This window comes from Planococcus sp. APC 3906, from assembly GCF_030407685.1.
GTDB lineage: Bacteria > Bacillota > Bacilli > Bacillales_A > Planococcaceae > Planococcus > Planococcus koreensis.
Map to the genome: position 1 here is coordinate 1 of NZ_JASDCW010000019.1, position 57,671 is coordinate 57,671.

General features: G+C 48.6%; 54 protein-coding genes and 1 riboswitch (1 of these 55 running past the window's edge). Of the genes, 10 read left to right on the top strand and 44 right to left on the bottom strand.

Annotated features, from left to right (window positions below):
• Position 1: 1 nt before the first annotated feature.
• Complete coding sequence (locus QMA09_RS11535; RefSeq protein WP_135505163.1) at positions 2–910, bottom strand: YihY/virulence factor BrkB family protein; 909 nt, start codon at positions 908–910, stop codon at positions 2–4.
• Positions 911–930: 20 nt separating this feature from the next.
• Positions 931–1,413 (bottom strand): YtxH domain-containing protein, encoded by a 483-nt coding sequence (locus tag QMA09_RS11540; protein ID WP_135505165.1) that lies wholly within the window; start codon positions 1,411–1,413, stop codon positions 931–933.
• Positions 1,414–1,613: 200 nt separating this feature from the next.
• Between QMA09_RS11540 and QMA09_RS11545 the strand changes: the two genes are divergently transcribed.
• The gene (locus QMA09_RS11545; RefSeq protein WP_135505167.1) at positions 1,614–2,975 is read left to right on the top strand and encodes an alanine/glycine:cation symporter family protein; all 1,362 of its coding nucleotides are present in this window, start codon (positions 1,614–1,616) and stop codon (positions 2,973–2,975) included.
• Between the two features lie 58 nt (positions 2,976–3,033).
• The gene (locus QMA09_RS11550; RefSeq protein WP_135505169.1) at positions 3,034–3,255 is read left to right on the top strand and encodes a DUF1128 domain-containing protein; all 222 of its coding nucleotides are present in this window, start codon (positions 3,034–3,036) and stop codon (positions 3,253–3,255) included.
• Between the two features lie 46 nt (positions 3,256–3,301).
• On the opposite strand, the gene QMA09_RS11555 is transcribed toward QMA09_RS11550, so the two are convergent.
• The 4 genes from QMA09_RS11555 to QMA09_RS11570 form a co-directional block, all read right to left on the bottom strand.
• Positions 3,302–4,282, bottom strand: coding sequence for a class I SAM-dependent methyltransferase (locus QMA09_RS11555; protein WP_135505171.1), 981 nt, complete (start codon positions 4,280–4,282; stop codon positions 3,302–3,304).
• Positions 4,279–5,586 carry an FAD-dependent oxidoreductase gene (locus QMA09_RS11560; RefSeq protein ID WP_290213225.1) on the bottom strand — a complete coding sequence of 436 codons (1,308 nt, stop codon included), beginning with the start codon at positions 5,584–5,586 and terminating at the stop codon, positions 4,279–4,281. Before QMA09_RS11560 ends, QMA09_RS11555 begins: the two co-directional genes overlap by 4 nt.
• A gap of 113 nt (positions 5,587–5,699) precedes the next feature.
• Positions 5,700–6,602, bottom strand: coding sequence for a pseudouridine-5'-phosphate glycosidase (locus QMA09_RS11565; protein ID WP_277751550.1), 903 nt, complete (start codon positions 6,600–6,602; stop codon positions 5,700–5,702).
• 14 nt (positions 6,603–6,616) lie between these two features.
• The gene (locus tag QMA09_RS11570; RefSeq protein ID WP_290213227.1) at positions 6,617–7,711 is read right to left on the bottom strand and encodes a carbohydrate kinase; all 1,095 of its coding nucleotides are present in this window, start codon (positions 7,709–7,711) and stop codon (positions 6,617–6,619) included.
• Positions 7,712–7,858: 147 nt separating this feature from the next.
• Between QMA09_RS11570 and QMA09_RS11575 the strand changes: the two genes are divergently transcribed.
• From QMA09_RS11575 to QMA09_RS11585, 3 genes are all read left to right on the top strand, one after another.
• On the top strand, positions 7,859–9,091 hold the full coding sequence (locus tag QMA09_RS11575; RefSeq protein ID WP_290213228.1) for an aminopeptidase: 1,233 nt from the start codon (positions 7,859–7,861) through the stop codon (positions 9,089–9,091).
• 1,057 nt (positions 9,092–10,148) lie between these two features.
• Entirely contained in the window at positions 10,149–11,156 is a 1,008-nt protein-coding gene (gene mreBH / locus QMA09_RS11580) for a rod-share determining protein MreBH (RefSeq protein ID WP_135505181.1), read from the top strand.
• 198 nt (positions 11,157–11,354) lie between these two features.
• A complete protein-coding gene (locus QMA09_RS11585) occupies positions 11,355–11,918 on the top strand; it encodes a beta-class carbonic anhydrase (protein WP_135505183.1) in 564 nt (187 codons plus the stop codon).
• A 63-nt stretch (positions 11,919–11,981) separates the two neighbouring features.
• Here QMA09_RS11585 and QMA09_RS11590 read toward each other — a convergent pair whose 3' ends face one another.
• From QMA09_RS11590 to QMA09_RS11600, 3 genes are all read right to left on the bottom strand, one after another.
• Positions 11,982–12,455, bottom strand: coding sequence for a DinB family protein (locus QMA09_RS11590; RefSeq protein WP_290213229.1), 474 nt, complete (start codon positions 12,453–12,455; stop codon positions 11,982–11,984).
• 84 nt (positions 12,456–12,539) lie between these two features.
• Positions 12,540–13,088, bottom strand: coding sequence for a GNAT family N-acetyltransferase (locus tag QMA09_RS11595; protein WP_135505187.1), 549 nt, complete (start codon positions 13,086–13,088; stop codon positions 12,540–12,542).
• Position 13,089: 1 nt separating this feature from the next.
• Complete coding sequence (locus QMA09_RS11600; RefSeq protein ID WP_290213230.1) at positions 13,090–14,889, bottom strand: M3 family oligoendopeptidase; 1,800 nt, start codon at positions 14,887–14,889, stop codon at positions 13,090–13,092.
• A gap of 218 nt (positions 14,890–15,107) precedes the next feature.
• Here QMA09_RS11600 and QMA09_RS11605 point away from each other — a divergent pair, with 218 nt between their 5' ends.
• A complete protein-coding gene (locus QMA09_RS11605) occupies positions 15,108–15,827 on the top strand; it encodes a tryptophan-rich sensory protein (protein ID WP_290213231.1) in 720 nt (239 codons plus the stop codon).
• 92 nt (positions 15,828–15,919) lie between these two features.
• On the opposite strand, the gene map is transcribed toward QMA09_RS11605, so the two are convergent.
• Both map and thiT read right to left on the bottom strand, forming a co-directional pair.
• Positions 15,920–16,669 carry a type I methionyl aminopeptidase gene (map, locus tag QMA09_RS11610; protein ID WP_135505193.1) on the bottom strand — a complete coding sequence of 250 codons (750 nt, stop codon included), beginning with the start codon at positions 16,667–16,669 and terminating at the stop codon, positions 15,920–15,922.
• Between the two features lie 82 nt (positions 16,670–16,751).
• Complete coding sequence (gene thiT / locus QMA09_RS11615; protein ID WP_290213232.1) at positions 16,752–17,318, bottom strand: energy-coupled thiamine transporter ThiT; 567 nt, start codon at positions 17,316–17,318, stop codon at positions 16,752–16,754.
• Between the two features lie 95 nt (positions 17,319–17,413).
• Positions 17,414–17,513: riboswitch (TPP riboswitch) on the bottom strand.
• A gap of 147 nt (positions 17,514–17,660) precedes the next feature.
• Between thiT and QMA09_RS11620 the strand changes: the two genes are divergently transcribed.
• Entirely contained in the window at positions 17,661–18,743 is a 1,083-nt protein-coding gene (locus QMA09_RS11620; protein ID WP_290213265.1) for a M20 family metallopeptidase, read from the top strand.
• A gap of 55 nt (positions 18,744–18,798) precedes the next feature.
• Positions 18,799–18,930: a hypothetical protein gene (locus QMA09_RS11625; RefSeq protein ID WP_241666202.1), complete on the top strand. Its 132-nt coding sequence runs from the start codon at positions 18,799–18,801 to the stop codon at positions 18,928–18,930.
• 43 nt (positions 18,931–18,973) lie between these two features.
• Here the strand turns inward: QMA09_RS11625 and QMA09_RS11630 are convergent, their stop codons facing one another.
• The 4 genes from QMA09_RS11630 to QMA09_RS11645 all read right to left on the bottom strand — a co-directional run bounded on the left by QMA09_RS11630 (position 18,974) and on the right by QMA09_RS11645 (position 23,862).
• Positions 18,974–19,876: an SGNH/GDSL hydrolase family protein gene (locus QMA09_RS11630; RefSeq protein ID WP_356779363.1), complete on the bottom strand. Its 903-nt coding sequence runs from the start codon at positions 19,874–19,876 to the stop codon at positions 18,974–18,976.
• Positions 19,877–19,888: 12 nt separating this feature from the next.
• Positions 19,889–21,118 (bottom strand): aminopeptidase, encoded by a 1,230-nt coding sequence (locus QMA09_RS11635; RefSeq protein ID WP_290213233.1) that lies wholly within the window; start codon positions 21,116–21,118, stop codon positions 19,889–19,891.
• Positions 21,115–22,275, bottom strand: coding sequence for a DEAD/DEAH box helicase (locus tag QMA09_RS11640; protein ID WP_290213234.1), 1,161 nt, complete (start codon positions 22,273–22,275; stop codon positions 21,115–21,117). The genes QMA09_RS11635 and QMA09_RS11640 overlap by 4 nt, the downstream gene beginning before the upstream one ends.
• 108 nt (positions 22,276–22,383) lie before the next feature.
• On the bottom strand, positions 22,384–23,862 hold the full coding sequence (locus tag QMA09_RS11645) for an MDR family MFS transporter (protein ID WP_135505203.1): 1,479 nt from the start codon (positions 23,860–23,862) through the stop codon (positions 22,384–22,386).
• A 175-nt stretch (positions 23,863–24,037) separates the two neighbouring features.
• On the opposite strand from QMA09_RS11645, the gene QMA09_RS11650 reads away from it, so the two are divergent.
• A complete protein-coding gene (locus QMA09_RS11650; RefSeq protein WP_290213235.1) occupies positions 24,038–24,895 on the top strand; it encodes a TetR/AcrR family transcriptional regulator in 858 nt (285 codons plus the stop codon).
• A 56-nt stretch (positions 24,896–24,951) separates the two neighbouring features.
• On the opposite strand, the gene QMA09_RS11655 is transcribed toward QMA09_RS11650, so the two are convergent.
• From QMA09_RS11655 to QMA09_RS11690, 9 genes are all read right to left on the bottom strand, one after another.
• Complete coding sequence (locus tag QMA09_RS11655; RefSeq protein WP_290213236.1) at positions 24,952–26,403, bottom strand: amidase family protein; 1,452 nt, start codon at positions 26,401–26,403, stop codon at positions 24,952–24,954.
• A gap of 79 nt (positions 26,404–26,482) precedes the next feature.
• Complete coding sequence (locus QMA09_RS11660) at positions 26,483–26,632, bottom strand: Fur-regulated basic protein FbpA (RefSeq protein ID WP_290213237.1); 150 nt, start codon at positions 26,630–26,632, stop codon at positions 26,483–26,485.
• A 103-nt stretch (positions 26,633–26,735) separates the two neighbouring features.
• On the bottom strand, positions 26,736–27,236 hold the full coding sequence (locus QMA09_RS11665) for a flavodoxin family protein (protein WP_290213238.1): 501 nt from the start codon (positions 27,234–27,236) through the stop codon (positions 26,736–26,738).
• A 19-nt stretch (positions 27,237–27,255) separates the two neighbouring features.
• Positions 27,256–27,918, bottom strand: a complete 663-nt coding sequence (locus tag QMA09_RS11670) for an L-2-amino-thiazoline-4-carboxylic acid hydrolase (protein WP_290213239.1) — start codon at positions 27,916–27,918, stop codon at positions 27,256–27,258.
• A 259-nt stretch (positions 27,919–28,177) separates the two neighbouring features.
• Positions 28,178–28,951 (bottom strand): sulfite exporter TauE/SafE family protein, encoded by a 774-nt coding sequence (locus QMA09_RS11675; protein ID WP_135505215.1) that lies wholly within the window; start codon positions 28,949–28,951, stop codon positions 28,178–28,180.
• Between the two features lie 289 nt (positions 28,952–29,240).
• Positions 29,241–30,605, bottom strand: coding sequence for a 23S rRNA (uracil(1939)-C(5))-methyltransferase RlmD (gene rlmD, locus QMA09_RS11680; protein ID WP_290213240.1), 1,365 nt, complete (start codon positions 30,603–30,605; stop codon positions 29,241–29,243).
• Positions 30,606–30,733: 128 nt separating this feature from the next.
• Positions 30,734–30,844: a cytochrome bd oxidase small subunit CydS family protein gene (cydS, locus tag QMA09_RS17200; RefSeq protein ID WP_483313553.1), complete on the bottom strand. Its 111-nt coding sequence runs from the start codon at positions 30,842–30,844 to the stop codon at positions 30,734–30,736.
• 14 nt (positions 30,845–30,858) lie between these two features.
• On the bottom strand, positions 30,859–31,887 hold the full coding sequence (locus tag QMA09_RS11685) for a cytochrome d ubiquinol oxidase subunit II (protein ID WP_290213241.1): 1,029 nt from the start codon (positions 31,885–31,887) through the stop codon (positions 30,859–30,861).
• Positions 31,884–33,230, bottom strand: a complete 1,347-nt coding sequence (locus QMA09_RS11690) for a cytochrome ubiquinol oxidase subunit I (RefSeq protein ID WP_290213242.1) — start codon at positions 33,228–33,230, stop codon at positions 31,884–31,886. The genes QMA09_RS11685 and QMA09_RS11690 overlap by 4 nt, the downstream gene beginning before the upstream one ends.
• A 216-nt stretch (positions 33,231–33,446) precedes the next feature.
• Here QMA09_RS11690 and QMA09_RS11695 point away from each other — a divergent pair, with 216 nt between their 5' ends.
• Positions 33,447–33,875: an NUDIX hydrolase gene (locus tag QMA09_RS11695; protein WP_135505226.1), complete on the top strand. Its 429-nt coding sequence runs from the start codon at positions 33,447–33,449 to the stop codon at positions 33,873–33,875.
• Between the two features lie 93 nt (positions 33,876–33,968).
• Here QMA09_RS11695 and QMA09_RS11700 read toward each other — a convergent pair whose 3' ends face one another.
• From QMA09_RS11700 to purL, 20 genes are all read right to left on the bottom strand, one after another.
• Positions 33,969–34,880, bottom strand: a complete 912-nt coding sequence (locus QMA09_RS11700; RefSeq protein WP_290213243.1) for a diacylglycerol kinase — start codon at positions 34,878–34,880, stop codon at positions 33,969–33,971.
• Between the two features lie 101 nt (positions 34,881–34,981).
• Positions 34,982–35,542: a thioredoxin family protein gene (locus QMA09_RS11705; RefSeq protein ID WP_290213267.1), complete on the bottom strand. Its 561-nt coding sequence runs from the start codon at positions 35,540–35,542 to the stop codon at positions 34,982–34,984.
• 530 nt (positions 35,543–36,072) lie between these two features.
• Entirely contained in the window at positions 36,073–37,449 is a 1,377-nt protein-coding gene (locus QMA09_RS11710) for an IS4 family transposase (RefSeq protein WP_290213244.1), read from the bottom strand.
• 351 nt (positions 37,450–37,800) lie between these two features.
• Positions 37,801–39,231, bottom strand: coding sequence for an Asp-tRNA(Asn)/Glu-tRNA(Gln) amidotransferase subunit GatB (gatB, locus tag QMA09_RS11715; RefSeq protein WP_290213245.1), 1,431 nt, complete (start codon positions 39,229–39,231; stop codon positions 37,801–37,803).
• The gene (gatA, locus tag QMA09_RS11720; protein WP_290213246.1) at positions 39,228–40,697 is read right to left on the bottom strand and encodes an Asp-tRNA(Asn)/Glu-tRNA(Gln) amidotransferase subunit GatA; all 1,470 of its coding nucleotides are present in this window, start codon (positions 40,695–40,697) and stop codon (positions 39,228–39,230) included. The genes gatB and gatA overlap by 4 nt, the downstream gene beginning before the upstream one ends.
• An 18-nt stretch (positions 40,698–40,715) precedes the next feature.
• Positions 40,716–41,006 (bottom strand): Asp-tRNA(Asn)/Glu-tRNA(Gln) amidotransferase subunit GatC, encoded by a 291-nt coding sequence (gene gatC / locus QMA09_RS11725; RefSeq protein ID WP_135505788.1) that lies wholly within the window; start codon positions 41,004–41,006, stop codon positions 40,716–40,718.
• Between the two features lie 196 nt (positions 41,007–41,202).
• Complete coding sequence (locus tag QMA09_RS11730; protein WP_135505790.1) at positions 41,203–42,330, bottom strand: CamS family sex pheromone protein; 1,128 nt, start codon at positions 42,328–42,330, stop codon at positions 41,203–41,205.
• A gap of 14 nt (positions 42,331–42,344) precedes the next feature.
• A complete protein-coding gene (gene ligA / locus QMA09_RS11735) occupies positions 42,345–44,351 on the bottom strand; it encodes an NAD-dependent DNA ligase LigA (RefSeq protein ID WP_290213247.1) in 2,007 nt (668 codons plus the stop codon).
• A 15-nt stretch (positions 44,352–44,366) separates the two neighbouring features.
• Positions 44,367–46,574, bottom strand: coding sequence for a DNA helicase PcrA (pcrA, locus tag QMA09_RS11740; RefSeq protein ID WP_483313554.1), 2,208 nt, complete (start codon positions 46,572–46,574; stop codon positions 44,367–44,369).
• A 37-nt stretch (positions 46,575–46,611) separates the two neighbouring features.
• Positions 46,612–47,313, bottom strand: coding sequence for a heptaprenylglyceryl phosphate synthase (gene pcrB, locus QMA09_RS11745; protein ID WP_290213249.1), 702 nt, complete (start codon positions 47,311–47,313; stop codon positions 46,612–46,614).
• Between the two features lie 141 nt (positions 47,314–47,454).
• Complete coding sequence (locus QMA09_RS11750; RefSeq protein ID WP_290213268.1) at positions 47,455–47,775, bottom strand: YerC/YecD family TrpR-related protein; 321 nt, start codon at positions 47,773–47,775, stop codon at positions 47,455–47,457.
• A 34-nt stretch (positions 47,776–47,809) separates the two neighbouring features.
• Positions 47,810–48,853 (bottom strand): DUF3048 domain-containing protein, encoded by a 1,044-nt coding sequence (locus tag QMA09_RS11755; RefSeq protein WP_290213250.1) that lies wholly within the window; start codon positions 48,851–48,853, stop codon positions 47,810–47,812.
• 2 nt (positions 48,854–48,855) lie between these two features.
• Positions 48,856–50,589 (bottom strand): adenine deaminase C-terminal domain-containing protein, encoded by a 1,734-nt coding sequence (locus QMA09_RS11760; protein WP_290213251.1) that lies wholly within the window; start codon positions 50,587–50,589, stop codon positions 48,856–48,858.
• Between the two features lie 293 nt (positions 50,590–50,882).
• A complete protein-coding gene (locus QMA09_RS11765; protein ID WP_290213252.1) occupies positions 50,883–51,473 on the bottom strand; it encodes a GNAT family N-acetyltransferase in 591 nt (196 codons plus the stop codon).
• Positions 51,474–51,681: 208 nt separating this feature from the next.
• Positions 51,682–52,932: a phosphoribosylamine--glycine ligase gene (purD, locus tag QMA09_RS11770; RefSeq protein ID WP_290213269.1), complete on the bottom strand. Its 1,251-nt coding sequence runs from the start codon at positions 52,930–52,932 to the stop codon at positions 51,682–51,684.
• Between the two features lie 15 nt (positions 52,933–52,947).
• Positions 52,948–54,483 (bottom strand): bifunctional phosphoribosylaminoimidazolecarboxamide formyltransferase/IMP cyclohydrolase, encoded by a 1,536-nt coding sequence (gene purH / locus QMA09_RS11775; RefSeq protein ID WP_290213253.1) that lies wholly within the window; start codon positions 54,481–54,483, stop codon positions 52,948–52,950.
• Between the two features lie 32 nt (positions 54,484–54,515).
• On the bottom strand, positions 54,516–55,088 hold the full coding sequence (purN, locus tag QMA09_RS11780; RefSeq protein WP_290213254.1) for a phosphoribosylglycinamide formyltransferase: 573 nt from the start codon (positions 55,086–55,088) through the stop codon (positions 54,516–54,518).
• Positions 55,078–56,139 carry a phosphoribosylformylglycinamidine cyclo-ligase gene (gene purM, locus QMA09_RS11785; RefSeq protein WP_290213255.1) on the bottom strand — a complete coding sequence of 354 codons (1,062 nt, stop codon included), beginning with the start codon at positions 56,137–56,139 and terminating at the stop codon, positions 55,078–55,080. The genes purN and purM overlap by 11 nt, the downstream gene beginning before the upstream one ends.
• A 12-nt stretch (positions 56,140–56,151) precedes the next feature.
• On the bottom strand, positions 56,152–57,573 hold the full coding sequence (gene purF / locus QMA09_RS11790) for an amidophosphoribosyltransferase (RefSeq protein ID WP_135505810.1): 1,422 nt from the start codon (positions 57,571–57,573) through the stop codon (positions 56,152–56,154).
• Positions 57,549–57,671: the 3' end of a phosphoribosylformylglycinamidine synthase subunit PurL gene (purL, locus tag QMA09_RS11795; RefSeq protein ID WP_290213256.1), read on the bottom strand. It continues 2,106 nt past the right edge of the window; 123 of the gene's 2,229 nt are visible here — the last part of the coding sequence; its start codon lies off the right edge, out of view — the gene reads right to left on this strand; it ends in the stop codon at positions 57,549–57,551. The genes purF and purL overlap by 25 nt, the downstream gene beginning before the upstream one ends.

Sequence of the window (57,671 nt, forward strand, 5' to 3'; positions counted from 1 at the left end):
TTTAGGTTTCGCGGGTTTTTCGTATGGCTGAGAATTTATCGCGTCTGCCTTGCATGACAGCATTGATTTGGCCGCCGATCAAAAGCAGCATCGCGGAAATATAAAGCCACAGCATCATGAGGATAATCCCCCCGATGCTGCCGTATGTAGCTGAAAAATTCCCGAAATTATTGATATAAGTTGAAAATCCGAATGAAATAATAAGCCAGCCAACCGTCGTAAAGGCAGCACCGGCCAGTACACTCCGGACGTCCAATTTGACGCTCGGTGCAATCCAGTAAATGACCGAACAGACAAGGAAAATGATTAGGAATGGAATAGTGTATCGAATAACTCCCCATAATTCCAGAAAACCTGCTTCCAGTCCCAAATAGCTGAAAATGAGAAGCCCTACTTGGCGCCCAAAAATCGGCAGCACTAATGCGACAATCAAAATGAAAATCATCAGGATGGTCAACAAAATCGACATGCCGCGCGTCACCAATAACGAGCGTTTTTCTCCCACTCCGTAAGACTGGTTCAAGGATTTAATCAATGAATCCATACCGAGGCTGGCCGACCAGATGGTCGCAATCAGACCGAATGACAGCAAGCCGCTGTTTTGGTTGGTCAGTATCTCGTTGAGCGTCTCTTCAATCAAGATATAGATTTCATCCGGCACCACTTGAGTCAGGAATTGATAGACCTGATCTTTTTTCAAGTTCAAATAGGGCAACAACGTAATCAGAAAGATAAGCAGCGGAAAAATGGATAACAGGAAAAAGAACGCTAATTGCGCTCCCAATCCTAAAACATCCATATCGGCAACCCGTTTTTTCAGTTCTTTCAAGAATCCTTTGCCAGTGGTAACATCGTACTTGGCATCGAGGTTATTTAAACGTTCTTTGGTTGCTTTCGTGTCGTTTTCCATATTTTCAGGCTCGATTTGACTTAAGCCTTTTTTGAAGAATTGGTCGATGAATTAAAGCTGTTAGAAGAATTTCCAGTTCCTGTTGTGCTTGACGAGCTGTTATCATTCCCAAGAGAAGTTGTCGGCGATGGGTTATCTTCTTTTAAAGCAGAAGCTACATCATCTTTCGTTTCAACGATAGCGTCTTTTGTTTCAGTGAAAGCTTGCTTCGTTTCAAGCGCCATTTCTTTTACTTGTGGAGTAAGCCCTTTTAGTTCATTCACTTTTTCGCCTACGTAAGATGCATCTTCTGAAATGCGCGAGTATAAGTTCTGTACTTTTTCAGCTTGCTGTTTCGCTGTGGAAACCAACTCTTCACGATTTTGCGCATAATATTTCGCGTTGCTCGAAAGGTTTTTCGATTTGTTCATGACATCATTTCTCGTGTTGCGATCGAATAACGATACGATAACTCCTAGTGCTGCTCCTACTAATAATCCTTGCAATAATTTGTTTTGGCTCATTGTGTATTCCTCCTAGTGTAATTGTAGTACTTGCGTCTATTGTGGTTTTTTCCCTCTTCATCTGAAAACTAAACTTTCATGTCTGTTTATTTTTCAGAAAAAGCTTGACTCTTCGTTTAATATTTCGGAATATTAACTCTAAAGGTGGTGAGCATTCGACTGTCCACGATACGACTTAACTACATAAGGGGGAAGATTCAATGGAACAATTAGAATTATTTTTAGGAGAAGTCAGCGGTTTTGTGTGGGGTCCCCCGCTTTTGATTTTATTGGTGGGAACCGGAATTTACTTGACCATCCGCCTTGGGCTGCTGCAAGTGCGCTTGCTGCCTTACGCACTGAAACTGGTTTTCACAAAGAACCAGGACAAGGAATCCGTCGGCGACATCACGCATTTCCAGGCCCTCTCCACCGCCTTGGCTGCAACTGTCGGTACCGGTAATATCGTCGGTGTTGCAACAGCTGTTGTACTTGGCGGACCGGGAGCTGTGTTCTGGATGTGGCTATCTGCATTCTTCGGAATGGCCACGAAATACGGCGAAGCAGTATTAGCCGTCAAATACCGCGTCACCGACGCCAATGGCCAAATGGCCGGCGGACCGATGTATTACCTTGAGCACGGGCTGAAACAAAAATGGCTCGGCGTCTTATTCGCTATTTTCGGCGCGATTGCCGCATTCGGCATCGGCAACGGCACTCAGTCGAACTCTGTAGCTGCCGTTGTGCGCGATACATTCAGCGTCCCTACTTGGATCACTGGACTTATTTTAACGGTCTTTGCCGGCGCAGTCATTTTGGGCGGCATCAAAACAATCGGTAAAGTCACTTCTTATTTTGTTCCATTCATGGCACTTTTCTATATTATCGCTGGTATGGCCATCATGGTCATGAACCTTGAATTGATCGGCCCGGCATTTGCGACGATCTTCAGCGCAGCCTTCACAGGCGAAGCGGCTGTCGGCGGAGCAATCGGTGCCGCTATCCGCTACGGCGTTGCGCGCGGCGTCTTCTCCAACGAAGCGGGCCTCGGATCTGCACCAATCGCGGCTGCGGCTGCGAAAACGGATATGCCTGGCCGCCAGGCTCTCGTGTCGATGACGCAAGTATTTATCGACACGTTGATCATCTGTTCGATTACAGGCGTTACCATCGTCATGTCCGGCTTGTACATGGATGATGCCTATGAAGGTTCTGCATTGACGACAGCCGCTTTCGAACAATTCCTCGGACCGGTCGGACCGATCATCGTAGCAGTCGGATTGATTTTCTTCGCTTCTTCAACGATTATCGGATGGTCGTATTACGGCGAGAAATGCTTCCAGTATCTCTTCAAAAACCCATCGCTGTTAATTGTTTACCGCATTGCGTTCATCGCAATGGTATTCGTCGGCGCGACCGTATCACTTGATGTAATCTGGATGTTCTCGGATATCATGAATGGGTTAATGGCACTTCCTAACTTAATCGGATTGCTTGGTTTGTCCGGCGTCATCGCTTTGGAAACAAAACGCATCGTCGCAAAAATCAAAGAAGAAAAAGCAGCAGCGCAATCTGGCAATTGACATTTTTTTTGAACAGTGAAATGATGGGTTATACCTTATCGAAAGGCAGGAACCCATCATGGATCTTTCAAAACAATCCAACGAAAATGTTTCGTACATGATTGAAGAGATAAAAACGAAATTGCGCATGGTCAACGTCGATGCGATGAAGCCTGAACATTTCAACGCTTCCCAGTATGAAGACTTGAAAGAATTATACGAAATGGTCGCGAGCCGTGAAAACATCACGCCGAACGAAATGCAGGCCATCGCCAAAGAACTTGGTTCGTTGCGCAAATAAAAAAATCCCTTGTTATCCAAGAACCACTTGGAAAGCAAGGGATTTTTTATTTTGAATACTGGACGATGTACCAGCTGCCTTCTTTAATGACCGTGTGAATACCAAGAAGCTTCAATCCCGCTGTCTCCCCCCACTCGGCAAGCTCTTCGCGTGTCGGCAGGCGGTACAGGTTATCAAAGGATGAGAAAAAGCTGTTGAAGACGTTGGCAAATGGCGGATCGTCGACGCTGCCGGCGATTGGCGTAACGACCGAGAATATCCCGCCTTCTTCAAGCCAGCTTGCCAATTCCGTAAATAGTGCCTCGCGTTTTTCCAGGTCAATGTAATGGATGACGTTATTCAGCATCACCATATCGTATTGCCGCTCCGGTTGATAATGCCATAAATCTGCATTGACGATTTCGATATTGGCATCATCCTGGGTCAGCTGCTCGGCTTTTTCTGCAACTGCCGGACTGATTTCAATGCCCGTGAAATGGGTGTCGGGAAAACGTTTGGCAAGCTTCTTGATATAGCCCGCTTCTCCGCAGCCGATATCCAACACTTGTTTAAATTCATTGTCCCGAATCTTTTTCGACATTTTCGGCATCGCCAGGACTTCCAGCAGCCTGCTCGTTTCAGCGACTGTCGGTGCATGCTTTTCTTCGTCAAAATGGCTTCGGCTTTTCTCCCGCATCATTTCCGGGTATTGGAGCAGCGTCGGAATATGCAATTCCATCATTTCTTTCAATAGAACGCCCGACGAGTTATTGCCTTTTGGCTTAGGCAGCTTCCAGGCATTCGCGATTTTGTAGCGTCCTCTTCCCGCTTCTTTCAAATGGCCGATCGACAAACCCACCATAATCCATTGTTCCAGCAAATCTTCATCCAGCTGCAGGGCATCCGCCACATCGAATTTGCTCATCGGCCGCCCGAAAGCTTTGAACAAATCCAGCTCGTAGCCGACATAGGCGTGCCAGCTCGATAAGAATGGCTCGTTCCGCTTCATATACATTCTTGCTGTAATCATTTTCATCACATCTATCATTTAAGTCCCTCCACTTTCCACGGATAATCATCATTCTTGGTGTAGTATTTCAATTCTTTCATATCGGGCTTCAAATCAGTGGTTCGGACCGGCATGAACCCGCCTTGGATAATCCGGTCGCGGAAATTCTCTTTCCACATCCCAAGGCCGGAAACATTCAGCATTTGTTTAAAGTGGAGTACAGAATCTTCTTCCATGCGCTCAAACGTCTTTTGGCGGAAATAGCTTACCGTCTTGAAGGGAAATGAATAGGCGAGCGCCGCCAAGTGGCTGAGCTGGATGACGTGTTCAGCCCGCCGGTACCTGACTTTCTCGTACCATGTCAGATTGTCATCAGAAGCATCACCCTGTTCAAGCATGTCGGCCAATAGCTCTCCTAAGACATCCGCATCCTGGATCGCCATATTCATCCCTTCCCCTGCCATGGGATGAACCGCATGGGCAGCGTCTCCGATAATCACTTTATTGCCTTTTACATACGAAGGCGCGTGGTACATCACAGGTATCATCAGCTGGATTTTCTTCCAGTCTTTCAATTGCTGGACATAACCGTCCACGGCTGGCGCCAAATCTGTATAAAGTTTATGAAAATGGCTGATGGGCTTTTTTTTCAGCTCCTGGTAATCGCCTTCAGGTATCAGATAAACGCTGCGCACTTGCTGGTCGGGCAATGGAAAGAGACCGAGGAACCGATTGTACGTGGAGATGATTTTGCCATCCCTGAAGTTTTCCGCTCTCGGAAAAGTGACTGTCAGGAAATGATGGTTGTAGAGCGTCTGCTTCACTTCAATGCCCATATCTTTGCGCGTTACCGATGTGCGCCCTTCTGCGCCGATGAAATAATCGGCCTCGACTTCGAACTTGTCATCGCCTTTTTGCAAAATCGCCGCTTTTTCCGTAAACCCTTTGCAGGCGGTGCCGCTGTAATAATGGAAATTTTCGTATTCTGCTGCGGCATCTCGCAGGACTTTCTTCAACTCTTCGTGGTGAATCATATAAGCCGCATCGTATTTGCCGGGCAGCACGCTGTAATCCATATATGATTGGTCCCTTACTTTCAGGGAACTTGATAATTCCAGCATATCGAGCACTTTGATTTCATTGGCGCTTGAATGGATAGCATCGAACAGGCCAAGGCGGTCGAAAATCTGCATGCTTTTCGGCTGCAATAATTCACCTTTATATACAGGGGTCTTATTCGTCAGCCGCTCAGCCACTACGACATCTACGCCCCTTTGGACAAGCTTTAGGGCAAGTGTCAAACCTCCCACTCCGCCGCCACTGATAAATACATCTGTTTTCATGCATTTCAGCTCCTTGTTTTTCTGTACCCGTTAAGCCATCCAATGAAAACACGAAAACCCTCTGTTTATGCAAAAAGAAGCCCTCTTTTGGAGGGCTTCCCGTAAATCGATTCCTATAGCCTATTTAGTTCTACAGCCAATTGCGCGCCGACTTGAGCGTTGTATTTCACCAATTCAATGTTTGCGACCAAGCTCGATCCGCCCGTCAGTTCTTTCACTTTGCCAAGCAGGAATGGCGTCACTTCTTTGCCTGCTATGCCTTGCGCCTTGGCTTCCGCCATTGCCTGTTCGATAATCCCGGAAATGAACGACTCTTCCAGCGCATGCTCTTCAGGTATCGGATTGGCGATAACCGCTCCGCCTTCAAGCCCAAGATCCCATTGCGCTTTGAGGACATTAGCCATCGTAGCCACATCGTCTGCACGGAACGTCAAGTCAAATCCACTGTCACGTGTATAGAAAGCCGGCATTTTATCCGTTTGGTGGCCGATGACCGGAACACCTTTCGTTTCGAGGTATTCGAGCGTGAGCCCGATATCCAAAATCGATTTCGCGCCTGCACAAACAACCGCTACGCTCGTTGAAGCCAATTCTTCAAGGTCCGCTGAGATATCCATTGTCGTTTCGGCACCGCGATGAACGCCGCCGATTCCACCAGTTGCGAATACACGGATGCCTGCCAGCTCAGCACAAATCATTGTTGCTGCAACTGTAGTGGCACCCAATTTTTTCGTCGCGATCAATTGGCCGATGTCGCGGCGAGATACTTTCGCCACGTCCGGGCTATTGCCCAAAAGTTCCAATTCGTCATCGGATAAACCGATTTTGATTTTTCCGTCCATGATGGCAATTGTTGCTGGCACTGCCCCGTTGTCACGGATGATCGCTTCAACGATTCGCGCTGTTTCAACGTTTTGAGGATACGGCATGCCGTGTGAAATAATCGTGGATTCGAGTGCCACCACCGGCTGCTTGTTGTCCATTGCCTGTTGTACTTCAGTTGAATAGGTAATCATGTCTGCTAATTTTGTCATGTTCGTTCCTCCAGTTCTCGCTGTAATTGTTCAGCGGATAAATCGCTGCGCACAGTCAATGCGCTTTGCAGGGTTTTCGCCGCATTGGCAAGCCCTGCTTCAATATTGCTGTTGAATGGCTGCCCGTTCAGGTAACTGTGGATGATTCCGCTGGAAAAAGCATCGCCCGCTCCTGTCACTTCTACGATAGCGGGCACCGGGTGCGCCGCATAATGGCGGACATTGCCGCCTGTTCCAGCCATTACGCCTTCCTTGCCGCCTGTGACCACGACATGTTCAGCACCGAGACGCATGAGCTCTTCAACTGCTTGCCGCCATTGCTCTTCTGTTGAAATAGAACGATCCAAAAAGCGGCCAGCTTCTCCGCGATTTAAAATCAGCCACGTAATGCCAATCAAATCCTTGCCCAAGCGGTTCATTTTCGGTTCTGAAACCGGAATGATGGCAAAAGGGATCCTCTTGGATTTCGCCAGCTTATGGATTTCATCCAGTGTGTCAGCCGGACAATTCAAATCCGACACAATAAAACTAGCTGACAACAGATCTGCTTCGCTGCGGCGGATGTATTGGGGCGTCATGGCGTCATAAATCGCCATGTCCGCCATTGCGATGACCATTTCACCTCCGGGCTCCAGTACTGCCGTATAAGTGCCCGTCGACAAAGCAGCGTCCACTTTCGTCAATTCCGTGTTCATAAATGATTTGGATGCTTCTTCTATCAAGTTCCATTCCGGATCATTTCCGGCGATTGACATGAGCTTCACCGAATGGCCGAGGCGCCCAAGGTTCTCAGCGATGTTGCGCGCCACACCGCCAATGCTGCGGCTGACGCTCGCCGGATTGGAAGTTCCCATCTGCGCCGCATGCTCCAAACGGAATTTGCGGTCCACGTTCGCGCCGCCGATGCAAATCACCGTATCTTCTTCTGGCAGAATATACGCACGTCCCGCAATCTTCCTTTGCTTGATCAATCCGGAAATCAGATTCGCCACTGTCGGCCTCGAAACACTCAATTGCTCAGCCATTTCCTGTTGGGATAAATACGGGTTTTTCCGAATCAATTCCAGCACTTCGATTTCCTTCTTGTTCACATTTCCACCTCCCGAACAAACATTTGTTTATAATATAAACTTTTATAATTTATTTTGCAAGTTATTTATTTCCGCCTTTTATTGCCAAAACATTGCCATGGCAATCTGAAAATTGCTAAAATGGGAAGGATGAAAGGGGAGATTCAATTGACATCATTTGAACAAAAATTGACGCGTTACGCAGAACTCGCAATAAATGTAGGGGTTAATATCCAAAAGGATCAGGAATTATACATAGTTGCAGCATTGGACGCAGCACCATTTGTCCGCGTGGTTACGAAAAAAGCATACGAGGCTGGTGCTAAACAAGTTTATGTCGACTGGCTTGACGATGAAATTACACGCGTCCGCTTTGAACTGGCGCCGGAAGATTCATTTTCCGATTACCCTGCTTGGAAAGTCCAGGAGCGCGAAATTCTTGCCGAAAGAGGCGCTGCTTTCATGAGCATCGTTTCCCAAAGTCCGGACCTTTTGAAAGGCATCGATTCAAAACGCATCGCAGCCAACCAAAAAGCGACAGGAACGGCGTTGAACAAATACCGCCAATACGTCCAATCCGATAAAATCAGCTGGACCGTTCTTGCAGCACCATCAAAAGCATGGGCTGCCAAAGTCTTTTCCGATTTGCCAGAAGAACAGCAAGTCGATGCCTTATGGGATGCCATCTTCAAAGCAGTGCGGGCTGACCTCGACAATCCTGTGGAAGAATGGATCAAGCACGATGAATTGCTTCACACCAAAGTGGATTACCTGAACAGCAAAAAATACGCGAAATTGCATTATACTTCACCGAACACCGACCTTGAAGTCGCTCTTCCAAAAGGTCATTTATGGTGTGGAGCCGGCTCGATCAATGAAAAAGGCGACAAATTCATGGCAAATATGCCGACTGAAGAAGTCTTTTCCGTTCCTGAAAAAACAGGCGTAAACGGCTTTGTGTCCAGCACAAAACCATTGAGCTATGGCGGCAACATCATCGACGATTTCAAAATCACATTCAAAGACGGCCGCATCGTTGAAGTCACAGCTGCCGAAGGCGAAGAAGTTTTGAAGGAATTGGTGGCCACGGATGAAGGTTCGCACCATTTGGGCGAAGTGGCGCTTGTGCCCCACCATTCACCGATTTCCGATTCAAATATTTTGTTCTACAACACATTATTTGATGAAAATGCCTCTAACCATTTTGCCATCGGCAGCGCCTACGCATTCTGCCTGGAAGGCGGCAAAACAATGTCACCGGATGAACTAACGGCGCATGGCTTGAACCAAAGCATCACGCATGTCGACTTTATGGTCGGTTCTGAGAAAATGGACATTGACGGCATTCTAGAGGACGGCACGCGCGAGCCTGTTTTCCGCGGAGGCAACTGGGCTTTTTAAGTATCGCTAATTCGACACTTAATTTTTCCCAGTTTATCATGTATACTAAATATTGATAATGACAGTTTAGAGAGGAGTTATCACTATGTTATATGGCGTTACAGTAACCCTCGGGTTTATGGTTGTAATCTTCCTGTTCTTTTTCACTTTGATGTACTTTTTGCGCAAAGAGCTTCATACTCATGATGCAGAACACGTTGATCCACTTCCAGAAAAAAAATATTAATAAAAAACACCGCTTCTCACTGAGAAAGCGGTGTTTTTTATTAGTATGAGCTACTATATAAATTGAATTAATGATTTCGGTTATCGATATTCCACAAAACAGCTTCGCTTGCCGCGGGCTCGCTCCCAAGCCTCCTCGGTCGCTACGCTTCCTTCGGGGTCTCGAGAGTCTCGCTATTCCGCAGGCGTCTCCGCTGTTTTGCTCCATATCGAAAAATATCTTGGCGCCGGCGCGGCTTCGGACTGGGCGAAGCAATAAGACGAGTGGTTTTCTCGGCTTATTGCGGGAGCCAAGGAGATGGCCAAATGAAATTTGGACCATTTCCTTTGCGACGAGCTTGCGCAGGAGCAATCGTCTTTGCTCTGTCCAAAGCGCCGAAGCGGCATATTTGTGCTAATTCTTAATTTCAGCTTATATAGTTGAAATTTATAAATGGTCGATATTCCGTAAAACAGCCCCGATAAAACATATGCTCCTGTCCCTGTCCCTGTCCCTGTCTCTGTCTCTGCAACGCTGCGCTAGCTTCGGGACATGTAAGTGCGTTGAAGCGAAATGAAAAGGAATACTTCAATTTCAAGTTTGTCTAAAAACAGCGAATTCTTCCTAAAAAAGCGGTGTTTTTTATTGTTTCGATATAATTTATTTATTACAGTTCAACATCAATTATTTTACAGCAGGATGACAATATATGCCTTTATACCCTATAAAATGGCTTCTTTTCCAACATAAGACCTTTCTTATGTATCATTTTCTTGTTTCGTTCTTTTTACCGCATTTTTTACGTGGTAAAATGCAAAATGGTACTTGTTTATTATTAGGAGGAGTTTAGGCATGTTTTCTTCAACAGATATTGGAATTGACTTAGGAACAGCGAATATTTTAGTATACACAAAATCAAAAGGCATAATTTTAAATGAACCTTCAGTGGTTGCTTTAGATACAAAGACTGGCCGCGTTATTGCGATTGGCGAAGATGCAAAAGCCATGATCGGCAAAACGCCAGGTTCAATCCGTGTTGTGCGCCCATTAAAAGATGGCGTTATCGCAGATTTCGATGTCACTACTGAATTATTGAAAATGGTTATGCAAAAAGCGGCTAAGCAAATGGGCACTTCTTTCCGCAAACCGAATGTGATGGTTTGTACACCGTGCGGCGCTACTTCAGTAGAACGCCGAGCTATACACGATGCAGTTAAACAAAGCGGCGCGAAAACCGTTCATTTGATTGAAGAACCGGTAGCAGCAGCAATCGGCGCTGACCTTCCTGTCAGCGAGCCGATCGCCAGCGTTATCGTCGATATCGGCGGCGGCACAACAGAAGTCGGCATCATCTCTTTCGGCGGCGTCGTATCTGCCAACACAGTAAAAGTTGCCGGCGATCGCATGGACGAAGATATTATCCAATACGTCCGCAAGCATTATAACGTGTTGATTGGCGAGCGCACTGCCGAGAATGTCAAAAAAGAAATTGGCTATGCCCTAGTTCCCCATAAATCAGAAACCATGGAAATCCGCGGACGCGACGTCATGACGGGCCTTCCAAAAGTGGTTACACTGACTTCCACTGAGATTCAGGAAACATTGAAAGAATCACTTCTTTCCATTCTTGAATGCATCCGTGCAACACTAGAAAACTGCCCGGCTGAATTGTCAGGCGACATTGTCGACCAAGGTGTTGTGATTTCAGGCGGCGGCGCATTGCTGAAAGGCATGCAGCAATGGCTGTCACAAGAAATTTCTGTTCCTGTGCACATCGCACCACAACCGCTTGAGTCTGTTGCAATCGGTACTGGCCGTTCACTTGTCATGCTAAGCAAACTTGAAAAAATTTCACGCTAAACACATGCAGCCCGGAAGCTTATCGCTTCCGGGCTTTTTTATCTATTCGACAACTTAAAAAGCCCCTTAACTTATTGTTTCTAATGGCGAATAAAATTTATTGGCGTAAATGTTTTTTACTTTTCCAGCATAGTTTTAGTCGTTTTTTTCAGAAATTTGTTCTAAACTGGAGAAAAGAGCTTTAAGGAGGAATATACCATGTCGATGCTTGAACAGATTTTGGAATACAATCAAGAGTTCGTTGAGAAAAAAGAATATGAACAATACATCACGACAAAATTCCCTGATAAGAAAATCGTCATTTTGACTTGTATGGATACCCGGCTATTTGAAATGCTGCCGAAAGCCATGAACTTAAAAAATGGCGATGTGAAAATCGTCAAAAGTGCTGGAGCTGTTATCAACCACCCTTTCGGCGGAATTATGCGCAGCCTTTTCGTAGCAGTTTATGAATTGAATGCAGACGAAATCTATATTATCGGACATTACGATTGTGGCATGTCCGCTATCGACCCACAATCGATTCTAAGCAAAATGAAGGCGCGGGGCATTGAAGAAGAGACCATTGAAATGATGAAGTATTCTGGAGTGGACCTTGAAGAATGGTTCCGTGGCTTTGACGATGTAACAGAAAGCGTTCGCCACAGCGTCCAAATGGTCACGAATCATCCGTTGATGGACAACACGGTCCCGGTCCACGGCTTGGTGATCGATCCAACCACCGGCAAATTGGACTTGATTGTAGACGGCAATAAAAAATAAAATTATTTTTTCAATTCACAAAACCGCTAAGGAAACTTCCCTTAGCGGTTTTGTGCAGCCATTTTATTTTTTAAAATAGATATAATCAAGCGGGATCCCACCAAAGCCGAATTGGCGGAGAAACGACGTTACTTGTCCGCGATGGTACGATGCATGATTAATGACCGTGAACAGCATTTCTTCCCGCGAATTGCTGAAATCGATGCCGCGCATATTCTGGAAGTCCAGCGTCTCTTGCCATTGTTCTTCATTGAGCGACGCAAAATACAAGTCCATTTCAGCGTGCAGCAAGCTAAAAGCTTCGATGGCTTTTTCCACTGTCGAGACATCAAAATTCTCAAAAGCCGGTTTCGGATTCCCCATCATGCGCTGCAGCCAAAGCTTCTCGACGCCGATTACATGTTTTGTCGTCTCTTCTATCGAAGCGAATGAATTCTCCCCTGTCCGTGCATAGAGATCTTCACCGCACGATTGAACATGCTTCAGGCATTCAGCAGTCGCCCATTGGTGATAGGCAAAAAGTTTGTTTCGATCCATGTCGAATCCTCCCTTTCGTATTGTCTATTCCCAGAACCAGCGGGCAAGTGTGTTCCGCCACTTTTTATAGGCGGCCTTGCCCTTTCAAAACTCCCTTTCAAGCAAAGCGTATTGGTAATGGTCTTCCCATTCTCCATTGATATACAAAAATTCTTTAAGCAGGCCTTCGCGCTGAAAACGCGATTTTTCAAGTACCCGCACCGATCCGGCATTGCGCGGCGAGACATACGCCTCGATGCGGTGAAGTCGCAGTTCTTCAAAGCCGAATGTCAGCACAAGCCCGACCGCTTCAGTAGCGATGCCCTTGCCCGTTGCTGATTCATCTATTGAATACCCGACAAGTGCACTCAGGAACGGCAGCCGCTTAATGCCATAGATGGAGATATGGCCGATCATTTTATTGGTGGCCACTTCAAAAATGCCAAAACTGTACTCCCGGTTTTCACGTGACTGGTATATGGATTCCCGGATCTTCTCGCGCTGCACCATGGCCGTGAAATAGCTGTCCGGATGGCGCGGTTCATAAATTGCCCAGTATTCGCGGTTGCGCAGCAGCAACTGGACAATTTCATCCGCGTCTTCAACTGCCAAGGTCCGGATATAACAAATGCGTCCCTCGAATCTCAGCTTCATATCAATCCACAGATGAAGTCAGAGCGTTGAATTCCTCAGCGTCTTTCACGCACAGGGCAATCCCTTTTTCCCAGAATGCCGGCTGCGTAATATCTTCGCCAAGGTGCTTCAATGCCAGGTCTTCAGCGGTCATAATCGCCGTATCCCGGAGCAATGCCATGTATTTCTCTTCGAAATCCGCTCCTTCTTCCAGTGCTTTTGCGTAGATGCTCAACGAGAACAAATAGCCGAACGTGTACGGGAAGTTGTAGAATGGCACATACGTGATATAGAAATGCAGCTTCGATGCCCAGAAATGCGGATGGGTCGATTTCAATCCGCCGGCAAATCCTTCTTTTTGCGCTTCTTCCATCAAGCTATTCAAGCGGCTCGCTGAAACAACGCCTTTTTTGCGTTCTTCGTAAAAGCGCGTCTCAAACAAGAACCTCGAATGAATGTTCATGAAAAACGCGACACTGCGTTGGACTTTATCTTCCAGCAAAGCGATTTTTTCATCTTTTGACTGTGCATTTTTAACAGCCGCGTCCGCTACAATCATCTCAGCGAACGTTGAAGCCGTCTCTCCGACGTTCATTGCGTAAGAACGGTTCAAAGGGTGCACTGGCCGCAGCGCGTGTGTATGGAATGCGTGTCCCAGTTCATGGGCAAGCGTAGCCACGTTCGACATCGAGCCGCTGTAGGTCATGAAGATACGGGACTCTTCAGTCATGGGCAGCCCGGTACAAAATCCTCCTGGCCGTTTGTTCGGGCGGTCTTCCGCTTCGATCCACCCCTGTTCAAACGCTTTCAAAGCGAATTTTTGCAATTCAGGACCGAAATTCCCGAAATGCTCCAGAATGAAATCTGCGCCTTCCTGGTAGGTGAATTGATGGGTACTTGCTGTTACCGGCGCATCGACGTCGTACCAGTCAAGGCCATCTTTGCCAAGCAGTTCGGCTTTGCGGTTTAAATACTCGACGAATGGCTGTTTATGTGCGGCAATCGCTCCCCACATTGCATCCAGCGTTTCTTGCTTCATGCGGTTCATATGGAGCGGTTCTTGAAGGACATTGTCCCAGCCGCGTTTTTTATAAACTTCCAGGCGGAAACCGGCAATCGAGTTTAATGCTTTCGCAAAAAAGTCTTCTTTTTCCGTCCATGCCTGTTCAAGTTTGTCGTACGATTCCTGGCGCACAGCCGGATCTTGGTGCGAACTCAGATTATTGGCCTGGCCAACGGACAAGGTTTTTTCTTCCCCATCGACTGCCATCTTGATTTTAATATCGCCAACAAGCATGTCGTATAATTGGCTCCAGCCGTGGTAGCCATCCATGCTCAATGCTGTAATGAGATTCTCTTCTTTTTCGGAAAGCAGCATATTCGCTTCTTCCAGCCACTCGTTCAAGACAAAGCTGAATTCATGAAGCTCTTCAGTTTCCAGCAGCTGCGTCCAGACGCGGGCTTCCGTTTTCGTCAAGTCTTTCTGGATTTTCTGTAATGCAGACTGGAACCGCGCCGACAAGGCAGCGGACTCGCTCTGCAGGATGGCCGCTTTTTTGTCTTCCGTATTCTGTGCCATCAAGCAGCCGATAAAAGCGCCCGATTGGCGAAGCTGCTGCATGAGTGATTTCACATCATCTAATAAGGCGGAAATCCGCCCTGCCTCTGCTGCTGAAGAAGGCACTTCGAATTGCTGTGCCGTCGTTTCAAATCGCTCTAATTCCACTTCTGCTTCGTTGATATGTGAGCGCAATTCTGCTGAATCGCTGCCGCCCGGGAAAAGTACATCCAAATCCCACACTTCCGGAAATTTCACCGTCATTATTTTTCCCCCTGGTAAACTAAATTTTCTAAAAACACTTATTAGTATACCATTATTATTCGATTGGCAAAGGATCTCTTCCAGCAGAACCCACTGGAAATTTGTGCGAAAAAGTGTCCGAACATTTCACAAAGCGCTTGTTTTATTGATTTTTTTGGAAATTCCGTTTGTTGTACGAAACGCAGGCAGTTATACTTAAATGAGAGGAGGGATCTCTTATGGTTCGAATATTGCTGATGACATTGGCATTCTTAGCTGTCGTCACACTTAATGCCTTGGCGAATATTCTGCCGCTGAACGGACAAACCACCGGCGATATTTCCAATCGGCTGCCCGTCCTGTTTACGCCTGCTGGCTATGTATTTTCTATTTGGTCCGTCATTTATATCTTGCTGGCTGCCTGGATCATCGGGTTTTGGGTACGTTGGAAAAAAGGCGAGCTGCCTTCATATAAAGTCACATTATTTTTCACCTTAAGCGCCGCCTTCAATATCATTTGGCTGCTGCTCTGGCATTACGAGTTTTTCGCGTGGACGCTTGCCGCAATGGCCGGCTACCTGATTTCACTCATTGCGCTTTATCTGCAGTACAGCAACGAAGACCGGTCATGGACCGGGCGCCTGCCGATATCCGTCAATATGGGCTGGATCAGTGTCGCTACCATCGCCAATGTCAGCTACGTGCTCACTTTCTATAATTGGGGCGGCTGGGGCCTCAGCGACCAGTTATGGGTGGTCATCATGCTGACAGTGGGAACCGCTCTTGCGCTCCATATCCGCTTTCACCATTACGACATTCCATATGCTGTGGTTTTCATCTGGGCCTTCATCGGCATCGCTGTAAAGCATGGTACGGATGAACTCCTGGTGACGACGGCTTCGCTGTTTCTGAGCGGCGTTATTTTCACAGGTATTCTATTGATCAAAAAACGGTCTTGAACCGACTAGCTATGAACCCGTTTGGACTCCGTTCCATACGGGTTTTTTGCACAATAAAACGCACTGGAATCTATTCCGGTGCGTTTTGGCGTTCAGTCTAATTTAGTGAGTAAAATCGGCTCACCTTTTGTGACAAGCACTGTGTGTTCGATCTGCGCCACCAACGACTGGTCAGGCGTGATGAAAGTCCAGCCATCGCCTGATTCAATGATGTGCTCAGCCTTCTGAGAAATGAACGGTTCCACTGCCAGGACCATGCCTTCTTTGAGAATGGTCTTTTCCCAAGCGTCGTAATAATTCAAGATGTGTTGAGGCGCTTCGTGAAGCGATTTTCCGATGCCATGCCCCGTCAAGTTCTTGATGACGAACAAGCCCTGCTGCTTCGCCTCGCGCTCGACCGCTTTGCCGATCTGGTTCAGCTTCGCTCCCGCTTTGACTTTTGTCATCGCAAAATCGAATGCCGATGCAGCCGCTTCGCAAAGCTTCTCTTTTTCATCATGGCCTTCGCCGACGACAAAAGAGATGCCGGTGTCGGAAAAATATCCTTCATAAGAACCTGATACGTCGATGTTGACCATATCGCCATCTTTGATCACGCGGCTGCCTGGAATGCCATGGGCCACTTCTTCATTGACACTGATGCATGTGAAACCCGGGAAATCATATTCCGATTTCGGACCGGACACGCCGCCCAGTTCATCGAACAGGCGTCCGCCCAATTCGTCGATTTCTTTTGTCGTCACGCCTGGTTTTGTTGCTGCCTTCATCGCCTCACGGATTTCGGCTACCATACGGCCGGCTTTTTTCAGCATTTCTATATCTTGTTCTGTAGTAGCAATCATTGAATAACCCTTCTTTCAAATTGTCTATGAAAAATTATACCATAAGAAAAGAGGACTATCACAACAATAGTCCCCTCTTTTCTTATTGATTTGCGTGTACCAGTTTCGGAGCGGCTGCGAATAGTGCCGAACAGACAAATGCAGCCAGCAGGAATACCGGAATCATATAAGTCGCGTTATAGACTGCCGAATACACCAGCACATTGCCTTCCGCAAACATGCCGAAGAACAGGATGCCTGTCACCACGTGCATGAGATAGCGCAACAGCGAGCCTATCAAGACACCCGCTACAATCGCAGACACCATCTGTGCCGGCCGCTTCGCATTCAAGTATTTCCCGCGCATGATCCCTGCCAATCCGACGACACCGTAAGCCGCCAGATAATCCAGGATGACCTGCAGCACGACGTAGCCAAACGACAACGGCGTCACGGAAACCGTTCCCGTCACTATTTGCAGCAGGCCGACCAATACGCCCGTCAATACACCGGCAAGGACGCCTCTGCGGAAAGCCATCAGGACGATTGGAATCATCACCAGGCTGACCGATCCCCCTTGCGGCATTTTGAATGCGATAAAGTCGAGCACAAAGCCCAACGCACCAAAAATCGCGATTTCCACCATTAAAATCACTCGTAAATTTCTCATAGCTTCCTCCTTATGTGTTGTGCACATCACCAGAAGGGCCGCGAATTAAAACCATATAAAAGCGGCGCCAGGATAGATCCTGGCGCCGCGTAAGGGCAGGTTTCCATCCACATCCCTGCGCAAGTGTTAACTTACAGGTTCAAAGGGTAAGAACAAAACGTTCACTCTCAGCAAATAGCTCCCCTTGTGGTGTATACAATTATTTTCTTACACTTGTATTGTACACAAGCGCTTTCTTGAATGCAAACCTGTTTTAAGCAGCGCCAGCAGGGTAACAGGTATATAGCGAGAAATTCAAGAAAGGTGGTGGAGGCAGCAAGAACATTTGCTGCTGTATATATGATGATTGAGCTTTTGAAAGAATTGATTAAAATTCAAAGCGTTACGAAAGAAGGCGCCAATGAAGCGCTTGAATATTGTGCGGGATGGCTCGAGAAGAATGGCCAGGACGTGCAGGTCCACGACAATAATGGTTATAAGATGTTGACAGCCATCAAAGGCCAAGGCTCGGAAACCCTTGTTTGGAATGGCCACGTCGATGTGGTGCCAGGGCATCCGGAACAATATGTGCCTATTGAAGAAGCCGGGCGCATTTACGGGCGCGGGTCTGCGGATATGAAAGCGGGAGTCGCAGCGATGATGCAGGCGTTCGTCGATTTGGACGCCTCCAAATTAAACAGGATCGTGCAGCTCCACATTGTTACCGATGAGGAAATCGGAGGCCGCAACACGTCGAAATGGCTCGTTGAACAAGGCTATACGGGAGACTTTGTCATTTGCGGCGAACCTACCGGATTGAAAATCGGCCTGCAGTCAAAAGGGATCCTGCGCATGGATCTGACATTCAAAGGCAAACCGGCGCATGGCAGCCGCCCGTGGGAAGGCATCAACGCAATTGAATCCGCGATGAAATTCCACGCAGGGATGGCTGACTTGCCATTCCGCAAAGAGTCGACGGAATATTACGAGCAGCCGTCGGTCAATCTGCCGATCATCAAAGCCGGCGACCGCTACAACGTTGTGCCGGAAATCTGTGAAATGTCTTACGATATCCGTTTCATGCCGGGACAGGACAAAGAGGAAATCGTCCGCCAGATGAAAGAATTGGCAGAGCGCCTCAACGTCGACATGGAATACAAAGCCAGCGGCTCTACGCCGGCGTTGACGACCACAAAAGAAAACCGCTCCATCCAGTCTTTGGAAAAAGCGATTTTAGACACAACCGGCGGCACTCCTGTCTTATTTGGGCAGCATGGTGCAGCTGACACCCGCTATTATGCAGAGGTCAATGGCGGCGAAGGGGCAATCGAGTTCGGCCCGACCGGCGATGACTGGCATGGAAATGCGGAATATGTAGAAATTGAAAGCGTTCATCAGTATAAAGATATCTTATTGGCACTCGCCCTATCGCCTGCTTATGTTTAAACCAGGCCCCTTTTGGGAATACTAAACTAACTTACCGATGACAGGAGAGATTTAAATGGCATTAGGACGTATATTGAAAACTGCGATTAAATTCGCACCAATCGCTTACCCGATTATCCGCAAAGCTATGAACAAAAAAAAAGCCAGCAACGCCGGCCAATATAAAACACCCCAATCAAAACGATAAAAGTAAAAGAGCTGCAGCGATTTCGCTGCAGCTCTTTTTCTATTCAGCTATAAGGAATGGCTTCTTTCAGCGCCAATAGTCCAGCAGCATTCTGCCGCGACGGATTCACGGCCGCTGAGCTTCCTTCCATTTCACCAGAAGACTCTTCATCCTGCTGAGCCTGGATTTCTTCAAAAGAAACCGGAGCCGCGTCAGGCACTTCCCAGTCTTCCACTGTCCAGCCTTTTTGGTAGACATCGAAAAAAGCGTTCGCCATTGTCTGGTAGCCGTTCAAATTCGGATGCACATCCGCTGCGTTTGGAACCTGGCCAACTGCGTCATCACCGAATCCATCAGCCACAGGCACAAACTCCGCACCATTTTTCTGTGCGGTCGTTTCCAGGATTTCATTAAGCCGGTCGAGCTGCAAAGCAGTCCCTGCCTTCTGGGACTCCCGGGCATGCGGATAGGCGAAATAATAGCCCATTACATAGACGTCCGCTTCCGGAGCGCGCTGCTCCAGCTCTGCAAGGATTTTTTCCAAATTCGCTCGTGCGCCATTCAACGCAAAATCCACTTGGATCTGCCCGAACGACAATGATCCTTCCGCAGGGTCAGCTGACACCAGCCTCAGCAAATCATTTGCCCCCGCTGACACTGTAATGATGTTCGCATTCTTCAATACATCTTGTGCTTCTTCGGAAGTTATCCGGTCAAGAACGTCTTGCGTCGTAAAACCGGGAAACGCCAAATCTTTCGTATAAAAAGCGACGGGCTGCTGCCGCGCCAATTCCTGTGCAATCATGTCTGCATAGCCTGCATCAATTTCTGAATTCGGCGTCTGGCCAGCTGCTAAGGAGTCGCCGATTGCCACATAGCTTGCAGGCACACGAACCGCTGCGTGTGAAGTTGCGGCACCGCTCGCCAATAGCATGAATATCAGCACCATCATCAAGCTCTTCTTCACATTATCCACCTCTTAAAATGCCCAGTTTCCGCTGCGGAAAACCGGTTCGCTCGTGCCGTCTTCATGGATTCCGTCGATATCCATTTCCGCACTGCCGATCATAAAGTCCTCATGGACGATGGACGTATTCAAACCGACCGATTCAAGCTGGGTGCGTTCCAAATCACGGCCCCCTTCAAAACACGTCGGATAGGAATCGCCGATTGCCAAGTGGTTCGAAGCATTTTCATCAAACAATGTGTTGAAAAACAGAATGCCTGAATCTGAAATTGGCGAATGATGCGGCACCAAAGCCACTTCGCCAAGATAGGCCGCTCCAACGTCCGAACGGATCATTTCGTCCAATAATTCCTGTCCTTGTTCCGCTGTCGCTTTGACAATTTTCCCTTTGGCGAATTCAAGTTTGAACCCGTCGATGATATTGCCTTGATAAACCAGGGGTTTTGTATTCGAAACCACACCATCGACACCGTATTTCAACGGCACCGTATAAACTTCCTCTGTCGGCATATTGGCAATGAACGGATTGCCCTGCGGTGTTTTTGCAGCGCCCGTCATCCATATATGTTTGTCCGGCAGCCCAATCGTCAAATCTGTACCCGGCGCACGGTAATGCAGCTTGCTGAACTTTTTGCTGTTCAATTGCGAAGCCCGCTGTTCAAGTAACCCGATATGCTGTTTCCATTGGTCCACAGCATCGCCATCACCAATTCGCACTGTTTTGAAAATCGCTTTCCATAAAGCTTCCTGCTGTTTTTCCTCATCAAGTTCCGGAAAGACTTTCTTCGCCCACCCTTTTGACGGGATGGCAACGATCGACCAGGCAATCTTATCCGTCCCCACCGCTTGGCGGTAGCGCTCTAATGCTTTGCCGGCAGATTTCTGGGAATCGGATAACCGCTTGGCTGGAATGCCTGTCAGCAAATCAGGGTCTTCGGCATCGATCCACAAGAACGAGCCTCCCGTATCGATAATTTCATCGCGCTGCATGACGGACCATTGTGGATATTCATTGAACGCTTCGTCTGGAGCCATTTCGAAATGGATTCTTGTCTGAAGCGGATCTGTGTAATTGACATGGACCCGCTTCGCACCCGCTGCATATGCTTTCTCTACAACCAGCCGTGTGAAATCGACCGTGTCAATCGTTGTATTGATCATGACGAGCTGGCCTTCTTGGACATTCAAGCCGACTTGGACAGTCAGTTCAGCATACTGCTCCAGCTTTTGTTGGAAAGTCATCTTTTACTCCCCTTTTCAGAAATTGTTTTGCTGTTCCCTTCAATCAGACGGCCTCCGTGGAGAATCTTCTGGACCGGTTTTGACGGAAGCTCTTTGGTGAATTTTTTATAATGGCGTTCATCTGCATAAGCAAGCAGTGTGAGGACTTCCCCGTCTGCTCCGGCGCGGCCGGTTCTGCCTGAACGGTGCTGGTATTGTTCGATTGTCTGCGGTACATCGACGTGGATGACGTGCGTCACCTGGTCGATATCAAGGCCGCGTGCAGCCACCTCTGTCGCAATCAGGACAGACACTTCGCCCTTGCGGAACTGGTCAAGCGCTTTTTTGCGCTCGTCTTTTTTCATTTCAGAATGCAGTGCGACAATTTTCGCATCGCGGTACTTCAATTTGTTTTCTTTCATCAGCAATTGGTCCAAGTTATTGACAAATGCCAGTGCTTTGACGTTTTCCAGATTGGAAATCTTGCGCAGCATTTCAGTTTTTTCCCGTTCGTCCACTTTGATGAACGAATGGGTCACTTTGCCTTGCATCGGCATATCTTCAGCTTTCACCTTGAGGCGTGTCGGATGCTGCATCATACGGTCAGCTACGAGCTCCACTTCTTCAGTGATCGTCGCCGATACCAGGATAAGCTGGCGGCCATGCTGGGTTTTTTCAATCAAGTCTTTCATGATATTGCGGTGTTCGCGTGCCATCAGCTGATCGCCTTCATCTAGTACGAGCATACGGATCTCATGCATTTTCAATTTCTTGTTTTTCACCAATTCGTTCAATCGCCCTGGCGTACCGACAACGATCGATGGCTTTTTCTTCAGTTTTTCCAACTGGCGCTGCATATTTGCTCCACCGATCAATTGCGTTACCGTAATATCGGTGCCTTCAATCCATTCACGCACAACATTGACGATTTGCATCGACAACTCCTGCGATGGGGCGATGATCATTGCTTGAATAGCCGGCTTCTCCGGGTTGATGCGCTGCAAAATCGGCAATAAATAAGCCAATGTTTTTCCTGTTCCTGTCGGAGATTCCGCAACGATGTCATTTCCTGCGAGCATTTCCGGAATCATTTGTTCCTGAATCGGCATCGCCGTTTCATATCCTGCTTTTTTCCATTTTTCTTGCCAAATCGGGCTTAACTGTTCTATAAAATTCATGTCCTATTCCACCTTCTTTTCGATGCCTCTAGTGTAACATATCCGGCGCTGCTCCGCCTTTTTCAAACGAAAAAGCTGCCTTCAGAAAAAGAAGGCAGCCGAGGTATTTCATTGTGATTCCGCAACTTTCGTGCGCTTGTAAACTTCTTCTTTTTCCGCTTCTTCGACTGGACGGGCTGGTTTTTTAATGAACAGCGCCAGTAATAATGCGGCTATTGCGATGAGCGTCGATATTTCAAACGCGTAGGTGATGCCTTCAAGGAGCGCTGAATTCATGATGCTCTCAGGCGCTGCCCCGCTAGCCGCCAAATCCTGCGCCACTGATTCGGTCCGCATGTTCATCAATGTGATAAGGAACGCGGATCCGATAGCGCCTGACACCTGCTGCAATGTATTATTGATTGCGGTGCCGTGCGGATAAGACTTGATCGGCAGCGTATTGAGCCCGTTCGTCATAACAGGCATCATGACCATTGAAATCCCGAACATGCGGAATGTATAAATTGCCATGATTTGAAGGAAGCTGGTTTCCATCGATAATTGGCTGAACAGGAACGTTGTGATGACGACAATCGCCAGCCCAGGAATGGCCAACACCCTCGCGCCAAAACGGTCAAACAGGCGGCCGGTGATCGGCGACATGATTCCCATCAGCAAAGCCCCTGGCAGCATCAGCAGACCAGACTCAATCGGTGATATCCCTTTGATGGTCTGGACATAGATCGGCATCAAAATCATGCCGGAAAACATCGACATCGCTAGTGCAATTGATATCACGGAAGACAAAGCGAACATCGGGTATTTATAGATGCGGACTTGAAGCAAAGGTTTGTCCAGTTTCAGCTGGCGCCAGATAAAGATTGCCAGCGCCAACAGCCCCACTGAAATCGTTCCGTAGACTGCCGGGGTCTGCCATCCCATCGAGCCGGCAGAACTGAAGCCGTATAAAACGCCGCCGAACCCGATGCTGGATAAAATCACAGAAGCTTTATCCAACGTGATTTCGCGGTCTTGGAATGTCAGGTTTTTCAGTTTCACTGCGCCGAGCGCCAGTGAAATCAAAGCAATCGGCAAGACAATCCAGAACAGGACGCGCCACGAATAATGTTCTACGATAAAGCCGGAAAGCGTCGGACCGATTGCCGGTGCCACAACCATAACCAATCCGAAGAATCCCATCGCTGACCCTCTTTTCTCAACTGGGAAAGCAGCGAGCATTACATTCATCAGAAGCGGCATCATCAATGCCGACCCCGACGCCTGAATCATCCGGCCGGCAAGCAAGACGCCGAATGTCGGCGACAACGCTGCGATCAATGTCCCTATAGAGAAAAGCGACATCGCAACGATGAAAATAGAGCGGTTCGAATAGCGCTGAATGAAATATGCGCTAGCCGGTATCAAGATGCCGTTCACCAGCATATATCCGGTGACAAGCCATTGCACAGTCGAGGCATCTTTAATATTCAAATCAGCCATAATGGAAGGCAAAGCGACATTCAATAAAGTTTGCGTGAAGATAGCCACAAATGCTCCGGTAAAAAGGATGGCTATTATGCCGTAAGGCGGTTTTTTCTGTTCTGTCATACTGTTGATTCCTCCGTAAATTTCTTCTTTATTTTATTTCTCCATTACTTCATTGCATTATTCTATACCGCCAGTCTATTTATATCAAGAAAAATAGACTGTCAGTATAATAAAATTGATTTGAAAAGGTTTTCAAGCTATTATGTAACTAGACTGAAAGTATAAAGGTGAAAAAATGAATCCAAAAAAACAGAACATCATCAACGCCGCTTACACCCTTTTCATCAATAAAGGCTATAACGCTTCGTCGATCCAGGACATTCTCGATGAAGCCGGCGTTTCAAAAGGCACATTTTATAATTACTTCACTTCCAAAACACAATGCCTCATCGCCATCATGGAATCCATCGGCAGCGAACTGAGCCAATTGCGGATGGCTGCGGCTGCCGGAAGGCCCGTCAACGATCCTAAAGTACTCGCTGATCAATTGAGCATCCGCATTAAATTAAACCGGGAAAAAAATATCTTTTCACTTTATGAGAGCATCTTTTACTCACAGGATCAGGAACTGAAGGAATTTTCCAAGCTCACTTACCTGAAGGAACTTGATTGGATTGCTTCCCGGATTGTCGATGTTTTCGGTAATGAAGCGAAACCGTATGCACTCGACAATGCGGCAGCGCTGCACGGCTCGATCCAGCAGCTTTTCCATCTATGGAAAGTGACATCGCACGAGGCGCTGCCGACTGATGAACTCGCTTCATTCGTCGTGCGGCGTTTAGAAGTGACCATGGCCCATCAAATTGCTACAGGAGACCGATTCATGCGAATAAGCGGGCTGTATCCGAAAAAACATGCTGAAAACCTGTCGCCAACTGAACTCGGCGCCCAGCTCGAAAGTTATAGCAAGTCAGTGGCTGACGGTGATACAACGGCACAGCTCGTAGCGTTCCTGGGCAGCGAATTGCAGGCGGACAAGCCCCGCAAAGCGTTGATCGAAAGCGTTCTTGGCACTGTCGCCAACAAAACCGGACACGATGCCGAATTGCTGGCTTTGCTTGAACAGGTATGGAAACAGCTAGCGAAGCTTTAAACACAAAAGGACAGAGCGAAAGCCGAATTCATGGCTCTTGCTCTGTCCTTTTCATTTTATGGTTTTCGGCGCCCTTGAACAGCTTGCTCAAACGCATAAGCGTATTCAATCAGCTCGGGTTCGCTGAAAGCTTTGCCTGTGAATGTAATATTGAACGGTTCGTTTTCATGGCTGTAGCTGAATGGTACGGTAATGGATGGAAATCCTGCCGCAGCTCCGATGTTGCAGCCATAATCTTTCGGCAAAACGAGCGCATCTACACCGGTCTTTTTAAGCGTCGCGCCAATGCCTTGCTTGCCAGCCAAAAATCGGTTCCGCTCAAGCCCTTCGACATATTCCCGTTCGGTTAAATTGCCGCTCGTACTGGCGGCTTGTTCAAATAGATTCTGCCCGAACTTCAACGTTTCCGCTTCATGCGCAAGGTTGAATGCGATGGCATCGTCCAACGAGCGGATTGGATTTTCAGGGGCGGTCTTCGCTAGATAGTGGTTGATGCCCGCTTTGAATTCATGGAGCAGCACCGCAAATCCGAGATCTTCCTGCGTGACCCCTAAATCGACGCCGTCGATGATTTTTGCCCCGCATTGCCGCAGCCTTTCAAGCGATTCATCTAACAACTCCAATTCTTCAGTGGACAGCTTGTCTTGAAAAAGATTTCTCGGCACACCCAATTTCGTTCCCGCCAAGCCATCTTTATTGAAATGCTGCTTCCAGTCGTAGGATTCGAAAGGCTTGGCGAATGCCGTTATGGCATCTTCCGGGTCCTGCCCGATCAATTGGGCGAAAACTGTAACCGCATCTTCGACAGTGCGGGCAAGTGGCCCAGCCGTGTCTTGTGTCCACGCTATCGGAATGATGCCGCTTCTGCTGATCAGTCCGACAGTCGGCTTGATGCCGACGAGGCTGTTGCGGGCAGCCGGATCGATAATGGAGCCTGACGTTTCTGTGCCGATTGCTGCAACAGCTAAATTGGCTGAGACCGCTGCAGCAGAACCGGAACTCGAGCCGCCGACATCGAATGCGCCATAAGGATTTTTCACTTGTCCGCCGCGCGAACTAAAGCCGTTTTCCATTTTATCTGTCATGAAGTTCGCCCATTCCGTCATGTTTGTCTTGCCGATGATTACGGCGCCGGTATGGCGAAGCATTTCAACAACTTTGGCATCACATCTTGCGTAATGGTCTTTCAACGCAAGAGAACCTGCGCTTGTATGCATCATGTCGCCTGTGTCTATATTGTCCTTCAGCAAAACCGGAATGCCATGCAGCGGCGAACGTACGCCTTTATGCAGGCGTTCAAAATCCATCGCTTGCGCAATCTGCACCGCTTCAGGATTGAGTTCCAATACGGCATTGATGCTTTCACCCGAAAGTGAAATATTCTCTTTGTACATTAAAACAAGTTCTTCCGAAGTCAGTTTCCCTTCAGCCATTTCCTGCTGAAGTTCCGCAATCGTCTTCTCATCCAATTGTTCAAGCCGGTATTGTTCCAATTTGTCGTGATGCATCAGGTTCCCTCCATTTCCGGATGTACAGCTGATTCCACTCGATTATTTCCCGCAATCGAAAAAAGCCGGATTGGCCGGCTTAACCTTCTTCAGTATAGCTTTTCATCAATTCATACAGAGACAATTCATACAGCTGTCTTCCATCTATTTTAAATACATTCTGTTCAACTAAATGATCGATGATGATCGAACGTTTATCTTCGAATTTCGATTCTGGTATGTGTTCCATAATGGCCGTTCTCTCCTTAGCAATTTACTCTCTTTTCTTTACCTCGAACACACGGTCTTAAAACCTTTCGGCTGCAGAAATAAAACAATTATTTTTAGCCGCCTTATTTGCCAGCCGGCGCCTTAAGAGGCCGATCGGAAAAGTCGCAGAATCGATCGATCATGTTTTCGATTTTTGCCTGCCGCGTCTTGCGGGACCAGTTGATGACGCCCGTCTCATAGACGTCTGCACCTTTCGATTCGCAGATTTTTTTCATCTGCCCGACAGAGCGGCTGCCTCCCATGAATGGGAACGGGAACGATTGCGTGACGAAAATCGCCACCATTTTGTCACCCAGATCCGGAAGCTGCTCCAAATACAGGCGCATCGCCGGGGAAACCGCCATGCCATGGACGGGTGCCCCGAAGACGACTAGTTCGTAAGGCTCGACAGGAGGAATTTCCTTCAGCTGTACGTTTTTCGGATTTTTCGGCTGTTCTTCCACCGGCACCACCTTTTTCAATTCCACCTTATGCCCTTTGTCCATCAGCTTTTGGCTCAGTTCCTCCGCTACATTAAATGTGTGCCCCGTCATGGAATGGATGATAATGCCGATTTTCATCATGCCCCGCCCCTTCCGCTTTTTATTTTCTATCTGTAAAGCCTCGCTCAGGGTTCCATTCACAGGTCCCTCCGACTTCATACATGCAATTGCAGCAATCGTCCCCATCTGCCAGCGTCTTTGTGCGTGAAAAGCCGCCTTCCATAATATTGGCTGCCAGGAAGTCGATCCTGCAAACGGCCGGAAACATACCGAGCGCATCAAAATCCTTGCTGAGTTTCATCATGGCACATTCCGTTATATCGATCTCAAAATGGTCGTCATCCTGATCGGTGAACACGATTTGCCAATCGTACGGATGCAGCTTCCCTGCTTTGCCCCGCTGTTCATGCAGCGCCGCATCATCCCGGAATCCGGCCATATATCCTTTCATCGGCACCTTAAGCAACCGTTTTGGAATCAGCTCCAGCAGATCCTCCGACATGACCCACAATTCTTCACCCGCTTCTTCGCTTGAAAAGCCCATTGCCATCAACGATTTATACCAGGCAATATAAGATGGGCACATATCGTAGCTCGTCTGGAATACACTATTGCCAATATCGGGCACTCTCGGTAGAATCTCTTGCATCCAGCCATCGGCGTACGCTTTGAATTCTTCCCAAAATCCATTCCCGAAGTCATTCAGCATCCGCTCTTTTGCACGGCGCATACCTAGACGGTAAAGAAGTTTGGCCCTGTCCATCCTCTGTTCCTCCATCCCCTTAATACCTCACGCCATATTTATCTCCTCACGCTAAATATATTGAAAATTCACACTTTTGTCCACCTTTTCGGCATGCTCGCTTTCGCTTATATCCGGACAATAAAAAAATGCCGGGCTCGCCGCCCGGCATCCTCATTCTTTATTGAACTGGTTTTAGGGTCTGTTCATGCCAGTCCCGCCATCGTAAAGTTGCCTTCATTAACCGTTCGCGCTTGGTAATCAAATTCAGCCTTCCCCATCAGATCAATCCGACACAAAGGAAAAGACCAATTAGCATCAGCATGATTCCGACAATCAGCTGAACGGTTTTCAAAGTGATTTTTTTTATTAGTCGTGAGCCTATAAAGGCACCGGCAAACGAAGTCAATATCGCCGCTAAAATCAATGTCCAATTGGCATCTAGCCCTGCGGTGGCAGCATGGCTGAAATAGACGGACAATCTTGTAAAATCAACAATTGCGGCAGTAACCACTCCCGTGGCGATGAACGCTTCTTTATCGAGTCCTGCCTTGCTTAAAAATGCTGAACGCAACGCTCCTTGATGGCCTGATAACCCTCCAAAAAAGCCACTGATTAAGCCGCCCACAGGCAAATATTTCTTATTAAATTCCATCTTTTCAAATCGCGGCAGCAGTTCAACAAATGCAAAACCAATCATAAGCAGTCCGATGACCGCTTTCACAATCGTTATATGGTACTGCCGTTCTCCAACCATGTAACTTGCGATTGCAGGCATGCCAGTCAATAATGTCAGCAGCCAAGCCCCAGCAAAAGCAGCGATAATTGCGGTGGGCGTGAATTTGATCAAAACTTGCTTGTCCGCTTTTTTTCCAATCAGAAACAATTTGAAAACATTGTTTGCCAGATGCACGATTGCTGTCATAGCTATGGCTATTTCTATAGGGAAAAATAGAGCGAATGCCGGCATTAAAATTGTGCCTAAACCAAAACCCGAAAATAGCGTCAGTCCTGAAGCAAGCAGCGCCGTGATACAAACAATCCAGTACATCATCGCATGTCCACCTCTTTAGTTCGCTTATCAAACAAGTCGATAATCTCCAATAAAAAAGCTTTTCCCTCTCTACTCCACCCAGCATCTCCCACAAATTTTAGAAATAGAGCATTAAATAATCTTTCAAAAAAACACGGCGCTGTTTTGTATCCATGCGCTAAATATAGTGAAAAATCAACCATTCGTCTAGCTTTGGAGCTTTTTTGCCTTTTTAAATTCACCATTGCAGTTTTTTTAACAAAAAAATGCCGGGCTCGCCGCCCGGCATCAGTTTTCTCTATTTACTCATTCATTCAGCCAATTCGAGCCACGCCACTGCTTCGCAATGGGTTGTCTGCGGGAACATATCAACGGGCTGCACTTCTTTCGTGCGGTATCCGCCGTCTTCGAGGATTCTCAAATCGCGCGCCAATGTAGCCGGATTGCACGATACATAGACGACGCGTCCTGGCCGCTGCTGCAAGATAGTCCGCAACAATTGCTCGTCACAGCCTTTGCGCGGTGGATCGACAACCAGCACGTCCGCTTTCTTGCCTTCTTTATACCAGCGCGGAATCACTTGTTCCGCAGGCCCTGCTTCGAATAGCGTATTCGTAAAGCCGTTCAGTTCGGCGTTGCGTTTGGCATCTTCAATCGCTTGCGGGACAATTTCCACACCCATGACGAATTTTGCTTGCTGCGCCAGGAACAGCGAAATCGTACCGATTCCGCAATAAGCGTCAATGACCGTTTCCTCGCCCGTCAGCGCTGCGTACTCGAGCGCCTGGCCATAAAGCACCTCGGTTTGGACCGGGTTGATCTGGTAGAAAGAACGCGCGGAAATCTCGAACCGCACATCGCCGATGCGGTCTTCGATGACTTCCTTGCCCCATAATACGAGGGTTTCATTGCCGAAAATGACGTTGGTCTTTTCAGGATTGACGTTCTGGACGATCGATACCGTGTCCGGCACAAGCGAGCGGATCAACGCGATCGCCTGCTCTGCCTGTGGGAATTTCTTTTTCTTCGTCACGAGCACGACCATGATTTCACCGGTCGCACGTGCTTTGCGGACGACGACATGCCGAAGCTGGCCACGATGCGTGTGTTCTTCAAACGGCTCGATGCCCATTTCAAGCAAGCTTTTTTTCAAACCAACCATGATGGCATCCGCTTCCAAGGTCTGGATCAGGCAGACGTCCGTATCGGCGATATTATGCGAACGGCTTTCATAAAAGCCCGCAACCGTGTGGCCATTTTGGACGCCAAACGGAATCTGCGATTTATTGCGGTAGCGCCACGGGTCTTCCATGCCTTTTACAGCATGCACCGGAACGTCCGGCAATTTCCCGATACGCGTAATCGCATCACGCACCATTTTCTGTTTGAACCCTTTTTGGCCTTCGTACGATAAGTGCTGAATCTGGCAGCCGCCGCACGTATCGAATACTGGGCATGGTGCATCTACCCGATTTGGTGAGGCGTTCTCTATTTCAAGCAATTTTGCAAAGCCGTATGACTTCAAGGTTTTAAGAACGTGCACACGCACATCCTCACCCGGCAGCGCACCTTGGATGAACAGCGGGTAGCCGTCCACTTTCGCAACGCCTGCACCGTCGTGCGTCAAATCTTCCACATGGACTAGCAGCCTGTCATTTTTCTGTACTGGTTTCAATTCGTTCACTCCATTTCACATTCCGTCATTATAACATAGGGCCAAGGCAATATTCACCCATGAATCCATATTTCCTGATGCCGCACCCAAAGAAAAAACGCGGCAGGCGAAACGCCCGCACGCGCTTGTTATTTTTTATCGTTTGCCACTGGCCCATCTTTCAGGGAAATCCAGAAAGCACCGATAATGGCACCGATCAATACGATGAATGGCGCATAGAATATTAGAAAATCCTGCATCTCTGCTTCCTCCTTTATGCGTGGTAATCCGATTTCCCTTTGACGTAATCTTTATCGAACAAGAACAACCGGAACAGCAGGTAGAGCGACGGCAGCAATAAGCCGAGCCCTGCAATAAATGCGATGATCAAGGAAATGGCCATGGCTTCATTGGTGAAACTATCGTAAATTGTCAGGTACGGATACAGCAAGTACGGGTAATGGGAAACGCCGTAAGCGAAAAAGGCTGTGAAGAACTGGCCCGCCAGCATGATGAACGCCCAACCGTAGTTGCGGCGTTTCCAAAGCAGATAGACCGTCCCAAGAAACAGCAGGAACGACAAGCCGAACACCCACCAAAGATCGAGCAGCCGCTCGTAATGTTCCGTATTGTGGCTGCGCAATTCGTAGATGATGCCGGTTGCGGTAACGATGGTCGGCCCCGCCCATATCAATGCGTATTTGCGCATGAGGTGCGTTGCTTTCGCATCTCCGGCCTTGCTGGCATACCATGTCAGGAATACGGCTGAGATGTAAAGCACAGCTGCCAAACTCAGCACAACGATGCTCCACGTCAACGGGCTGGTGAACAGCGCCAGATAATCGAGGTATGGCGAATCGCCGTCCATTTTGATAAAGCCGCCTTCTGACATCGCGAGCACCGGCGAAAGTGAGGCGGGCAGCAAGAGGCCGGATAGACCATACATGAAAATATAACCGCGGTGATTGATTTTCGCGCCATAGGTCGCGAATGCGTAATAAGAACCTCGGATCGACAGCAAAATCAATGCGATGCTTGCCGGCACAAGCAGCGTAGTACCGTAGTAAAATGCCGTCTGCGGGAAAAACCCGATGACACCGACAAAGAAGAAAACGAAAAAGACGTTCGTCACTTCCCAAACCGGCGACAAATAACGTTGGATGATGCCGGTCAAAATATGCTGTTTATTGGTGAAGGCGCTATAGGCATTGAAAAAACCTGCGCCGAAATCGATGGATGCGACAATGACATACAGGAACAAAAACAGCCAGAGCACCGATATACCGATAATTTCTAACGTCATTCTTGGACACCGCCTTTTTTCGCTTCACGGTCAGCCAGTTCTTTCTCGACCGGATTGCGTTTATACATGCGCGTCAGGACAACAACCGTCCCAATGCCGAGGATGATGTACAAGCCTGCGAACAAGATGATCATCAGATCGACTTGCCCACTCGTGGTAGCGGCGTCTGCCGTCTTCATATAGCCACGGAGAATCCAAGGCTGCCGCCCGACTTCGGTGAACCACCAGCCGGCTTCAATGGCCACTAATGCGAGCGGCCCGGTAGCAAGCAGCAACCAGCGGAACCATTTCGCGCGGACAATCGCCCAGCCGCGCCAAGCGCCTACGACATAGACCATCGAGAAGAACGCAAGCCACATGCCGATGCTGACCATTAGATCGAATAGATAATGGATCCACAACGGCGGCCGTTCGTCTTCCGGAAATTCGTTGAGCCCGATCACTTCGGCACCCGGTGTCCCGTGCGCTAGGATGCTCAAGGCATACGGGATCTTGATGGCGTATTTCGGCTCTTCGCCGTCAAGTACACCGAACAAGATGAGCCCGGCATCCCCTTCTGTTTCAAAATGCCATTCAGCGGCTGCCAGTTTTTCCGGCTGGTATTCAGCCAAGTATTTACCTGAGAAGTCGCCGATGATCGCTGTCGCAATCGAAAATACCAAGCCGATTTTCATCGTCATGAACAATGCTTTTTTATGATAGACGTGATTAGAACCACCAATCATCCGCAATGCAGCGATCGATGCCAATACGAATGCCGAAGTCATGAACGCCGTCGACATGACGTGCGCGACTTTTGTCGGCACTGCCGGATTGAAAATCGCGAGCAGCGGCTGCACATTGACGAATTCGCCGTTCAGGATTTCAAACCCTTGCGGGGAATTCATGAACGCATTGACGATCGTAATGAACAACGATGATGCTGCTGCGCCAAGCGCAACAGGAATAAGGATTAATAAATGCTTGCGCTGATCTTCAAAACGGTCCCACGTGTACAAGTAAATGCCGAGGAAAATCGCTTCAAAGAAAAACGCGAATACTTCCATGAACAGTGGCAGCGCGATGACGTTGCCCGCGAGCTGCATGAACTCAGGCCATAACAGTGATAATTGAAGGCCGATAGCCGTCCCGGTCACAACTCCGACTGCTACGGTAATAACAAAACCGCGTGCCCAGCGGCGTGCCAGAAGAATATAATGTTCATCGTTTTTCTTGATCCCTACCCATTGTGCAATCATGATCATTAATGGAATCCCGACGCCGACTGTCGCATAGAGAATATGGAAAGAAAGTGTCATTAACGTTAAAATCCGGCTTAATAAGGCCGTGTCTTCAAAACCCATCTCGTATTACCCCTCTCAGAATCCGAAAGATTGCCGTGCTTTTGCTATAACCCTATTGTACCTTATCTCTCCCAGCCGCTCGATTTCTAAACTCCTTTGCAGCAGGATATTTTCACCAGCTTTGAATAACTTGTGACAAACAATAAAATGAAATGATTGAAAAATTTCTAAATATTTAGTATTCTAGTAACACAACTAATTAAAGGGTGATTCAGCATGAGAACAAGACGGAAAGTATTTGCTTACATTACACGGGGACCGCAAGAGAAAAAAGAATTATTGGTTTTCACCCATAAAGGAGAACCGGAAGCCGGTCTGCAAGTTCCCGGCGGAACCATCGAAGAAGGCGAAATGCTCATTGACGCCCTGTACCGCGAAGTCCAAGAAGAAACGGGACTGCCCCGCATGGTGCTGGAATTCGAAGGGAAAATCCACAAATATACGTATTATCCTGAACATCAGGACAAAGCTTACGAGCGGAACATCTTCCATTTTGAATATACCGGCGAACCGATTGAATCATGGGAACATACGATTGTCAGCGACGGCCGGGACAATGGCCGGACGTTCGAGTTCCACTGGGAGCCGATCGACAATCTGCCGAAACTGGCGGCCGAACAGGATGCTGCAATCGAATTACTGTAGAATCCATTGAAAAAGCTGCACCAAAAGGTCATTTAAAATGACGTTTTGGTGCAGCTTTTTTTGTATTGGCGCAAGAATTGGTGCGCCTAGTTCTTATTTGCGGTCTTTTTCATTGATGGAATCGATCGGCACCATCACTTCAATGTGGCGTCCCAAGTTTTCAAAAGTCGCCGGCAGCAAGCCACCGTACTCGCCATCAAGATTCAACAAGACCCGCTCATCGGAGGACACCGAGATTTTGCTGGCTTTTGCGTAAATGACATGCGGATCAGACAAATGTTCCCCGCGCAAAGCCAGTGAAGCCACGCGGATAAATTCAGCCATATTCAATTCTTTCAAGATCAATAAGGTGAATTTGCCATCGTTGATGCTGGCATCAGGCGCCAATTTCTCAAAACCGCCAACCGAATTCGTCAAACCGATCAAGAACATCATCGCATGGTCATCGAATACATGTCCGTCGTATTCAATGCGGACTTTCGAAGAACGGATGGAAGGCAGCATTTCGATGCCTTTCAAATAATACGCCATCTGCCCAAGCACGGTTTTCAACTTGCTCGGCACTTCATACGTCAATTCAGTCAGCCTGCCGCCTCCGGCAATATTGATGAAATGGCGGTCGTTCATGAGCCCGACATCCACCGGGATCGAATTGCCTTCAATGATGATATCGACCGCTTTGTTGATATCCCGAGGGATGTGGACAGCACGCGCAAAATCATTCGTCGTCCCCATCGGGATCAAGCCGATTTTCGGGCGTTCTTCAAATCCGGATACACCGGACACCACTTCGTTCAAGGTTCCATCGCCGCCCACAGCGACAATCAAATCAAAATTCCGTTTCACTGCATCAGCAGCAGCAATTGTGGCATCGCCTTCGGCTGTTGTTGCGTGGCAAGACGTTTCATATCCTGCCTTCTCCATTTTCTCAAGCACTTCCGGTAAATGTTTGCGGAAAAGTTCCCGCCCGGAAGTCGGATTGTAAATGATTCGTGCACGTTTCATACCAGATTCAGCCTTTCTCAACGTTCTTTATACTCCATAGGATTCATTGCGCCCGAAAAAGTTCCAGCCAAGAAAAAAACCGACATTGAGCCGGCCTTCCCTTACTTCAAACTTTCCATGAACGCTTTCCGTAAATCATCATATACCATTTGCCAAAAATCGCTGTTCCATGTAAAGCCGTCTGAAATTTCCCCGTAAATCGTTTTCGTGTGGATCTCGTATTGCGGATCGCTTTTTTCCGGGAGCTTCGCTTTTTGTTCATCCACGAACTCCTGGACTTGCGGTGCTCTCGGGCCCCACGTTCCCAGCACATTGCCATCCGGCGATAAGATCAAGTATTTCGGAATCGACCGGCCGCCATTCGTCAAATAGCGGTCCATCAATTCCAGGTTCTCATCTCTTGCGATGCAGCGGACCTTAATGCCCGAAGCTTCCGCCATTTTCCGCAGAATCGCGTTGTTCATCATCGCGTCTCCGCACCAGTCTTCCGTAATCGCCAGAACATGCGGCTGCTTCTCTTTCAGCAACGCCGTCAATTCAGGGTCTTCAGGCAAATTGAATTTCTCATAAATCGAATAGGACTTTTCTTGGTTGGACTCCATTTGCGCCATATAGCTTTCAATGGAAATGCCATTCTCGAAATACTGCTGCTCCGTTGTCATAAGCAAATCACTTCTCCTTCATCACTTGAATCGATTATCAGGTTCCCTCCGCATCTGCAGGCATAACAGGCCTATCTGTTTTGCGCAGAGTCCTTGTAAGCTATTCTTTACCCTTTTTAGAAGGCCGGCAAAACTAAGCGACATAAGCGCTTTGCAGTCAGGATTTGCCATCCCTCTTAGTTTACTGCCAGAATGCCAAAGTATCAACCCATAGCGTTCCAACTTTTTCAGGCAATGAAAAATGACACGGCAAGTGTTCCATTCAGGTTGTTAATAATGTTCTATAATCCTAATTTATTTAGTAATTTTTTAGCCGATATTCCGCAAAACAGCACCGCTTGCCGCGGGCGAGCGCCAAGCCCATAGCTGTCAACTTAAGCGATAAATGCTGTTTTACGATTCGGGCTTTCTAACATTTTTCTAGTTTTTTTCTCTCATCAAAGGGGTTTCATTTCCACGAACTATGGCAATGGAAATAGTGAGAACGCCAAATAAACCTCCCGGTTTGGAGAGGTGTGAATGGGGTTCTGCTACGCGATTTGAAGGCGCTCTAGGGCGGTCCCCTTGATGGAATTCGGCTTCCGTGCGGTTGTGATGAGTAACCGCGTGATCATTGGGACATACTCTTGAAGCGTCTTCTTTTTGTGCCGAAAAGACTCGTAGAGTTTCGGCAACACATCACAGGCGATGCTGCGGATGGCAGTCATTTCACTGATTTCTTTTTCTTCCTGTTCCCAGATGCGATTCCGGAACTGGTAGGCGATCAGTTGGCTTAACAGGAAAACCAGTAAAATGCCATATAGATGGCACAACCAGCGTTCCTGCTTGACCAATTTGAAATGATCGATCTTCAGAAACGATTTCAACGCCTTGAAATTCAGTTCGATTTGCCACCGCAACCGATACAATTCGACTACCTGCTCGGCAGAAACGTGTTCGGGCAAGTTGGTCATATACCCCGTGATGCCTGCCAAATCACGCACCTGCGGTTTTGGCTTCTTGCCCGATTTGGTTGCTCGCCGGTCGATTCGGCCCAAGCGTTGCTCCTTCTGTTCCGCATTTCGGCTATAGAGGATGCACCGGGCGGGAAAATGCGCTTTATCGCCAAAATAGACATTTTCCAGTTCCAAGACTTCGCCTGGAGGCAAGTTCCGGCAAAGTCCTACCAGGTCAATCTTTTGGTAACGACTGTTCTGTACCACTCGCCCATCCGGGTGATGCGCAGGAAAAGGATTCTGGTAGCCAAGATACGCATCGCTTCGGAACTTGGTGAGGAAATAGCTGTCATGATTGCGGATATTTTTCAAGGTCTCATACGAAAAATAACCCATATCCTGAAGACATAATTCATGCTCTTCCAGAAACGGCACCCGTTTCTTACCGATGACGGCATCATTGGTATTGGTAAGGTCGAGATAAAAAAACGTGAACCTTCCGGTCAAATAGTCGAATTCATATTGTATTTTCACAGAGGTTTGATGCGTCTTTTGGGCGCGAGGTTTCAAATAATCGGGCACGCTAGCTTTCGTGGCATCTAGAAGCCGCAGGCTTGTGAATGGCCACTCGGTCGCCAGAATATGCCGCACAGGTTCAAGTTCTTGTTCGCTAAGGAATAACTCATCCACCAATCGATGGAGAAAATCCACGGCGTTCATTGTGAACTTCTTATCGAGTGCCGATCGAGTGATTCCGATGTCTTGTTCGAACAACAACTTGGTGCACAGTTCCTGCAGGGTAGCGTCCGTCAAATTTCCGTGAACCTGTAGAAGCAAGGACAGAAAATCACTGGCCGTAAGGAGCCTTTTTCGTTGGATGAATCCCGTCTCTTTCGCGAGGGCATCCAGTTTCTCCGGCTCCAAAAAAGAAAATAACGAATCAAGCAGTTGGGCAGTCGCTGGAGGCGACATAAGAAAAACTCCTCTCGTTTGAATGGTTAGTTATCTATACCATCTTTCAAGAGGAGTTAGGCTATTTTCTTAAGTTGACAGCTATGGAGCGCCAAGCCTCCTCAGTCGCTTCGCTCCTTGCGGGGTCTCGGCTGTCTCGCTTTCCCGCAGGCGTCTCCGCTATTTTGCTCCATATCTGGGGAACAGGAAAGAAAGTGCAGAAGTGTATCTTTAGTGTTCTTGAGTAAAAGAAATAACTTGCTAATAAGAAATACTTTTGAATGAAGCGGAAAGCGTCCGCCTGGGAGCGAAATGAAAAGATACCGAGAAATTTTAGACAGCAAAAATGGCCCGCTAGGCGGGCCATTCAGATTACCTTTTCGCAATTTCCTCGAGAAGGATTTTATTGAGCATTGGCGGGTTCGCCTGCCCTTTTGTCGCTTTCATGATCTGGCCGACCAGGAATCCGATTGCGCGGTCCTTGCCGTTTTTGAAATCTTCGATCGACTGGGGATTGTTATCCAGCGAGTTTGTGACCAGTCCGCGCAAGGTTGCGTCGTCGGAAATCTGGACAAGCCCTTTGGCTTTGACGATATCGTTGGCGTCTCCGCCTTTTTCAAACAGTTCGGTCAAGACTTTTTTGGCGATTTTCGTGGAGATCGTACCGTCGGAAATCAGCTTGATCATGCCTGCCAAACCTTCCGGCGTCAATGCCGTATCGGCCAACTCTTTCTGTTGGGCATTCAGGTAAGCTGAAATTTCGCCCATCAGCCAGTTCGCTGTCAATTTAGCATCCGCTCCGGCTGCAACCGTCGCTTCAAAGAAATCGGAAATCGGTTTTGCAAGCGTCAAGACCATCGCATCGTACTCCGACAAGCCCATTTCCGCTACATAACGCACTTTCCGTGCATCCGGCAATTCCGGAATTTCAGCACGTACGCGTTCCAGCCAAGCATCATCAATGACGATGTCGACAAGATCCGGTTCCGGGAAGTAACGGTAATCGTCTGAGCCTTCTTTGATGCGCATAAGCAATGTTTTGCCTGTTGATTCGTCATAGCGGCGCGTTTCCTGCTGGATGATGCCGCCTGACAGCAATACTTCTTCCTGGCGGATTTGCTCGTGCTCGATTCCTTTGCGCACAAAGTTGAATGAGTTCAAGTTTTTCAATTCGGTTTTTGTCCCGAATTGTTCCTGTCCGTATGGACGCAATGAAATATTGGCGTCACAGCGAAGCGAGCCTTCTTCCATCCGCACATCGGAAACGCCTGTGTATTGGATGATCGCTTTGATTTTTTCCAAATACGCGTATGCTTCTTCCGCCGTCCGGATATCCGGTTCCGAAACGATTTCAATCAATGGCGTGCCTTGGCGGTTCAAGTCGACCAATGAATGGCCGTTCCCTGTATGCGTCAGCTTGCCGGCATCTTCTTCCATATGAAGGCGTGTGATGCCGATGCGTTTTTTCTCGCCTTTGACTTCGATTTCAATCCAGCCATGTTCACCGATCGGCTCATCGAATTGGGAAATCTGATACGCTTTCGGGTTGTCCGGATAAAAATAGTTTTTGCGGTCGAATTTCGTGTGGCGGTTGATTTGGCAGTTTAATGCTAGTGCCGCTTTCATTGCCCAGTCCACTGCGGTTTTATTGACTACCGGCAAGACCCCTGGATAGCCCAAGTCAATGACGTTCGTGTTCGTATTCGGTTCTGCACCGAAATGGGCAGGTGCAGGCGAAAACATTTTGGATTCTGTTTTCAGCTCGACGTGTACTTCGAGGCCGATGATCGTTTCAAAATTCATTTGGCTGCTCCCTCCCATACTTGAGGAGTTTTTTTATGGAAATCAGTTGCCTGTTCGAAAACATCCGCAACACGGTAAACTGTTTCTTCGTCAAAATACTTTCCGATAATCTGCAAGCCGAGCGGCAAGCCATTTTCAAATCCACAAGGAATTGAAATAGCTGGAACTCCCGCAAGGTTGACCGGAATCGTCAAAATATCATTCGCGTACATTGTCAATGGATCATCGATTTTTTCACCGATTTTAAAAGCCGGCGTCGGCGTTGTCGGCCCAATGATGACATCGTATTTTTCAAATGCTTTGTCGAAATCCTGTTTGATAAGCGTGCGCACTTTTTGCGCTTTTTTATAATAAGCGTCGTAATACCCTGAGCTCAACGCGTAAGTTCCAAGCATGATGCGGCGTTTCACTTCATCGCCGAATCCTTCAGAACGGGTATTCATATAGAATTCAAGCAAATTGCCCGCTTTTTCTGTACGGTAGCCATAGCGGATGCCGTCAAAACGCGACAAGTTCGATGAAGCTTCCGAAGAAGCGATCAAGTAATACGTAGCAAGTGCATATTTGGAATGCGGCAAAGAAATTTCTTCCCAAGTCGCGCCTTTTTCTTCAAGAACTTTCAATGCATCGCGGACCGCTTGTTTTGCGGCTTCGCCGACGCCTTCCGCAAAATATTCTTTCGGCACGCCAATGCGCAGCCCGTTGATGTCGCCTGTTAATGCAGCGGCAAAGTCCGGCACTTCGACGTTTGCGGAAGTCGAATCTTTTTCATCGTGCCCCGAAATGACATTCAATAATAATGCGTTGTCTTTAACTGTGCGTGTAATCGGACCGATTTGATCCAATGACGAAGCATACGCGATCAAACCGAATCGTGAAACCCGTCCGTATGTCGGCTTCATGCCGACCACGCCGCAGAAAGCAGCCGGCTGGCGAATCGATCCGCCTGTGTCAGACCCTAATGTGAATGGCACTTCTCCTGCAGCAACTGCCGCAGCAGAGCCGCCTGAAGAACCGCCTGGAACAGTCTCCAAATTCCACGGGTTTTTCGTATTTTTGTAATACGAGTTTTCGTTGGAAGAACCCATGGCAAATTCATCCATGTTCAATTTACCGACAATGACCATGCCTGCTGCATTCAATTTCTCGACGACAGTTGCATTGTAGATCGGGTTGAAGCCTTCCAAAATGCGGCTTGACGCTGTCGTTTCAATGCCTTCAGTCACGATATTGTCTTTGACGCCGATCGGCAAGCCGAACAACGGTCCACGCTCGTCCATTGCCACTTCATCCAATTGCGCGGCTTTTTTCAATGCGCCTTCTTGATCAAGCGCCAAAAAAGCATCGACTTCTGAATCCAATTCAGCAATGCGCCCAAAAGCTTTTTCAGCCATTTCAGCAATCGTCGTTTCTTTTGTATGTATCATTTCCTGCAGCTGTGCTGCGGTTTTATCTGCTAAGCTCATGTTTTTCCCTCCTCACAATCAATCTAGAATAGTTGGAACTTTAATTTGACCGGCTTCGTGCTCTTTCACGTTTTTCAAAACCAATTCACGGTCTAAGCCAGCTTCCGCTTTATCTTCACGCAATACGTTAACCATCGACAATACATGCGTTGTCGGCTCCACGTTTTCCGTGTCCAATTCGTTGAGCAATTCCATCGCATTCGTGATCGCTTGCAATTGATCCGCAAAATGTACCGCTTCGTCATCAGTGATGGCCAAGCGCGCCAAATGTGCTACTTCGATCACTTCTTCTTTTGTTATTTTCGCCATTTCTCTACACCTCCGGATTCAGTAAACATACGCTATATCATACCATTTTTAAAAGAAAAGCGAAAGCGCCCGGGCAGCGCTGAAGTCTAGACAACAAGAAAAGCGAAATCAAACATCCAGCTGCGGCGGGTCCTGAAGCCTGCCCTCAAAAATTGGGATAGGGGCAGCCGCTTGGCTGCCCCTATCCCAATGCAAATTAATCATAAATGTGGACAATCGGTTCGGTTTGCCCTGCTTTTCGAATAACAAGCGCTTCCGGCCCATTGGTCGAAGTAACGCTGACTTCCACTTCAATGTTCTCCGGGAAATGCTCCAGCACCAGCCCCGTTAGGTATTGCGTGAAGCCGATCAACTCAGCAGAACCGTAGAATTGTACCGGTATATCCACTTTCAGGCTGCGTAATTGGTCTTCCTGATAAAAGCCCGTTCCAATGACGCTTGTGAAATTCGAGAAATATTCTTCTACGTCCATCTTGAAGTTCCGGAACGAAGTATCGACATCGCGGTATTTGTCTTCTGAACCGGATGTCGGGAAGATGACAAACTCCTCTTTGACCGGCGTCCAGTTTGCGACGTCGTTTTCGCCCCCAGGCGCGACACCAAAGGCAAAATACGTCCCTGGTGCAATAGCGCCGCGGCTGCTTTGTTTGAATAGGCCAACCGTAATCGGAATGTCTTTCATGCCTTCTTTTTCACGCAGGCGCTTGATGATTTCAGCTGCCATGCGCTTGCCTTCTTTGTCCAATTGGGCCTGTGGAATCGATTCTTCATAAGAAACTTCATCGATGGAATTGTAATAGATCGAATTCAACGCCAGCCCGATTGAAACGCCGCCAAGTCGGATGGTTTCTTTATCGGTCTTCACCAGATAATTCTGTTCGACGATATGCGCCAGAATTTCCGGTGATGGACGGTCGCCAGCTTCCTTCGCCTTCGCATCGCGCGAGTCGGCTGCATTCAGCCCAAGGCCATTTTCCTTGCTCTTGCGGCTCAGCCAGGCACTGGCATCTTCACGGGTGATTTTCTGGCCTTCCTGAAAATAATAATCATCAGGCGAAAATTGGCGCTGCGACAAACGCAGCAGGCCGTCTTCCGCTTCTTCAATATCATAGCGGGAATTCAGCCGGTTGATGATCGTTCCGCGCGTGGCACTTTGTTTATATGGCAGCAATGTCCGGTAATACCGGTCATCGAGCTGGATGCTCGGAATGATTGCTGTCTCTGCTTCTTCTTCTGTACTCAGCACTTCCGCTTCGTCTGATGCGGAAGGCACACAGCCTGCCAGCAACAATAGGCTGACCGGTATCCACCAAATGCGTTTCATTTTATAAATCTCCCTCATTTATTCAATTCTTCCAAGAGGCGTTCTTCATCCCAGACATCCACTTTCAGCTCCAGCGCTTTCTCCAGCTTCGAACCGGCTTCTTCGCCTGCAATGACCAAATCGGTTTTTTTGCTGACACTGCCGGATACTTTGCCGCCAAGCGCTTCGATGCGTTCTTGTGCTTCGCCGCGCGTCAATTGCTCGAGTTTGCCAGTCAGAACGATTTTCTTGCCGGCGAAAGCATTCGCCCCCGCTTCAACAATTACGCGAGTCCCGGTATACGTTAAATTGACGTTCGCTTCCGCTAAACGTTCCATTAATTGCTGAACTTCTTCTGCATCAAAATAGGCAACAATCGAATCGGCCATTTTTTCACCGATTTCATGGATTTCAACCAATTCTTCTTTTGTGGCTTCCATCAATTTCTGCATCGAACCGAAATGCTCGGATAAGATGCGTGCTCCCCGTTCACCGACGTGGCGGATGCCAAGGCCAAACAGCAGGCGCTCCATGGAATTGCTGCGGGAAGCATCAATTGCGGCAATCAAATTCGACGCCGATTTTTCGCCCATGCGGTCGAGGTTCATCACTTGTTCTTTCGTCAATTTATAGAGGTCGGAGAAATCAGCGATCAGACCTTCACGATACAATTGCTCAATCACTTTCTCGCCCAGCCCTTCTATGTTCATGGCATTGCGCGACACGAAATGGATAAGGCCTTCGGTAATCTGTGCAGGGCATTGCGGGTTGACGCAGCGCAGTGCCACTTCGCCTTCAATGCGCACCAGGTCGCTGTCGCATGCCGGGCAATGGGTCGGCATTTCAAACGGCTCTTCCGTCCCTGTCCGCTGGTCCACAATCGCGGACACCACTTCCGGGATGATGTCGCCCGCTTTGCGGATGATTACTTTATCGCCGATGCGGATGTCTTTTTCCTTGATCAAATCTTCGTTATGCAGCGAAGCCCGCTGCACTGTGGTCCCTGCTACTGATACAGGGTCCAAAATCGCAGTCGGTGTGACTACGCCCGTACGCCCGACGCTAAGTTCGATATCTCTGACAGTAGTCATCACTTCTTCAGCCGGGAATTTGTAAGCGGTCGCCCATTTCGGGCTTTTCGCAGTAAAGCCTAAATCCTGTTGGTGCAAATAGCGGTTCACTTTAATGACGATGCCGTCGATTTCATATGGCAGCTCGGAACGCTGCTCCTGCCAGTGGGCGATGAACGCCAGCACTTCTTCGACACTTTTGCAGACCCGCCGCTCATTATTCGTCTTAAAGCCGATCTTTTCAACGTATTTCAGTGATTCTTCATGTTCGCTCAAACCGTACGATTCGCCGGCGCTGCCGATGCCGTAAATGAATACGTCCAAATTGCGGCTTGCTGCAATCTTCGGATCCAGCTGCCGCAGCGATCCGGCTGCCGCGTTGCGCGGGTTGGCGAACAATTCTTCCCCGCGCTCGCCGCGTTCCTCATTCAATCCATGAAACGATTTCTTCGGCATGAAGACTTCCCCGCGGACTTCAATCTCTATGGAGTCATTCAGTTTCAATGGGATGGTCCGGACTGTCCGGAGATTAACTGTGATGTCTTCGCCTACACGCCCATCTCCCCGAGTCGCCCCGCGGACAAATTTGCCGTTTTCATAATGGAGCGCCACGGCAAGTCCATCGATTTTCAGCTCGCAGACATATTCGATGTTGTCCCCTGCGCCGCTGCGCACGCGTTTATCAAATTCACGGATGTCTTCTTCATTGAATACGTTCGATAAGCTGAGCATCGGGCTTGAATGGGTCACTTTTTCGAAATTCGAAATCGGTGTGCCCCCGACGCGCTGGGTAGGAGAATCCGGAAAAATCAAATCGGGATACAAGTTTTCAAGTTCGATCAATTCGTTCAGCAATTGGTCATATACCGCATCGGGCACTTCCGGCTTGTCCAGCACATAATAGGCATGGCCGTAAGCACTCAATGTTTCGTTCAGCTCAATCACTCGTTGTTCTGCTTGTATTCGGTCCATTGGATATCCTCCTGCTTATTCTTTTTCGATCGGTGCAAATTTCGCCAATAGCCGCTTGATGCCGACCGGGCTCGGGAAGGCGATGTCGAGTTCGACTTGTTCGCCTTCGCCTTTGACGTTGACCACGGTGCCTGTGCCCCATTTTTTATGCGTTGCACGGTCGCCCGCTTTCCAGCCGAGCTTGTCTCCGCCAGATTGTTTATAGGCAGGGCGTGTGACCGCTGCGCGCTTCGGCGATTGTCTGTAACTCGTAGCCGCTCCCGCACGGTGGTTCGCGAATGTCGGCTCAATCAATTCTTCTGAAATTTCGCTGATGAATCGGGACGGCATATTGTAATTGCTTTTGCCGAACAGCGTACGCGATGTCGCGTGCGTCAAATACAGCCGCTTCTCTGCGCGGGTGATGCCGACATATGCCAAGCGGCGTTCTTCTTCCAGCTCATCGTCGTCGTTGTTCGAACGTGAATGCGGAAAGACGTTTTCTTCCAGCCCGACGATGAAGACGACTGGGAACTCCAGCCCTTTTGCAGCATGCATCGTCATCAGGATGATCGGTCCGTCTGCATCTTCATCGTCATCGAGCGAGTCGATATCAGAAATCAGTGCCAGATCCGTCAAGAACGCAACAAGCGATTTGTCATCACTCTGCTTTTCGAATGCCTGCGTAACCGACAGGAATTCATTCAAGTTTTCCAGTCGGCTTTCGCCTTCGATCGTTTTATCGTTTTGCAGCATTTGGCGGTAGCCTGATTTCTTCAAAACTTCTTCTACGAGTTCGGTGACTGATAAGTATTCCTGCATTTGCGTGAAGCCGTTGACCATCGAATGGAATTCAAGCACGATCTGCGCCGTCTTCGGCGTCAGCCCCATGAAATCAGCTTCCTGCAGCGCGTCCATGATGGTGCGGTCTTGGTCGATCGCGAAACGGGCCATCTTCTCGAACGATGTCGCACCGATTCCCCGTTTCGGTTCATTGATGATGCGCGCGAGCGACAGATCGTCGTCATTATTCGCAATCAGACGCAAATATGCTAAAAGATCCTTGATTTCTTTGCGGTCATAGAACTTCGTTCCGCCGACGATTGTATAGGACATATTCGACTTGACGAACATTTCTTCCAGTATCCGCGACTGTGCGTTGGTGCGGTAAAGGATTACGAAATCGGACGTCTTATAGCCTTCTTCCTGCATGAGCTTCTGGATTTCCTGGACAATGTATTGCGCTTCCTGCCGCTCGTCGCCTGCTTTATGCAAGGTGATCGCCGGTCCATCCGCATTGTCCGTGCGCAGCTCTTTCGGGTAGCGGCTCGTGTTTTTCTGGATGACGTCGTTCGCAGCCTGCAAAATCCGTTTCGTCGAACGGTAATTCTGTTCAAGCATGATGACTTTCGCGTTCGGGTAGTCTTTTTCGAAAGACAGGATATTTGTGATATCCGCTCCGCGCCAACGGTAAATCGACTGGTCGGAGTCGCCCACGACGCAAATATTCTTGAATTTGCTCGCCAGTTTCTGCACCAATTGATACTGGGCGTTGTTCGTATCCTGATACTCATCGACGTGGATATAATGGAATTTATTCTGGTAATATTCCAGCACTTCCGGCACCGTGTTGAATAAAGTCAACGTCGTCATGATCAAATCATCGAAATCGAGCGACTGGTTTTTCTGCAGACGCTTCGCATACGCCGCGTAGACATCCGACACTGTTTTTTCGTATGGATTATGGGCGTTCATGTTCGCTGCAAATTCTTCAGCAGTGATGCATTCGTTTTTCGCCGATGAAATCGCGTTCAGCATGGTCCGCGGTTCGTATTTCTTCGGATCCAGGTTCAGCTGTTTCAAGACATTTTTAATGACCGTCAATTGGTCAGTCGTATCCAAAATCGAGAAGTTCTTCGAAAAGCCGATGCGGTCGATGTCCCGGCGCAAAATCCGCACACACATCGAGTGGAATGTAGACACCCACATGCGCGCGCCCGTGCCGTGGCCAAGGAGCCCGTCAATCCGGTTGCGCATTTCACGCGCCGCTTTATTGGTAAAAGTGATTGCGAGGATATTGGACGGGTAAACTTGCTTTTCCAATACCAGATAAGCGATCCGGTGTGTCAATACACGCGTCTTGCCTGATCCTGCACCTGCCATTATCAATAATGGCCCTTCGGTTGCCTGTACGGCTTCTGCCTGTTCGGGATTCATCCCGTTCAATAAACTATTTGTAATCATTTCCACTGTGCACCACCTCGAACGTCTGTTCTTTTTATTATAGCGACTGCTTGTCCATTTCCGCAACCGCCTGAACGGTCGCAATCGCGTTTTCTATATTTTCATAAATGATATTTCCGACCACAACCGTATGCGCCGCACCGGCCATCTCAACCGCTTTTTCAGCGCTATCAATGCCGCCGCCGTAGAATAGCCGCGTCTTTGACAGCACTTCTTTCACGTCAGCCACCAAATTCGGATCGCCGTAAATGCCGCTGTATTCAAGATAAAAAATCGGCAGCCGGAAAAAATGTTCCGCCATCCTCGCATAAGCAATAACATCTTCTGTCGAGAGCTCTGTGTCAGCCTTCGTCAGATGTGCCGCTTTGCACGCAGGATTTAAAATGCAATAGCCTTCGGGAATTAATTCATCCCAATCCATGATTTCTCCATATTCCCTTATCGCTTCATGATGCAGCCCTTTGACCCAACGCGGGTCTTCGCTGTTCAATACGGTCGGGATGAAATAATAATCGAATCCAGGCGCCACCGAATCGACTGTCGAAACTTCGAGCACAACCGGAATATCATACCGGTGGACGCGCACCATTAAATCCATGACATTGTCGAGTGTGACATTATCGCTTCCACCAATCAAGATGGCATCAGTCCCAGATTCACAAATTCGTTCCAACTGTCCATCGGAAATCGGCTTAGCCGGATCCAGTTTGAATACATGCCGCCATGTATGGAAGTCCACATTCATCCACCTAACTATAAATCGTATTTCATCTCTCCATTATAACAAAAAAAAGGGGGCTATCCCATAAGTCTGATATTCGACTTATGGGATAGCCCCCTTTTCAAAATGCTGCACATAGCAAAACGGCGCATGAGGCGATCAGTCTGCTGGCAGCTGGAATGGTTTTTCGTCCGGATAAAGGCGCCCGAGCATCTCGTCGTACCCGTCGTTGCCATAATTCAGGCAGCGCCGCACACGTGAAATCGTCGCCGTACTTGCCCCGGTTTCGTTCTTTATTTTTTCATACGTTTTTTTCAGGCGCAGCATGCGGGCGACTTCCAAACGCTGGGACAGCGATTGGATTTCACTGATGGTGCATAGATCATCAAAAAAACGATACGCTTCTTCTTTATCTTTTAACGCAAGAACTGCTTCTATTAATTGGTCTGTCTGATTTCCACGGATCTTATCAACCTGCATGCGGCATAACCGTCCTTTCATTTCTGCCCTTTTTTCAAGGGGTGTAGCGGACCGATTGTTCTATTCCGGGTTCAGTGGGCACGATATGGATCCACGTTTTCCCCGGAACAAGTTCGACCGTCTCGTTGTTTGCGGCCGGAATGAGCATGCCGCCTTGTGAAATCCACTCTATTTCACGGACACCGCCGCTTTGGAAAAGCAATGCTTTTCCTCCGCTTTCAAGGTCGATCGACTGCCGCCCTTTGGCGTCAATCGTCTCGTGGTCCGCCTCGAACACCAGGACATTTGCAACTTCGGTCTGCTGCAGCGTCTCTTTATCGACCGTTGGAATTCCTCCCGAAGACCGCTTGTAGCGCTGAGCTGTTTCATCGTACGTAAAGGCGCTTGTAAAATTAGGATCCTGCCCATACCTTACTTCAAGCGTGAATGCCTGTTCCGATATTTTACCATTTCCAGTACCTTGAATGAAAGCATAAGGCGCTTCAGTGCTGTAATCGGGTGAAGCGTTTACCATTTCCATGCCGAGTTTAATATTGTCATACGTAATATAGGAATTATGCGGCGCAATCCGGTCAGTCGAACGCTGGAAAAGCGAACCGTCGTAATCGATGCCGTTGATATGGTCAACCCTACCCGACTGCAGCATTGTGTATGCTTCCGGGCTATAGCCATGGGCAACGAAAAAGGCGTCATATGCTGCCGCGAGATTAACAAAATAATCACGAGCGCTGCGGATTGGGCCCACTTCTTGCGGGAATGTACTTTGGTATAAGGCCGCAAAACGCGTGATATTATATTCCGCGATGAATTCAAAGATGATATCCGCCTCGTTCAAACCGGTTTGCGGCCGCGCATCCGGATGGTTATTGATAACCGCCAGCACCGGACGGCTCATGTAAGGACCGCCCTCCGTTATTCCTGTGAACGGCGCAAAGGCCTGCGAGTCCGGCTCTTCGCCAGGTTCCGCAGGCTCCTCTTGTCCATTTTCAGGCTTTTCTTCCTCTTGCATCATCCAATAAACGCCGCCTGCCCCAATTGCCAGCAACAAAACAATGATTGCGATTGTCCACTTTTTCATAGCTATTGCCTCATGAATGCTGGAAACAGGATTTTTTTATTCATAACATCATAAATGCCTCTTTGGGTAATTCGCACATACGGCAGATGTGTCGCTTGCAGGAACAGCAGCGTGTAAACCGCGTCACCGTGCTTATAGCCGCGCTCTCTTAACGCCTGTTTCAATTCCTGCTCTTTTGGTATCAATTCTTCCATCGGCAAATCAGAAAGAGTTCCGCCAATCGGCAACGGCAATGAACTGACTGTCTCACCGTCTTCTACAAGGACGATTCCGCCTTTCATGCGCTTCACTTCTTCAAAAGCAGCTTTCATATCTTCCCGGTTTTTGCCGATCAAAATAATGTCGCCGGTATTCGAATACGAAGAAGCGAATCCGCTGACGCCTGAAGCGAAGCCTTTGATCAGCGTATTGACCCGCCATTTGCCATGTTTGTCCAATAGCATAAGAAAGCTTTCTTCATGCTTTTTCGACAATTGGCCATCATGTGTATCGACGCTCACTGAATACGGTTTGGTGATCACGTCGTTGACCATTTCAATCCCGAACGGCATCGAAAACTGGAAGTCGTCTTCAGTCAGGTCGAAATCCAAATTCAAATCAGGCAGCACCGACCAATCGACTTCCGGCAGCGAATACACTTTCACGCCATCCTTCTTCAGCCAGACGCCTTTTGAAATGACGCCCGATGGCACGGGATTGCTCGGCGTATCGAGAATATTGATGTTGGCGTATCTGCCGGTCGCGATCAAGCCGTGCAGGCTCGTGACATTGTAATAACGAGCTACATTATATGAAGCCATCATGTACGCATCGATTTCCGGCACGCCGGCTTCTAAAGCGATTTTAATGCACAGGTCCATGACGCCATCCAAATGGAAAGCCGGCGTCGAACCATCCGTTGTCATCATCAATTTGTCAAAAACGTTCAAGTCGCGTTCCACGATTTCCTTCAACAAGGAAGGCAGATCCGGGCGAATCGAAGAATGGCGCAACGTCACGCCGTAGCCATGCAGCAAACGCGCTTCGACTTCATCAGCTGTCATCGATTCGTGGTCGCCGTCAGCTCCGAGCAATTTCATCTTCGCAAGCGTCTTTTCCGAAGCTCCCGGGAAATGCCCTTCTATCTTCTTCAGTCCGATTTTCGCTTTCTGGATCCAATACAGCATCTGATCGTCGCCAGCCATCAATTTAGGCCAACCCGTCAATTCGCCGCCAAGCAGCACATCCGGCCGGTCGAGCCATTCTCCAACAGATTTGGACGTGAATAATTTATCTTCATCAAGCAATTCCGTCTGGGAATCAAAGCGCGTCCACCAATAAAACGTGAAAGGCAATTCCGCAATTTTATCCAACAATGAAAACGCTTTCTCGTTTTCCAATGACAAAAATAATGTCAGGTTGTCTGATAAGAACGACGTCGTTCCACCTTGTGCCGCGTAATCGGCAAATGTCTGTGGATTGTAAAGCTGGAATGGATGGACATGGGGTTCGATATAACCCGGTACGAGCCACTTTCCTTCCATGTTTTGGACTTCTGTGGATTTTCCGATTAAAGGCATATCTTTGCCCGCGTAGACGATGCGGTCGCCTTTTATCCAGATGTTCCCTGTTACCCATTTCTTGAAAATACCATGCAAATACGTAGCATTTGTCAGCACAAGATCCGGCGAGGCCTCTTTTGTAATTATTTTAAGTTGTTCCCTGATTTCTCTGTTTCTCCATAACGGATTCACCATAGCCGGCACCTTCTTTCAATCTATTTCTATACATAATATCGTAGCATAATAATGTATGAAAATACAGGCGAGACTGCATAAAATTAGAACATTCAGATTTGAATCTGACACAAAAAATCCATTTTGTTCTATTTGTTTGAGGCATGAGTTTCTATATACCGCTTCGGTCGCTCAGGGCTTGCCTCTCACTAAAATATCGGCAGTTATACCTGCATAACGAATACTTAAGAAGAAGACAAAAATAAAACCTGCACAGAATGGAATCTGTGCAGGTTTCTAGTTGTTAACACTTATTAGTTGGAAATTGGCTTGTTGAACGGGTCAAGGACGTTGTCTTTTTCCTCTTCTTCGAACGTCAGGACCTTCGATACCGGCTCATACGATTCGCCGTAGAAATGCGTATCTTTGTATGTGTGGATTTCGCCATACATTTTCTTCATCGCTTCAAAGATTTCTTCTTCTGATTCATTGTTTGGAGCCCAGTAAAGGATCTCCATTGAATTCGCTTCGCCTGTCGCAAGCGAACGGCGGCAATAGCCGATTGAAGAAGCATGCTCGAACCCTTCGCGTGCATAGAAGCGAAGGCGCTTTTCACTGTCGGTATCTTCGTAGTCGACAGGTTCGACTTCAAGGATGATCGGCTTGTTCTTGTCTTTCAGGAATTGCAAAGCTTTTTTGCCAAGCCCGCTGCCGCGCGACTCTTTTGACACGAACAAATAATCGACAAACGAGAATGTAGGAAACTCTGCGAACATCAAGACGTGGTGAGGGCCCTCGTCTTTAAAATAGACGCTGCCTTTTTCTTTCAATAGCGTGTCCATGTGCTCTTTTGATTTCATTTCTTCTACTGGAAAATACTGATTTAATTTTTCGTACCAATTCATAAATGTTGCTCCTTTCGAAATTTGATGCCCTGCTGATTTTGTAAACGGAGTCGGGTATGACTAAGTCAATCTGAAGTGTGGTTTAGAGGTAAAAGTGGGCTGTTGAAAATCCTCAGCTAAAGTTCATTGCTCCAAGGGCGGAGTAATGAAAAAAAATGACACATCTTCCTAAGAATTTGTGTCATGTAGTATTATACCATATGGAGTTTTACATTGCACGCCAGCCAATATCCGAGCGGAAGAAAAAGCCTTTCCACTCAAGCTTGCCGAGCTCTGCGTAAACCTTGCTCTGCGCTTGCTGGAGGTCTTCACCAGCTGCAGAAACGAAGATGATGCGTCCGCCGTTGCCCGCAAAACCGCTGCCGGCTTTTTTCGTGCCGGCATGCGTCACTTCGACACCTTCCAATTTCGCCAAATCAGGCAGCAAAGCACCTTTTTGGACCGAGTCCGGATAGCCTTCGGCAGCGACGACAACGCCCAATACCGACCGGTCATCCCATTGAAGCTCAAATGGCCGGTTGTCCAGGAACGCGTCCATGAACAAGCCGAAATCCGATGCCATGCGCGGCAAGACGACTTGCGTTTCCGGGTCGCCGAACCGCGCATTGAATTCGATGACTTTCGGCCCTTCCGGCGTTAAAATGATGCCGGCATAGAGAATGCCATTGAACGGTGCCCCTTCGTCAGCCATTGCCTGGACCGCGGGCTCGACAATTTTTGTGTAGGTTTCTTCCACTGCAGAAGCAGGGATTTGCGGCACTGGCGAATACGCGCCCATGCCGCCGGTGTTCGGGCCGCGGTCGCCGTCAAACGCCCGCTTATGGTCCTGGGAAATCGGCATCGGGTAAATCTTGCCGCCGAAGACGAACGACATGAACGAAAATTCTTCGCCATCAAGGAATTCCTCGATGACGACGCGCGATCCCGACTCGCCGAATTTCTGGCCTTCGAGCATATCGCTGACCGCCGCAATCGCTTCTTGTTCCGACATCGCAACAACGACGCCTTTGCCTGCCGCCAAACCATCCGCTTTGATGACAATCGGCGCACCGTGGCGGCGGATAAACTCAATCGCCGCTCCGGTTTCCGTGAACGTCTCATATGCAGCGGTTGGGATATTCGCTTTTTTCATCAGTTCTTTAGCAAAAGCTTTGCTGCCTTCAATCCGCGCTGCATTTTTTGCAGGGCCGAAAATGCGCAGCTTGCGCTTTTCAAACCAGTCCACAATGCCTTCTGCCAGCGGCTGTTCAGGTCCGACGAATGTAAAATCGATTTCCTGCTCGACGGCAAAATCGCTCAATGCCGCAAAATCCATTTCGTCGATGTCCACTAATTCCACGTCGCCTTGCATGCCGTCATTGCCGGGAGCCGCATAAACGCGGCTGACCGAGGCGGATCTTGAAAACTGGCGGGCAATCGCATGTTCGCGGCCGCCTTTGCCTATAACCAAAACTTTCATCATCTGACACCTCGCTTAATGTTTGAAATGGCGTACGCCTGTGAAGACCATCGCTATGCCGTATTCATCAGCCATGTCGATCGATTCCTGGTCCTTTTTCGAACCGCCTGGCTGGATGATCGCTTTGATGCCTGCTTTTGCTGCCGCTTCGACTGTGTCCGCCATCGGGAAAAATGCATCCGACGCCATCACTGCGCCGTTAGCTTTTTCGCCAGCTTGCTCCAGCGCAATTTTCGCTGCCCCGACGCGGTTCATCTGTCCAGCGCCAATGCCTAAGGTCATATTTGAATCGCATACCACAATGGCATTCGATTTTACGTGCTTTACTACGCTCCATCCCAGTTTCAGCGCTTCCAGTTCAGCCTCGCTCGGCTGGCGTTTCGTCGCTACATGGATATCGGCGTCTTCATAGCCGTAAGCGTCCGGCTGCTGCACAAGCAAACCGCCTTCTACAGCTGTAACGTTCCATTTGTCATGTTTCACATGGCCGAATGGAATTGTCAGCAGACGGATATTTTTCTTCTGCGACAAGATTTCAAGCGCTTCGTCCGAAAACGATGGCGCGATGACGATTTCAAGGAAAATCGAGCTCAAAGTCTGCGCTGTTTCAGCGTCGACTTCGCGGTTCAACGCAACAATGCCGCCGAAAATCGATGTCGAATCGGCTTCATACGCTTTCGCGAATGCTTCACTAATCGTTGAACCCGTGCCGACGCCGCAAGGATTCATATGCTTGACTGCTGCTGCAGCTGGCATGCTGAATTCCTTGATGATCTGCAGCGAAGCATTGGCGTCTTGGATATTATTATAAGAAAGTTCTTTACCGTGCAATTGCGTAGCGTTGGCGATCGAGAAATCCGAACCCATAGCATTGCGGTAAAATGCCGCTTTCTGATGCGGATTTTCACCGTAGCGAAGCGGCTGCGCCAATTCATATGTAAGCGTCAGCGATTCCGGATATTCTTCTCCGATCAAGTCCGTCAAATAATTCGAAATGTAGGAATCATATGCCGCTGTATGGCGGAATACTTTAGCTGCCAGGCGGCGGCGTGTTTCTGGCGTTGTCGCCTGCTGGCCGTTCAATTCTTCAAGCACTGCCGCATAGTCGGACGCATCCACGATCACGGTTACATAAGCGTGGTTTTTCGCTGCCGAACGCAGCATTGTCGGTCCGCCGATGTCGATGTTTTCAATTGCATCATCCACCGACACATCCGGTTTCGAAATGGTTTCGCGGAACGGATACAGGTTAACGCACACAATATCAATCGGCGAAATACCATTTTCTTCCATTTGAACTTGATGGCTCTTGTCATCCGGTTTAGCCAGCAAGCCGCCGTGGATCAGCGGGTGAAGCGTTTTGACGCGCCCTTCGAGGATTTCAGGGAATTTCGTAATTTCGTCCACTGCCGTGATCGCTACGCCATTGTCTTCCAAAAAGCGCTTCGTGCCACCTGTCGACAAGATTTCATAGCCCATTGCCGATAACTGCTGTGCAAACTCCAATATTCCAGATTTATCCGATACACTCAATAACGCCCTTTTCTTCACTGTCAGTCCTCCTAAAAATAAAACCGGTGAAATCACCGGCTGAATAATTGCTGTAAAGTTGCAGGATATAAACGGTGTTCAATTGCGTGGATCTGATCTTCCACTTCCGCCCGGCCGCGCCCCGCTACAGGAAACGTTTCCTGTGCGATGATCGAACCGGTGTCCATGCCGGCGTCGACAAAATGCACCGTCACGCCAGCCAGTTCTGCACCGGCTGCAAGCGTCTGCCCGATTGCGTCTTTGCCTGGGAAAGCCGGCAATGCCGAAGGGTGAATGTTGACGATGCGGTTTTCAAACGCGGAAAGCAGCATTGGGCCGATCAGCCGCATAAAGCCGGCCAGCACGATCCATTCCACTCCGAGGTTCAACAACTTGCCTTTCAGCATTTCTTCGTACATGGCTTTCGAGCCGTATTCTGCTGGATTAAAAGCGAACGGCTCAATGCCCATTTTCTGCGCCCGTTCAACGACATAAGCTTGTGGCTTGTCGCTCACCACGAGCACCAATTCGGCATGCAGTTCGCCGTTTTGTATTGCGTCTGCAATCGCCTGGAAATTCGAGCCGTTTCCAGATGCGAAAACAGCGATTTTCGGTTTATTCGCCATCGAGGGTGCCGTCCTGTTCCCCCGTAAATTGAACGCCGGTTTGTGCGGATACGGTGCCGATGCGATACGCCTGTTCGCCGCTCGCGAGCGCCGCTGCCATCACTTGCTCGGCTTGGTCCGGCGCAACCGCCAGTACAAAGCCGATGCCCATATTGAAAACGGAATACAAATCGCGGTCAGCCAAGCTGCCTTTTTCCTGCAGCATGTCGAAAATGCGCAGCACCGGCCATGAGCCCAGCTCGATTTCAACACCCAAGCCCTCAGGCATCATGCGCGGCAAGTTTTCGATAAAGCCGCCGCCTGTGACATGGGCCATTCCCCGTACTTCTGCCGCGGCCATGATTGCTGCCACCGGTTTCGCATAGATTTTCGTCGGGTTCAGCAATTCATTGCCGATCGGCCCTAAATCTTCGAAGCCTTCGATAATTTGGTCCAATTGGAAATGGTTTTCTTCAAAGACGATGTGGCGCACCAATGAATAGCCGTTCGAATGGATGCCGCTTGAAGCGAGCCCAATCAGTACGTCGCCCGCCTGGATTTTCTCGCCGGTGACGATATTCGCTTTTTCAGCAGCACCAACCGCAAAACCGGCGATGTCGTATTCATTTTCATCATACAAGCCAGGCATCTCAGCCGTTTCGCCGCCGATCAATGCGGCGCCGGATTGCACGCAGCCATCCGCAACGCCTTTGACGATTTGTTCGATTTTTTCAGGAACCGCTTTTCCGACTGCAATATAGTCCAGGAAAAACAACGGTTCAGCTCCTTGCGCGACGATATCGTTGACGCACATCGCTACGCAGTCGATGCCGATCGTGTCGTGCTTGTCAGCCATGAAAGCGAGCTTCAGTTTCGTGCCGACTCCGTCTGTACCGGAGACCAGAACCGGTTCTTTCAGCTTCAATTCAGATAAATCGAACATGCCGCCGAAACCGCCGAATGTCCCCATCAAGCCTTTGCGCGCTGTGCGCTCAACATGGGATTTCATACGGTTGACCGCTTCATAGCCCGCTTCGATATTGACGCCTGCTTTTTCATATGCTTTTGACACACCGGTTCCCCCTTATTTCACTTTTTCTTTTTCATGCGGCAAAACCGTATCCGGATAGATATTCGTCGGGTATTCCCCTGTGAAACACGCCAAGCAATGGCCGCATTTCGAACCTGGGTCCGTCCGCCCGATATTCTGCACCATGCCGTCGACCGACAGAAACGTCAGTGAATCTGCGCCGATGATCTGGCGCATTTCTTCCACTGTGTTATTCGCCGCGATCAATTCGCCAGCAGTGGAGATATCAATGCCATAGAAACACGGGTTTTTGATCGGCGGTGAAGAAATGACCACATGCACTTCCGTCGCGCCCGCTTCTTTCAATAAATTCACGATGCGGCGTGAAGTCGTGCCGCGGACAATCGAGTCATCCACCATGATGACCCGTTTGCCTTTGACGACTTGGCGCACCGGAGAAAGTTTCATTTTAACGCCTTGCTCGCGCAAGTCCTGTGAAGGCTGGATGAAGGTCCGGCCGACATAGCGGTTCTTGATCAAGCCCAATTCATACGGAATGCCGCTTTGCTCTGAATAGCCGATGGCTGCGGAAATACTGGAATCGGGAACGCCTGTTACGACATCCGCATCGATCTGTACTTCTTTCGCCAGCTGTTTGCCTAGGCGTTTGCGGGCGGAATGGACATTGATGCCGTCGATATCGGAATCCGGACGAGAGAAATAGACATATTCCATCGTACAGATTGAACGTTCTTCCGGATATGCAAAACGCTCAGCGCGCAAGCCGTCGTCATTGACGATCAAGAATTCGCCCGGTTCAACCGATTGAACGTGTTCCGCTCCGACGATATCGAATGCACACGTTTCAGATGCAACAACCCAGGCGTCGCCCAGTTTGCCGATCGACAGCGGGCGCAGGCCATTCGGGTCGAGCGCGATATACATCGCTTCTTCCGTCAAGATGACGCAGGCAAATGCCCCTTTTAATAACGACAATGCATTTTTCGCTTTTTCTTCGAACGACTCGAACCCGCTGCGCTTGATTAAATGCGCCAATACTTCGGTGTCGGACGTTGTCTGAAAAATACTGCCTTGGCGCTCCAGGTGGCTTTTCAAATGGTTCGCATTGACCAAATTGCCGTTATGCGAAATCGCCAAGCTGCCAGTTGTTGAATTGAAAAGCAACGGCTGTACATTTTCAATGCCACTGCCGCCGGCTGTCGCGTAGCGCACATGGCCGATTGCCGCATTGCCGGCGATTTTCTCGATCTTTTCAGGCGAGAAGACTTCGCTGACCATGCCTTCACCTTTTAACGCTTTCAGCGAACTCCCATCAGTCGAGACGATCCCCGCACCTTCCTGGCCTCTATGCTGCAACGCATGAAGCCCGTAATAAGTGAGTTGTGTCGCGTTGGGATGGCCCCAAATTCCAAAGACTCCGCATTCTTCGTTTAAGCTTCTGATTTCAGCAAGCATGGGATTGCTCCTTTCCAAGCTGAGCGGAGCGTTTCGACTGAATCATTGATCCATGCCGTACCGTCTTCGCCCTTGATCACCAGGTTCGTGTCTCCTGT

Bases quoted from the DNA above. Each gene is read 5' to 3' on its own strand.
- QMA09_RS11535 (WP_135505163.1), bottom strand. From the start codon at position 910: ATGGAAAACGACACGAAAGCAACCAAAGAACGTTTAAATAACCTCGAT.
- QMA09_RS11540 (WP_135505165.1), bottom strand. From the start codon at position 1,413: ATGAGCCAAAACAAATTATTGCAAGGATTATTAGTAGGAGCAGCACTA.
- QMA09_RS11545 (WP_135505167.1), top strand. From the start codon at position 1,614: ATGGAACAATTAGAATTATTTTTAGGAGAAGTCAGCGGTTTTGTGTGG.
- QMA09_RS11550 (WP_135505169.1), top strand. From the start codon at position 3,034: ATGGATCTTTCAAAACAATCCAACGAAAATGTTTCGTACATGATTGAA.
- QMA09_RS11555 (WP_135505171.1), bottom strand. From the start codon at position 4,282: ATGATAGATGTGATGAAAATGATTACAGCAAGAATGTATATGAAGCGG.
- QMA09_RS11560 (WP_290213225.1), bottom strand. From the start codon at position 5,586: ATGAAAACAGATGTATTTATCAGTGGCGGCGGAGTGGGAGGTTTGACA.
- QMA09_RS11565 (WP_277751550.1), bottom strand. From the start codon at position 6,602: ATGATTACCTATTCAACTGAAGTACAACAGGCAATGGACAACAAGCAG.
- mreBH (WP_135505181.1), top strand. From the start codon at position 10,149: ATGTTTTCTTCAACAGATATTGGAATTGACTTAGGAACAGCGAATATT.
- QMA09_RS11585 (WP_135505183.1), top strand. From the start codon at position 11,355: ATGTCGATGCTTGAACAGATTTTGGAATACAATCAAGAGTTCGTTGAG.
- QMA09_RS11590 (WP_290213229.1), bottom strand. From the start codon at position 12,455: ATGGATCGAAACAAACTTTTTGCCTATCACCAATGGGCGACTGCTGAA.
- QMA09_RS11595 (WP_135505187.1), bottom strand. From the start codon at position 13,088: ATGAAGCTGAGATTCGAGGGACGCATTTGTTATATCCGGACCTTGGCA.
- QMA09_RS11600 (WP_290213230.1), bottom strand. From the start codon at position 14,889: ATGACGGTGAAATTTCCGGAAGTGTGGGATTTGGATGTACTTTTCCCG.
- QMA09_RS11605 (WP_290213231.1), top strand. From the start codon at position 15,108: ATGGTTCGAATATTGCTGATGACATTGGCATTCTTAGCTGTCGTCACA.
- map (WP_135505193.1), bottom strand. From the start codon at position 16,669: ATGATTGCTACTACAGAACAAGATATAGAAATGCTGAAAAAAGCCGGC.
- thiT (WP_290213232.1), bottom strand. From the start codon at position 17,318: ATGAGAAATTTACGAGTGATTTTAATGGTGGAAATCGCGATTTTTGGT.
- QMA09_RS11620 (WP_290213265.1), top strand. From the start codon at position 17,661: ATGATTGAGCTTTTGAAAGAATTGATTAAAATTCAAAGCGTTACGAAA.
- QMA09_RS11625 (WP_241666202.1), top strand. From the start codon at position 18,799: ATGGCATTAGGACGTATATTGAAAACTGCGATTAAATTCGCACCAATC.
- QMA09_RS11635 (WP_290213233.1), bottom strand. From the start codon at position 21,118: ATGACTTTCCAACAAAAGCTGGAGCAGTATGCTGAACTGACTGTCCAA.
- QMA09_RS11640 (WP_290213234.1), bottom strand. From the start codon at position 22,275: ATGAATTTTATAGAACAGTTAAGCCCGATTTGGCAAGAAAAATGGAAA.
- QMA09_RS11645 (WP_135505203.1), bottom strand. From the start codon at position 23,862: ATGACAGAACAGAAAAAACCGCCTTACGGCATAATAGCCATCCTTTTT.
- QMA09_RS11650 (WP_290213235.1), top strand. From the start codon at position 24,038: ATGAATCCAAAAAAACAGAACATCATCAACGCCGCTTACACCCTTTTC.
- QMA09_RS11655 (WP_290213236.1), bottom strand. From the start codon at position 26,403: ATGCATCACGACAAATTGGAACAATACCGGCTTGAACAATTGGATGAG.
- QMA09_RS11660 (WP_290213237.1), bottom strand. From the start codon at position 26,632: ATGGAACACATACCAGAATCGAAATTCGAAGATAAACGTTCGATCATC.
- QMA09_RS11665 (WP_290213238.1), bottom strand. From the start codon at position 27,236: ATGATGAAAATCGGCATTATCATCCATTCCATGACGGGGCACACATTT.
- QMA09_RS11670 (WP_290213239.1), bottom strand. From the start codon at position 27,918: ATGGACAGGGCCAAACTTCTTTACCGTCTAGGTATGCGCCGTGCAAAA.
- QMA09_RS11675 (WP_135505215.1), bottom strand. From the start codon at position 28,951: ATGATGTACTGGATTGTTTGTATCACGGCGCTGCTTGCTTCAGGACTG.
- cydS (WP_483313553.1), bottom strand. From the start codon at position 30,844: ATGCAGGATTTTCTAATATTCTATGCGCCATTCATCGTATTGATCGGT.
- QMA09_RS11685 (WP_290213241.1), bottom strand. From the start codon at position 31,887: ATGACGTTAGAAATTATCGGTATATCGGTGCTCTGGCTGTTTTTGTTC.
- QMA09_RS11690 (WP_290213242.1), bottom strand. From the start codon at position 33,230: ATGGGTTTTGAAGACACGGCCTTATTAAGCCGGATTTTAACGTTAATG.
- QMA09_RS11695 (WP_135505226.1), top strand. From the start codon at position 33,447: ATGAGAACAAGACGGAAAGTATTTGCTTACATTACACGGGGACCGCAA.
- QMA09_RS11700 (WP_290213243.1), bottom strand. From the start codon at position 34,880: ATGAAACGTGCACGAATCATTTACAATCCGACTTCCGGGCGGGAACTT.
- QMA09_RS11705 (WP_290213267.1), bottom strand. From the start codon at position 35,542: ATGACAACGGAGCAGCAGTATTTCGAGAATGGCATTTCCATTGAAAGC.
- QMA09_RS11710 (WP_290213244.1), bottom strand. From the start codon at position 37,449: ATGTCGCCTCCAGCGACTGCCCAACTGCTTGATTCGTTATTTTCTTTT.
- gatB (WP_290213245.1), bottom strand. From the start codon at position 39,231: ATGAATTTTGAAACGATCATCGGCCTCGAAGTACACGTCGAGCTGAAA.
- gatA (WP_290213246.1), bottom strand. From the start codon at position 40,697: ATGAGCTTAGCAGATAAAACCGCAGCACAGCTGCAGGAAATGATACAT.
- gatC (WP_135505788.1), bottom strand. From the start codon at position 41,006: ATGGCGAAAATAACAAAAGAAGAAGTGATCGAAGTAGCACATTTGGCG.
- QMA09_RS11730 (WP_135505790.1), bottom strand. From the start codon at position 42,330: ATGAAACGCATTTGGTGGATACCGGTCAGCCTATTGTTGCTGGCAGGC.
- ligA (WP_290213247.1), bottom strand. From the start codon at position 44,351: ATGGACCGAATACAAGCAGAACAACGAGTGATTGAGCTGAACGAAACA.
- pcrA (WP_483313554.1), bottom strand. From the start codon at position 46,574: ATGATTACAAATAGTTTATTGAACGGGATGAATCCCGAACAGGCAGAA.
- QMA09_RS11750 (WP_290213268.1), bottom strand. From the start codon at position 47,775: ATGCAGGTTGATAAGATCCGTGGAAATCAGACAGACCAATTAATAGAA.
- QMA09_RS11755 (WP_290213250.1), bottom strand. From the start codon at position 48,853: ATGAAAAAGTGGACAATCGCAATCATTGTTTTGTTGCTGGCAATTGGG.
- QMA09_RS11760 (WP_290213251.1), bottom strand. From the start codon at position 50,589: ATGGTGAATCCGTTATGGAGAAACAGAGAAATCAGGGAACAACTTAAA.
- QMA09_RS11765 (WP_290213252.1), bottom strand. From the start codon at position 51,473: ATGAATTGGTACGAAAAATTAAATCAGTATTTTCCAGTAGAAGAAATG.
- purD (WP_290213269.1), bottom strand. From the start codon at position 52,932: ATGAAAGTTTTGGTTATAGGCAAAGGCGGCCGCGAACATGCGATTGCC.
- purN (WP_290213254.1), bottom strand. From the start codon at position 55,088: ATGGCGAATAAACCGAAAATCGCTGTTTTCGCATCTGGAAACGGCTCG.
- purF (WP_135505810.1), bottom strand. From the start codon at position 57,573: ATGCTTGCTGAAATCAGAAGCTTAAACGAAGAATGCGGAGTCTTTGGA.